Origin of the sequence: Pseudomonas sp. LAMO17WK12:I5, assembly GCF_900215165.1 — a bacterium.
Lineage (GTDB): Bacteria > Pseudomonadota > Gammaproteobacteria > Pseudomonadales > Pseudomonadaceae > Aquipseudomonas > Aquipseudomonas putida_A.
This window is the reverse complement of sequence record NZ_OBDS01000009.1, coordinates 171,915-227,788: the sequence shown is the minus strand read 5'-3', so window position 1 is coordinate 227,788 and position 55,874 is coordinate 171,915. Positions and strand designations below refer to the sequence as shown.

Genomic DNA, 55,874 nt, shown 5'->3' with positions numbered 1-55,874 from the left:
AGAACGCCAAGCGATGATCGCAGCGGTGGCCGGCGTCACCGCCATCGGCCTGCGCCACAACCCGAAAGATACCGAACGCATGCGCCGCGAAGGCCTGATCGCCTTGCCCGAAGACCTCGGCATCCGCCGCACCGACGCCACCCGCGAACTGCTGGCAGCGAAAAGCGTGGCTGATCTGGTCGAGTGGTCCGGCGGCCTGTACAACCCGCCCGCCAAATTCAGGAGCTGGTAATGCACGCACTCAACCTGCAAGCGAAACCCCTGAGCCTGAGCGAACGTCTGGCCGATCTGGCGGTGGATGCGCTGATCGACGAAGCCGATCTGTCGCCGAAACCGGCGCTGGTCGACCGGCGCGGCAATGGCGCGCACACCGATCTGCACTTGGGCCTGATGCACGCCTCGGCGTTGTCGTTGTGGCCGGCGTTCAAGGAAATGGCCGAAGCGGCGGCTGAAATCGGCGCAGTCGATTCAACGTTGCGCGAAGCGATTGGCCGCATCGGTCGCGAAGGCGAGCAAGCGATGCTCGCGACCACCAACGGTGTGAATACCCATCGCGGCGCCATTTGGGCACTGGGGTTACTGGTGACCGCCGCTGCACTCGAACCGAAATCCTCCAGCGCCAACGCCGTCACCTTGCGAGCCGCACGTCTGGCATTACTCGATGACCGCTACGCACCAAAACCGCTGAGCCACGGCGCACAAGTCGCCCTGCGTTACGGCGCACGCGGTGCCCGTGAGGAAGCGCAACTCGGCTTCCCGTCCGTGCTGCAACGTGGCCTGCCGCAACTCAAACGCAGCCGCGCCAGAGGCCACGGCGAACAGAACGCCCGGCTCGATGCACTGCTGGCGATCATGACCGATCTGGCCGACACCTGCGTGCTCTACCGCGCCGGTGAACAAGGTCTTCAGGCCATGCAACAAGGCGCGCAAGCGGTGCTCGACGCTGGCGGCAGCGCCAGCCTCAGCGGGCGTCGGCGCCTGCACGAACTGGATCAACAACTCATTGCATTGAATGCCTCGCCCGGTGGCGCCGCCGACTTGCTCGCCGCCACGCTGTTGCTCGACCGTATCGAGCGCGACGGCATCCTTCAGGGAGCGTTTTGATGGAAACCTTATCCTTTGAATTCCCCGCCGGGCAGCCGCCGCGCGGGCGCGCGCTGGTCGGTTGTGTCGGCTCGGGCGATCTGGAAGTGCTGATCGAACCGGGGCTGGCCGGCAAGCTGACGATCAATGTGCAGACCTCGGTCAACGGTGCGCAGCAGCGCTGGCAGCATCTGTTTGCGCGGATGTTCGACGGCACCACGCCATCGGCGATGGCCATCGATATTCACGATTTCGGCGCCACGCCGGGGGTGGTGCGGCTGCGTCTGGAACAAGGTTTCGAGGAGATCGGCCATGACTGACAGCGCAGCGCTGTTGCACAAGCACAGCTTCGTCGAACTCGGGGCGCGGCAACGGGCGAAAGCCTTGCTCGACGCCGGGACCTTCCGCGAATTGCTCGACCCGTTTCAACGGGTGATGTCGCCATGGCTGGAGCGTCAGGGCGTGGTGCCGCAAGCCGATGACGGCGTGGTGATTGCCAAAGGCAGCCTCGACGGCCTGCCGGTGGTGATCGCCGCCATCGAAGGCGCGTTCCAGGGCGGCAGCCTTGGCGAAGTCGGCGGAGCGAAGATTGCCGGCGCGCTGGAACTGGCCGCCGAAGACAACCGCAAAGGCATTCCGACCCGCGCCATTCTGCTGCTGGAAACCGGTGGCGTGCGATTGCAGGAAGCCAACCTCGGGCTGGCGGCGATTGCCGATATTCATGCGGCGATTGTCGATTTGCAGCAGTACCAACCGGTGGTCGGTGTGGTCGCGGGCAGCGTCGGTTGTTTCGGCGGCATGTCGATTGCCGCTGCGCTGTGCAGTTATTTGCTGGTGACCCAGGAAGCGCGTCTCGGCCTCAACGGCCCCCAAGTGATCGAGCAGGAAGCCGGGATCGAAGAGTACGACTCCCGCGACCGGCCGTTCATCTGGAGCCTGACCGGTGGCGAGCAGCGTTTCGCCAGTGGTCTGGTGGATCGTTATGTCGCCGATGATGTGGCACAGATCCGCCAGCAGGTGGGCGAGTTGTTGCAACAAGGCTTGCCTGCTCAGCCGCGCAGTCAGCGCGCCGAATGGTTCCTGCAACGTCTGGCGAGCTTGGACACCGCCAAGCAAATCGAGCCGTCGGTGGTTCGCGATCTGTATCAAGGAGAGCGCTCATGAGTGGTTATTCCGTGCGCGGTTTGAACTGGTTCAACGCCCTGACCGGTGGGGCGAAAGCCATAGAAGGTTTGCCGCCATCGTTGAAGGTCGCCGACAGCGAACTTGGGCGGTTTATTGCGGTGGTCGCTGACCCCGACAACCGTTTCCCACGGGCTCGCAATGGCGAAGTCGGATTGCTCGAAGGCTGGGGCTTGGCCAAGGCGGTGGATGACGCGATCACCGCGGATCGCGACAAAGCGCAGAAGCGCCCGATCATCGCCATCGTCGACGTCCCGAGCCAGGCTTACGGTCGTCGCGAAGAAGCCCTCGGCATTCATCAGGCCCTGGCCGGTGCGGCGGACAGTTATGCCCGCGCCCGTTTGGCCGGGCATCCGGTGATTGCGCTGCTGGTGGGCAAGGCGATGTCCGGGGCGTTTCTTGCCCACGGTTATCAGGCCAACCGCTTGATTGCCCTGCGCGATCCCGGGGTGATGGTGCATGCGATGGGCAAGGCCTCGGCGGCGCGGGTGACCTTGCGCAGTGTCGAGGAACTGGAAGCACTGGCCGCCAGCGTGCCGCCAATGGCCTACGACATCGACAGCTATGCCAGCCTCGGATTGCTCTGGGAAACCCTCTCGGTGCAGCAGATCGAGCAGCCGACGGCGGAGGATCTGGCGCGGGTGATCGAGTGCCTGAAACAGGCCATCGGCGATATCGCCAGCACTGACTTGAGCAATCGTCTCGGCGCAAGAAATCGCCAAGCCTCCAGCCGCGTGCGCGAACTGTTGAGGGCGCAGTGGTGAACCTGCCACTGGCCCACGACCTGCTGTGGGGCATGACCCCGGCGCAGCTACCGGCGGATGCGCCGCAGTGGGCAATCGAGTCGTTGGCTACCGGGCAACCGGTGGTGGTGCGGCGGGCGGTGAGCGCTGAAGGATTGATCGCGGTGGGCGTGCGCGGTGTGTTGCGTGAGCAGCGGCTGGCGGCGTTCATGGCGCTTGAGGCGGTTGTGCGTCGGGTCAGTCCGGAGGCGCTGTGTCATGTCGATTGCGAGCGTGATTTACCGGTGATGCAGGCACTCAAACAACTGCGGCCGATGCTCGATGATTGCGGTTGGGTCTGGGGTATCAGCGGTAGTGTCGGGTTTGAATTGGCCAGTGGTTTTAGGGCGATGCACGCGGCCAGCGATCTCGATCTGATTCTGCGTACACCGCAGCTGATTACCCGCAATCAGGCACGCAAACTGGTCGAGCTCTTTGATCAAGCCGTGTGCCGGGTCGACATGCAATTGCAGACGCCGTTCGGTGCAGTGGCTTTGCGCGAATGGGCCGGCGGGTCTGCACGGGTGCTGCTGAAAAACGCCCATCAAGCGTGTCTGGTCGCTGACCCGTGGAACCCGCAGGAGCAGGCAGCGTGAGCAGCCTGTTGGTGTTCCCCGGCCAGGGTGCGCAACAACCGGGCCTGCTCCAGCGTTTGCCTCGGGCGACCTTGACCGAGGCCAGCGAGGTGCTCGGTGAAGATGTCGCGCGGCTCGATTCTGCCGATGCGTTGCGCAGCACCCGGGCGGTTCAGCTGTGCTTGTTGATCGCCGGGGTCGCTGCCTCGCGGCAGTTGCTGCAGGACGGACTCACGGCGGATTACGTCGCCGGCCTGTCCATCGGTGCGTACCCGGCAGCAGTAGTTGCCGGGGCCTTGAACTTCAGCGATGCGTTAAATCTGGTCAGCCTGCGTGGCGAGTTGATGCAGCAGGCTTATCCACAGGGCAATGGCATGACCGCGATCATCGGTCTGCAATTATCCACCGTCGAAACGCTGCTGGCGCAGGTGCACAGCGCGGAGTCGCCGGTGTATCTGGCCAACATCAATGCCGATAACCAAGTGGTGATTGCCGGCAGCGACAAGGCCATGCAAGCGGTGGCGGAACTGGCGCGCAGTCGTGGCGCCGGTCTGGCGAAACGCCTGGCGGTGAGCGTGCCGTCGCACTGTCCGTTGCTGGATCAGCCTGCGCGAATCCTCGCCGAGGCCTTCGCCAAAGTGGAACTGCAAATCCCGAAAATCGCTTATCTGAGTGGCAGTCGCGCGCGTCCGCTGATCAAGCCTGATGCGTTGCGTGATGACCTCGCTTTCAACATGTGCCGCGTGGTGGACTGGCGCGGCACCGTGCAAAGCGCTTACGAGCGCGGTGTACGTTTACAAATCGAACTGCCGCCCGGTGCGGTGCTGACCGGGCTGGCGCGCCGGGTGTTTGAATCGGGCACGGTCACTGCCTTCGACAGTGCGCGGCTCGACACCTTGCAGGCGCTGTTGCGAGAGGAGGGTGGCCGCCGACCATAAACCGCCGCGACTCAGGCTTCGAACAACAAAAACAACATTCGACGATGCACTTTGAGGACTACAACAATGATTATTTACGGTGTGGCGCTGTTGGCGATCTGTACGCTGGCAGGGGTGATCATGGGCGACATGCTCGGCGTGTTGCTGGGCGTCAAATCCAACGTCGGCGGGGTCGGCATCGCCATGATCCTGTTGATCTGCGCGCGGTTGTGGATGCAGAAACGCGGCGGCATGACCAAGGATTGTGAGATGGGCGTCGGCTTCTGGGGCGCGATGTACATTCCGGTGGTGGTGGCGATGGCCGCGCAACAGAACGTCGTCACCGCCCTGCACGGCGGCCCGGTGGCGGTGCTGGCGGCCATCGGTTCGGTGCTGGTCTGTGGCTGCACGATTGCCCTGATCAGCCGCACCCATAAAGGCGAACCGTTGCCCGACGAACCGGTGGAAGTCACCCCGGTCGGCACCCCGGTAGGAGGTCGCTGACATGTGGGCACTCATTGAAAACGGTCTGGAACACAACGGCCTGATCACCGCGTTCGCTTTCGTCGGCGTGATCATGTGGGTCTCGGTGATTCTCTCGAAACGCCTGACCTTCGGGCGCATTCACGGCTCGGCGATTGCCATCGTCATCGGTCTGGTACTGGCCTGGGTCGGCGGCACCCTGACTGGTGGCCAGAAAGGCCTGGCGGATCTGACGCTGTTCTCCGGCATCGGCCTGATGGGCGGTGCGATGCTGCGTGATTTCGCGATTGTCGCCACGGCGTTCGAAGTGCAGGCGACCGAGGCGAAGAAGGCCGGGTTGATTGGCGTGATCGCGCTGCTGCTCGGTACGATCCTGCCGTTCATTGTTGGCGCGAGCATGGCCTGGGCCTTCGGCTATCGCGATGCGGTGAGCATGACCACCATCGGCGCGGGCGCGGTGACCTACATCGTCGGCCCAGTGACTGGCGCAGCGATTGGCGCGACCTCGGATGTGATGGCGCTGTCGATTGCCACTGGGTTGATCAAGGCGATTCTGGTGATGGTCGGCACGCCGGTCGCGGCGCGCTGGATGGGCCTGGATAACCCGCGTTCGGCGATGGTGTTCGGTGGTTTGGCCGGGACGGTGAGCGGGGTGACCGCAGGGCTGGCGGCGACGGATCGGCGCTTGGTGCCTTATGGGGCGTTGACGGCGACGTTTCACACCGGGCTTGGGTGCTTGCTGGGGCCTTCGCTGTTGTTCTTCATTGTTCGCGGTATTGTGGGCTGAAAATCAAAAGCCCCTCACCCTAACCCTCTCCCGGGGGGAGAGGGGACTGACCGAGTTGGATGCTGGAGGTATGCCGACTTGAAAGTCCTGAGTCGAACTCAGGTCTTGAAACCCATGAAGATCTGCTCCCTTTCCCCCTCTACCCCTTGGGGGAGAGGGCTGGGGTGAGGGGGTAGCTCTTGATCTTGATTTTGCTCTAAATCCCAACCTGTCGATTGGCATACATCCGACACTCCGCCAGCAACGCCAGCAGATTCGGATCACGTTCCTTGGCCTTCAGGAACACCACGCCAATGTGCTGCTGCAAGCGGTACTTCTCCTGCAACGGAATCAGCTTCACCCGGTTCTCGTACACCGCCGCAATCCTTCCCGGCAGCAACGCATAACCCACCCCCGAGCTGACCATGCTCAGCAGGGTGAAGATGTCGTTGACCTGCATCGCCACCTTCGGCTCGAACCCCGCCTGCTTGAACACCCGAATACCGTCCTGATGGGTGGCAAAGCCTTGGGTCAGGGTGATGAAGGTTTCGTCGCGCACCTCCGCCAGATCGACTTCCTGACGCTGGGCGAATCTTGAATCTGCCGGCGTGGCGAGGAAAATGTCGTCGGAGAACAACGGGATCTGCTCGCAGTCCGGATCGCTGACCGTGTCGTCCAGCGACACCAGAATCGCGTCGACTTCCATGTTCTTCAGCTTGTAGAACAGGTCGATATTCGAGCCGAGGATCAGGTCGATGTTGAGTTCGCTGCGACGGATCTTCAGGCCCATGATCAGTTGCGGTACGGTTTTCACTGTCAGCGAATACAGCGAGCCGAGCTTGAAGCGTTCAGCGGAGAACCCGGCGGCTTCGCGAGTCAGGCGCACGCTTTCGACGACGTCGTTGATCAACTTCTGTGCGCGTTCTTCGAGCACGTAGGCGCTTTCCAGTGGCGTCAGGTTGCGCCCTTCGTGCTTGAACAGCGGGCAGCGCAGGGCGCTTTCCAGCGAATGGATTGCCCGGTGCACGCTGACATTGCTGGTCTGCAACTCGACAGCGGCGCGCGCCAGGTTGCCGGTGCGCATGAAGGCGAGGAACACCTCGAGTTTTTTCAGGGTCAATTCTTCGTCGATCAGCATGGCGCGGACTCTTTTTGGTATCGACCGATTGTGCCCAATTACCGTGGCGTGCGCAGGTCCGCGTTGAACAGAAACATTGCGCTTTTACGCTCAAGGCCCGAGCCTTGCGCGTTGCGGTAACGAATCTTGAGGTGAGCGACACATGTATCACGGGGAAAAACTCAACGCCTGGACGCATCTGGTCGGGGCAGTGGCCGCATTTATCGGCGGCGTGTGGATGCTGGTGATTGCCAGCCTCGACGGCAGTCCGTGGAAAATTGTCAGCGTGGCGATCTACGCCTTTACCTTGCTGGTGCTCTACAGCGCCTCGACCGTGTACCACAGCGTGCGCGGGCGCAAGAAAGCGATCATGAAGAAGGTCGATCACTTTTCGATCTACCTGCTGATCGCCGGCAGCTACACGCCGTTCTGTCTGGTGACGCTGCGCGGGCCGTGGGGCTGGACGCTGTTCGGAATTGTCTGGGGGCTGGCGCTGATCGGCATCCTGCAGGAGATCAAACCACGCTCCGAAGCGCGAATCCTGTCGATCGTGATCTATGCGGTGATGGGCTGGATCGTGCTGGTGGCGGTCAAGCCGTTGATTGCGGCGTTGGGCACGGCAGGCTTTGCCTGGCTGGCGTCGGGCGGGGTGTTGTATACCGTGGGCATCATCTTTTTTGCCCTGGATCACCGGTTACGGCATGCGCACGGGATCTGGCATCTGTTCGTGATCGCCGGGAGTCTGCTGCACTTTGTGGCGATTCTGTTTTATGTCCTCTAACTGAAATTGTCCCCAATCTCCCACATTAGATTGTGTTCCCACATCAGACTTGTGCCGAGTGCAGGTTATTGAGTTGTTGTTCAGCTCGCTGACTGAAAATCTGCAGCAGATCGTTGAGCGTATGCGGTGGTGGCTCGCTGGCGCGGGTCACGGCGTACAAAGTGATCGGCAGTGGCGGGGCGAGGGGGCGGAGGGTGGTGGTTGCCACAGAGGCGCCCAGTGCGGTGAACGGATCGATCACCGCGACGCCGGCGCCGGACTCGACCATCGCCCGTGCCAGCGAATAGGTCTGCACGGCAATCCGCACCCGTGGCGGTGGCTCCACCGCTTCCAGATAGCTGTCGAGCCTTGCCGCCAATGGATCGGCGCTGGATAAACCAATCAGCGGCACATCCGCAAGCGCCATCAGTGGCAGCGGTTTGCCGACGTCTGCCGGCGGCCAGAAGTCCTTTGGCGCCAACGCCACCAGCACCCCCGCCGCCAGCGGCTGCGCTTTCAGCCCCGGGTGATCCGGCAACTGCAACGTCAGGGCCACGTCCACTTCGCGCATCAGCAGGTTCTGCATCAACTCGCGGCTGTGGGCACTGGACAGTTCGCAGGCGATGTCCGGGAATTGCGCCGTCCATTGCCGGATCGCCGGCGGCAGCAGCGACAGCGCCAGCGCCGGAGTCGCGCCGATCCGCAGGCTGTGGCCGGGTTCGCGGCGCAGGCTCTGTGCCAGGCGCCGCACGCCCTGCAGACTTTCCGTGACCTTGTCGACTTCGCGCTCCAGCTCCAGCGCTTCCGGGGTCGCCTGCAATTTACCGCGCACCCGCAGAAACAACGGAAAGCCCAACTGCTGCTCGGCGTGCTGCAGCACTTTGGTCACCGCCGGTTGCGAGACGTGCAGCAATTGCGCAGCGGCGCTGACCGAGCCGGTCTGGCGGATGGCCTGGAAAATCTCGATGTGGCGAAGGCGCATGGCGAGTCCATAACCTTTGTTTATAGGTCTGGCATCTTTATTCATTGTTCGGCGCCTGTCACCTCACCCTAACCTCAGCCTCGTCTTCACATAGAAATAGGGACGGACATGGCTCAGCGTGTGTGCATCATCGGCGGCGGCGTGATCGGGTTGGCAACGGCCTATGCGCTGGTGCGCGACGGTTTCGAAGTGACAGTGGTCGAGGCGCGGCGGTCGCTGGGCAGCGAAACCAGCTTCGCCAACGGCGGCCAGTTGTCCTACCGCTATGTGGCGCCGCTGGCCGATGCCGGCGTGCCGATGCAGGCGATCGGCTGGATGCTGCGCGGCGACTCACCCCTCAAGCTGCGCCCGCGTCTGGACCCGGCGCAGTGGCGCTGGATGGCGTCGTTTCTCGCCGCCTGCCGCACCTCGGTCAACCGCGAAAACGCGGCGCATCTGTTGCGTCTGGCGCTGTTCAGCCAGAGCACGCTGAAACGCTGGCGCGAGGATGACGGACTCACCGGTTTCAACTGGCGGCGCAACGGCAAACTGGTGACCTTCCGCAATGCCGTCAGCTTCGACCATGCGCGCAAGGGCCTGGCCGATCCGCAGCAACAACAGGTGTTGTCCGCCACCGAATGTGCGCAACTGGAACCGGCCTTGGCCAAGGCGCCGTTTGTGGGCGCGATCTACACGCCGGATGAAGAAGTCGGCGACTGTCACGCCTTTTGCCAGCAGTTGGCGGTGCGATTGAAGGCGTCGGGCCGCTGCGAGTTTCGTTTCGGTCAGGCAGTCAGCGGCATTCGTCACAGCCACGGCGCCGTCACCGCCATTGAGCTTGGCGACGAAACCCTGCCGGTCGACCAACTGGTGATCGCCGCCGGGCACCGAAGCCCTTTGCTGGCGCTGCCCGGCCTGCACGTGCCGCTGTATCCGCTGAAGGGTTACAGCCTGACCGTGCCGATCGGCAACGGGCATCGGGCGCCGGACGTGAGCATCACCGACTACGACCGCAAGATCGTCTACGCGCGCATCGGCGAACAGTTACGCGTGGCGGCGATGGTCGACATCGTCGGTTTCGACCCGGCGGTAGATCCCGAGCGGTTGGCACTGATCAAGCGCCAGGCCCGCGACACCTTTCCCGATGCCGGCAATTACGACGCGGCTGTGGAGTGGGCGGGCATGCGCCCGGCCACCCCAACCGGCGTACCGTTGTTGGGCGCCACGGCGTATCGCAATCTGTGGCTCAACCTCGGCCACGGCGCGCTCGGTTTCACCCTGGCCTGCGGCAGCGGGCAGTTGCTCAGCGAACTGATCGGCCAGCAGCGTACATCCATTGATCTGCACGGCTTCAATCCCCGTGCGGCGTGACGGCTTCTGCTCAAACACCCCAACCACAACGGAGAATAACAATGCAAAAAATCACGTTGCTCGGCTGCACACTGGCGCTGTTCATCGGCGCCCAGGCACAGGCCAATGAAGTGCCGCTGACCGGCGCGCTTGGCAAGATCGCCAGCGCCAACAGCATCACCCTGGGCTATCGCGATGCGTCGGTGCCGTTCTCGTATGTGGGCGATCACACCGGGCAGCCGATGGGGTATTCGGTGGAGCTGGCGGGCAAGATTGTCGAGCGGATCAAGCAGCAACTGGCGTTGCCGGAGCTGAAGGTGAAGTACAACCTGGTGACGTCGCAGACGCGGATTCCGCTGGTGCAGAACGGCACGGTTGATCTTGAGTGCGGCTCCACCGGGGTGACGGCCGAGCGGCAGAAACAGGTCGCGTTCTCCTACGGTTTCATCTACGTAAAAGGGCAGTTGCTGACCGCAAAGGACAGCGGCATTCACAGCTTCGATGACCTGCGCGGCAAGAACGTGGTGACCACCGCCGGCACCACCAACGAGCGCTATCTGAAGAGCTACAACCTCGACCACAAACTGAACATGTTCGTGATCAGCGCCAAGGATCACGGCGAGGCGTTCCAGATGCTGCAGTCGGGACGGGCAGCGGCCTTCTACATGGACGACGCATTGCTCTACGGCGAGCGGGCCAAGGCGCGGGACCCGCACAACTGGGTCGTGGTGGGGGAGGAACAATCGCGGGAAATCTACAGCTGCATGGTGCGCAAGGATGATCCGCCATTCCTCGCGCTGGTGAACGACGCGCTGGCCGATCTGTACAGCTCGGGGGAGATCAACGGGATCTACCGTAAGTGGTTCGAACAGCCGATCCCGCCAAAGGGGTTGAACCTGGAGTTTCCGATGACCAGCGAGTTGAAGGCGATCATTGCCAGGCCAGTCAGTGATCCGGTGGAGTGACAGTCAGACCGAGGGGAAGCTTTTCGCGAGCAAGCCCGCTCCCACAGTAGTTCTCGGGTGTACACAAAATTTGTGCTCACTGGAAATCCAATGTGGGAGCGGGTTTGCTCGCGAAGAGGCCCTAGAAGTCACCCCAAAGCTGCTGAGCCACCGCCAGTGCAACCACTGGCGCGGTCTCGGTGCGCAATACTCGCGGCCCAAGCCGAGCTGCATGGAAGCCGTTGCCCTTGGCCTGCTCGACCTCGGCATCCGACAAACCACCCTCCGGCCCGATCAGAAACGCCAGCGTCGCCGGCTTGGCATGGCTGACCAACGGCTCGGCCACCGGGTGCAGCACCAATTTCAACTCGGCCTGGGTTTGTTTCAGCCAGTCGGCCAGCAGCACCGGCGGATGAATCACCGGCACCCGCGAGCGGCCGCATTGCTCGCAGGCGCTGATCGCCACCTGACGCCAGTGCAGCAGGCGTTTGTCGGCGCGTTCGTCCTTCAGGCGCACTTCGCAGCGGTCGCTGAAGATCGGGGTGATTTCCGTCACGCCCAGCTCGGTGGCTTTCTGGATCGCCCAGTCCATGCGTTCGCCCCGGGACAGGCCCTGGCCGAGGTGGATCTGCAGCGGCGATTCAATCTGCCCGGCTAACTGCTCGTCGATCTGCACGACGACGCGTTTCTTGCCGACTTCCACCAGCGAGCCGCGAAACTCATGGCCGGAACCGTCGAACAACTGCACCGCATCGCCCTCGGCCATGCGCAGCACGCGGCTGATGTAATGCGCCTGGGCTTCCGGCAGTTCGTGTTCGCCGGTGCTCAGGGGGGCGTCGATAAAGAAGCGGGACAGTCTCATTTCGGGTCTCTGGAAAGATGTGGATCAGTTGGATCGGTGTCGACTTCATTCGCGAGCAGGCTCGCTCCCACAGGGAAATGCATTCCAGGGTGGGAGCGAGCCTGCTCGCGAAAGCGGCAGTTCAGGCGCCACAAATTCTCAATCAGCCCGGATCACGGAAACCCGGGTGGAAATCCTTCGGCACCGCCACGCTGACGCTGTCCCGGGTGGCGATGTCGATGCCTTCGCTGGCGACTTCGGCGAGGAAGTCGATCTGCTCCGGGGTAATCACGTACGGCGGCAGGAAATACACCACGCTGCCCAGCGGACGCAGCAGCGCGCCACGCTCCAGCGCATGCTGGAACACCTTCAGGCCTCGTCGCTCCTGCCAAGGGTAGGCCTCTTTGGTGGCTTTATCCTTGACCATTTCGATCGCCAGCACCATGCCGGTCTGCCGCACTTCCGAGACATTCGGGTGATCGACCAGATGCGCAGTGGCCGAGGCCATGCGCCGGGCCAGTGCCTGGTTGTTCTCGATGACGTTGTCCTGCTCGAAGATATCCAGGGTCGCCAGCGCCGCCGCACAGGCCAGCGGGTTGCCGGTGTAGCTGTGCGAGTGGAGGAAGGCTCGCAGGGTCGGGTAGTCGTCGTAGAACGCGCTGTAGACCTCGTCGGTGGTCAGGCACGCTGCCAGCGGCAGATAGCCGCCGGTCAGGGCCTTGGACAGGCAGAGGAAGTCCGGGCGGATGCCGGCCTGCTCACACGCAAACATTGTCCCGGTGCGGCCGAAACCGACGGCGATTTCGTCGTGGATCAGGTGCACGCCGTAGCGGTCGCAGGCCTCGCGCAGCAGCTTGAGGTACACCGGGTGATACATGCGCATGCCGCCGGCGCCCTGAATCAACGGCTCGACGATGACTGCCGCAACGCTGTCATGATGTTCTGCCAAGGTTTGTTCCATGGCGGCGAACAGGTTGCGCGAATGTTCCTCCCAGCTCATGCCTTCGGGGCGCAGGTAGCAATCCGGGCTTGGCACCTTGATGGTGTCCATCAGCAGCGCTTTGTAGGTTTCGGTGAACAGCGGCACGTCGCCGACCGCCATCGCTGCCATGGTTTCGCCGTGGTAGCTGTTGGTCAGGGTGACGAAGCGCTTTTTGTTTGGCTGGCCGCGGTTGAGCCAGTAGTGAAAGCTCATTTTCAGCGCGACTTCGATGCAGGACGAACCGTTATCGGCGTAGAACACCCGATTCAGGCCTTCCGGGGTCATCTTCACCAGACGCTCGGACAGTTCGATCACCGGTTGATGGCTGAAACCGGCCAGAATCACGTGCTCCAACTGATCGACCTGATCCTTGATGCGCTGGTTGATGCGCGGGTTGGCGTGGCCGAACACGTTGACCCACCAGGAGCTGACGGCGTCGAGGTAGCGCTTGCCTTCGAAGTCTTCGAGCCAGACGCCTTCACCGCGCTTGATCGGGATCAGCGGCAGCTGTTCGTGGTCTTTCATCTGGGTGCAGGGATGCCACAGCACCGCGAGGTCGCGTTGCATCCACTGGTTATTCAGGCCCATTTACAGTCTCCTCGAGGCGGCTCGCGTCAGGCGCGGGCAAACAATCGCGCAAGCCTATGCAATGCATCGCGCCGGGACAACCCATTGCGTCGATTGAGCTACTTTGTATGGGCCGATAGACGTCGCTGGCGGCGTTTTGATGGCTGACGTATTCTTCGCGGTTCTTTGGGTCGTCTGACCCGCAAAACTGCTTTTTTCCTACGTGTATTTCCGGAGTTCGCTGAATGTCTGTCGGTTGGCTGCGCGCCTGTGCGCTGGTGATGTTGGGGCTGTTCAGCGTTACGGCGCTGGCCAAGGATAAAACCGCAATCGTGATCGGCGGCGGCCTGTCGGGCCTGACCGCAGCTTACGAGCTGCAAAACAAGGGCTGGCAGGTCACGCTGCTCGAAGCCAAGCCGAGCCTCGGCGGTCGCTCGGGCATGGCCACCAGCGAGTGGATCGGCAACGACAAGACCCAGCCGGTGCTGAACAAGTACGTCTCGACCTTCAAGCTGGGCACCACGCCAGCCCCTGAATTTGTGCGTACACCGGGTTATCTGATCGACGGTGAGTACTTCTCCGCGGCCGATCTGGCGACCAAGCAGCCGGCCACCGCCGACGCCTTGAAGCGCTACCAGAAAACCCTCGACGATCTGGCGCGCTCGATCGACGACCCGCAGAACCCGGCCGCGACCAACACCCTGCATGCGCTGGACCAGATCAACGTGTCGAGCTGGCTCGACAAGCAGAACCTGCCGGCCACCGCGCGTCAGTTGATCAACCAGGACATCCGCACCCACTACGACGAGCCTTCGCGTCTGTCGCTGCTGTATTTCGCCCAGCAGAACCGCGTGTATCGCGGCGTTTCTGATCGCGACCTGCGCGCCTCGCGTCTGGTCGGCGGCAGCCAGGTACTGGCCCAGGCCTTCGTCAAACAGATCAAGACCATCAAGACCAACTCGCCGGTTTCCGCGATCACTCAGGACAAGGACGGCGTGACCGTCAAGGTCGGCAGTGTTGGCTATCAGGCTGACTACGTGGTGCTGGCCGTGCCGCTGCGTGCGCTGAACAAAATTGCGCTGACCCCGGCGCTGGACGCTCAGCACCTGGCCGCGATCAAGGGTACCAACTACGGCTGGCGCGACCAGATCATGCTCAAGTTCAAGACGCCGGTGTGGGAAAGCAAGGCGCGCATGTCCGGCGAGATCTACAGCAACGCAGGTCTGGGCATGCTCTGGATCGAACCGGCGCTGAAGGGTGGCGCCAACGTGGTGATCAACCTGTCCGGCGACAATGCCCGCGTGATGCAAGCGTTCGGCGACAAGCAGATGGTCGATCAGGTGCTGATCCGTCTGCACGCGTTTTATCCACAGGCCCGTGGCTCGTTCACCGGTTATGAAATCCGTCGCTACAGCACTGACCCGTCGATGGGCGGCGCCTACCTGGCTTACGGCCCGGGCCAGATCAGCAAGTTCTGGCGCATGTGGGAGCGCCCACTGCAACGCGTAGCGTTTGCCGGCGAGCACACCGACACTCTGTATCCGGGCACTCTGGAAGGCGCGCTGCGCACCGGTCAGCGTGCGGCCAGTCAGGTTGAAGACCTGGCTGCCGGCAAGTCGTTTGAGCCGGTCAAAGTGGTTCCAGCCGCAGCAGCGGCAGGCGCGGCGGGTGCCGTGGCGGCGAAGAAGGGCAACTTCTTCAGCAACCTGTTTGGCGGTTCGGATGACGAGAAGAAGCCAGAACCTGTGAAGGCGCCTGAGCCAGCTCCAGCACCGGTCACTCCAGCGCCTGCACCGGCTCCGGCACCTGCGCCAGCTCCGGTAGAAGCGCCGAAACCAGCGACCCCGGTGAAGGCTGAACCGGCGAAGAAAGCGGCGGCCAAGCCTGCAGCGAAGAAGCCTGCAGCGAAAACCGACGCGAAGAAACCTGCAGCGAAGAAGGCTGAGCCGGCGAAGAAGCCAGCGGCGAAACCTGCGGCCAAGCCCGCAGCAGCTCCGGCGGCAACGACCGATACCAAGGCGCAGTAAGCCTTGCGGTGAATGAAAAAAGCGCGGCGTTTATGCCGCGCTTTTTTTTGCCTGTCAGATCGCTTTCGCGAGCAGGCTCGCTCCCACATTTGACCGAGCGCTTTCAGAGAGAATGCGATCACCTGTGGGAGCGAGCCTGCTCGCGAAGGGCTCGCTCAGACAACTCAATTCCATTGTCTGGCGACAACATCCCGCCACACTTTCCCGTTTAATCTTTCCTTAACAAGCCACTTACAGACTCTTGATCGTATTTCTCGATATTTCAAAGCAAAATTTTCCGCTTTAATTCGATAGATAACTCGCTAGTCTTGGTTCGCAGTTCTCACAGGATTTGGGCAATGCAGCTACGTAACTCTGCTTCACGCTATGGTTGGGTCAGCATCTTCATGCACTGGGGCGTGGCGCTGGCGGTCTTCGGGCTGTTCGCGCTGGGTCTGTGGATGGTGGGGCTGGATTACTACAGCAGCTGGCGCAAAGACGCGCCGGATCTGCACAAGAGCATCGGTCTGGTGCTGCTGGGTGTGATGGTGTTGCGGGTGTTGTGGCGCTTTATCAGCCCACCGCCACCGACGCTGCAAAGCTACAGCCGCATGACCCGCATCGGCGCCAAATTCGGCCACGGGTTTCTGTACGTCGGGCTGTTCGCTGTGATGCTTGCCGGTTACCTGATTTCCACCGCAGACGGTGTCGGGATCCCGGTGTTTGGCCTGTTTGAAGTTCCTGCACTGGTTTCCGGGCTACCGGATCAGGCAGACACCGCTGGGGTGATTCATCTCTGGCTGGCATGGGCGCTGGTAATTTTTTCCGGTCTCCATGCGTTGGCAGCATTGAAGCACCACTTTATCGATCGTGATGCGACCCTCACTCGAATGCTCGGTCGCAAAGCCTGAAATTCAACCTCGACTCAAAGGAAAAGAAAGCATGTTGAAAAAGACTCTGGCCGCTCTGGCAATTGGTTCGGCCGTACTGTCCGCGAACGTGATGGCTGCTGATTACACCGTCGACAAGGAAGGCCAGCACGCTTTCGTCGACTTCAAGATCAGCCACCTGGGCTACAGCTACATCACCGGTACCTTCAAGGACATCGACGGCAAGTTCAGCTTTGACGCCGCCAAGCCTGAAGACAGCAAAATCGAATTCAACGTGAAAACCGCCAGCGTGTTCACCAACCACGCCGAGCGCGACAAGCACATCTCCAGCAAAGACTTCCTGGACGTGGGCAAATACGCTGACGCCAAGTTCGTCTCCACCAGCGTCAAATCCACCGGCAAGAACGCCGATGGCAAAGACACTGCCGACGTGACCGGCGACCTGACCCTGCACGGCGTGACCAAGCCAATCGTGGTCAAGGCTGTGTTCCTGGGCGAAGGCAAGGATCCATGGGGCGGCTACCGTGCCGGCTTTGAAGGCACCACCAGCATCAAGCGCTCTGATTTCGGCAAGATGATGGATCTGGGTCCACAGTCCGACAAGGTCGACCTGTACATCTCGTTCGAAGGTGTGAAAGCGAAGTAATTTTCGCCGCCATACAAAAACGCCCCCGGTCGTAAGGCCGGGGGCGTTTTTTATTGCGGCACACTACAGATCCATTGTGGGAGCGGGCTTGCTCGCGAAAGCGGTCATTCAGTCAACATCATTGCTGACTGACCCGCCGCCTTCGCGAGCAGGCTCGCTCCCACAGGGGATATGCAGTGATTCAGGGATATTCGTGACGGCATAAAAAAATGCCCCGGCTCTTTCGAACCGGGGCATTTTTCATTGCCGCGATAACTCAGCGATTGCGGGTCAGCAAGGCTGGTTTTTCACCGCGCGGACGGGTCGGCAGTTGATCGAGCTGCTCAGGCGTCGGGAAGCGGTCTGCCTTGGACTCCTTGTGCATGATCTTCGGCCCGGTGCTGCGCGGGTTCTGCACGGCCGGTTCGGCGCGTTGCTGATCGTCGCGAGCCGGGCGGCGGTTGCGCGAGGACTCGTCACGACGGCCCTGGCCATCACGCGGAGCACCGTTGCGCGGGCCGCTGCGTTTGCCCGGTGGGGTGCCGGTGCTCGAACCGTTGCTGTTGCGCGGACCGTTCTGGCGACCTTGCGACTGACCACCGCGTGGAGCGCCTGCGCCTGCGCCTGCACTTTGTGCCGGAGCACCCGGACGGCGACCACGGCCACCGGCTGGAGCAGCTTTCGGCACGTAGTCAACGCGGTTGCCGAAGTTATCGATATCGTCGTCGAGGAACTCGTCCGGTGCACGATCAGCCGCAGCGCGTGGTGGCTGGCTCGGACGCTGTTCGCGGGCCGGGGTGCCTTCACGTGGTTTCTGCTGACGGGCAGGGCGCTCGCCGCGTTCGCCGGCGGGTTTTTCCTTGCCCTTGTCTTTGCCTTTGTCTTTACGACCGCCGCCACCGCCGCCGCCATTCGGGCCGTCGCCACGCGGGCCACGGGAGTTGCGCGGGTTGCGCATGTCCGGACGCTCGCGCACTTCAGGTTTCTCGGCCTCGATGGTGCTGGCATCGAAGCCCATCAGGTCGCCGTCGGCGATTTTCTGCTTGGTCATGCGTTCGATGCTTTTCAGCAGTTTTTCTTCGTCCGGGGCCACCAGCGAGATCGCCTCGCCCGAACGACCGGCGCGGCCAGTACGGCCGATACGGTGCACGTAGTCTTCATCGACGTTTGGCAGCTCGAAGTTGACCACGTGTGGCAACTGGTCGATGTCCAGACCGCGCGCGGCGATGTCGGTCGCGACCAGGATGCGCACTTCACCGGCCTTGAAATCGGCCAGGGCTTTGGTGCGGGCGTTCTGGCTCTTGTTGCCGTGGATCGCCACAGCCGGCAGGCCGTGTTTGTCCAGGTACTCGGCCAGACGGTTGGCGCCGTGCTTGGTGCGGGTGAACACCAGTACCTGTTCCCAGGCGCCGGCGGTGATCAGGTGCGCCAGCAGGGCACGCTTGTGGCTGGCCGGCAGACGGAACACGCGTTGCTCGATGCGCTCGACCGTGGTGTTCGGCGGCGTGACTTCGATGCGTTCCGGGTTGTGCAGCAGTTTGCCGGCAAGATCGGTGATGTCTTTGGAGAACGTCGCCGAGAACAACAGGTTCTGACGCTTGGCCGGCAGACGCGCGAGGACTTTTTTCACGTCGTGAACGAAGCCCATGTCGAGCATGCGGTCGGCTTCGTCGAGGACGAGGATTTCGACGTGGGACAGATCGACACTGCCCTGGCCTGCGAGGTCGAGCAGACGACCCGGGCACGCGACGAGGACGTCAACGCCACGGGACATGGCCTGGACTTGCGGGTTCATGCCGACGCCGCCGAAGATGCAGGCGCTGACGAATTTCAGGTCACGGGCGTAGATCTTGAAGCTCTCGTGAACCTGGGCCGCGAGTTCGCGGGTCGGGGTCAGGACCAGTACGCGCGGTTGGCGCGGGCCATGACGCTGGGATTTGTCCGGGTGACCGTTGGGGAACAACCGCTCCAGGATCGGAAGGGCGAAACCGCCGGTTTTACCGGTACCTGTCTGTGCCGCAACCATCAGGTCGCGACCTTGCAACACGGCGGGAATGGCCCGCTGTTGCACCGGAGTAGGCTCGGTATAGCCCGCATCTTCGATGGCACGGACTAAAGCCTCGGAGAGACCGAGGGAAGCAAAGGACATGAGTAATCCTGTTTTAGTTAGGGCTTGGCCCAATGGGAGTCTTGCCTGGCGCGAATCGCGTTTAAGAGGACGCGATCCCGTCCGGTCCTGCTGCGGTTCCGAAGGCACGTCAGGAGCGCTCGCGCGGGCTGAAAGCTGCGCTGTAGCGGGTCGAGAGGCCTGTTACGGTTCCGGGCGTCCGGGCGTGAGCCTGGCGGGAACGCCGGAGTATAACAGAGCAATCACTGCGCGCTGCTTTCCTGCTGCTCAACGGTTTTGCGGCTGGCCGAAGCATTGCCCAGCGGCACGGCATCGACCGGTGCTGCGCCATAGCGTGCGCTGAGCTCGGCGTAGGCCGGTTCGCGCTTGAAACGCTTGAGTTCGGCACCGAAACGCGCCACCAGCAAGTCCATCCCGGCATTGCGTCGAACCGCCAGATATTGGCTCTGACGGCTGATGACCGTGGGGTTTTCGGTGATTTGATCGCGAATATTCAGTTGATCGAGCAAATGCTGACCCACGCGGCGATCGGTGATCAGCAAGTCGATGCGTCCGCGCAGCAGTTTGCCGAAGTTGGCCTCGTGGGTCGGTGCCGGCTCGCGGGTGAACAGTGTCGATTCGCTGAAGTCCGGGCTGTACAGATAGCCCGGCGAAGTGCCGATGGTCAGGCCTTTGAGGTCTTCGAACTGACGGAACGGATGTGGTCGGTCGTTGGCGTAGAACATCACAAACTCGACGTCCGACAGCGGTTCAATGGGATAGAGCAGGGTGGCGTCACGCTCGTCGCTGTGAAAGATGTCCAGCGCGCCGTCAGCCTGGCCGGTTTCGAGCATCGACAAGCAGCGTTTCCACGGCAGGAACTGCCACTCGACTTCGATTCCCAGACGCTTGAATACGATGGCGGTGGTTTCGTAGTCCAGTCCGAGGTTCTTGCCATCCTCTTCGTAGACGTAAGGCGCCCACGGCTCGGTGACAATACGCAGCTTCTCGCCCCGAGCGGCAAAGCTCAGGCAAGCAAAAACCAGCACGGTGAGAAACTGCGCGAAAAAAGGCATGGCTTGAGATTACGACGAGAAACGCGAAAGAGCCAGAAAGTGCCTGCACAAGCTCTAATTCGGGGATTCAAAAGCAAAAAATCGCAGCAACGACACCCCTGTAGGAGCTGCCGAAGGCTGCGATCTTTTTGATCTTTCTTTTAGTGCTTAGCGCGGCAACTTCAAGTTATTCCAGATCGCCAGACTAGGTTCAGCTTGGTTCATGGAATAGAAGTGCAGCCCCGGTGCGCCACCCTGCAGCAGGCGTTCGCACATTTCGCTGACAACTTGCTCGCCGAAGCGCTGAATGCTCTGGCTGTCATCGCCGTAGGCTTCCAGTTGCTTGCGGATCCAGCGCGGGATTTCCGCACCGCAGGCATCGGAGAAACGCGCCAGCTTGCTGTAGTTGGTGATCGGCATGATCCCCGGCACCACTGGAATATCCACGCCCAGCGCCTGCAAACGGTCGACGAAGTAGAAGTAGCTGTCGGCGTTGAAGAAGTACTGGGTGATGGCGCTGTCGGCGCCGGCGCGGGCCTTGCGCACGAAGTTGGCGAGATCGTCTTCGTAATTGCGCGCTTGCGGATGCATCTCCGGGTAAGCGGCAACTTCGATGTGGAAATGATCACCGGTTTCTTCACGAATGAATTCAACCAGTTCGTTGGCGTGACGCAGCTCGCCGCTGGTCATGCCCATGCCGGACGGCAGGTCACCGCGCAGCGCAACGATGCGCTTGATGCCGGCCGCCTTGTACTCGTTCAGCAGGCCGCGCAGGTCGTCCTTGCTGTCGCCGACGCACGACAGGTGCGGGGCGGCCGGTACTTTGACTTCGCTTTCCAGTTGCAGAACGGTGTTGAGGGTGCGATCACGGGTCGAACCACCAGCGCCATAGGTGCAGGAGAAGAAGTCGGGGTTGTACGTTGCCAACTGACGGGCAACGTTGAGCAGTTTTTCATGCCCAGCATCGGTCTTGGTCGGGAAGAACTCGAAGCTGTAGCGACGGTCTTGGGACATGGGAAATACCCTTGGAAACACGAAGCCTGTGAGGCTTGCACCGCCCATGTGGGAGCGGGCTTGCTCGCGAAAGCGGCGGGTCAGGCAACATCAATGCTGAATGACAGACCGCTTTCGCGAGCAAGCCCGCTCCCACAGGGAGAGCAGGCCGCCGCGTCAATCAGTAGCGGTAAGCGTGCGGCTTGAACGGGCCTTCGACGGTGACGCCGATGTAGTCAGCCTGTTGCTTGGTCAGTTGAGTGACCACGCCGCCGAAGCCGCGCACCATTTCCAGGGCCACTTCTTCGTCGAGTTTCTTCGGCAGTACTTCAACGGTCAGACGCTCGGCTTTCTCGGCTGGCGACAGGTCGGCGTACTTCTGGCCGAACAGGAAGATCTGCGCCAGTACCTGGTTGGCGAACGAACCGTCCATGATGCGGCTCGGGTGACCGGTGGCGTTGCCCAGGTTCACCAGACGGCCTTCGGCCAGCAGGATCAGGTAGTCGTCGTTCTGCGCGTCGAAAGCGCCCGGGCCGGTACGGTGGATCTTGTGGACCTGTGGCTTCACTTCTTCCCATGCCCAGTTCTTGCGCATGAAAGCGGTGTCGATTTCGTTGTCGAAGTGACCGATGTTGCAGACAACAGCGCGCTTCTTCAGGGCTTTGAGCATGTTCGCGTCGCAAACATTGACGTTACCGGTGGTGGTCACGATCAGGTCGATCTTGCCCAGCAGCGCTTTGTCGATGCTTGCTTCGGTGCCGTCGTTGATCCCGTCGATGAACGGCGAAACCAGTTCGAAACCGTCCATGCAGGCCTGCATGGCGCAGATCGGGTCAACTTCGGAGACCTTGACGATCATGCCTTCCTGACGCAGGGACTGCGCGGAGCCCTTGCCCACGTCACCGTAACCGATGACCAGCGCTTGCTTGCCGGACAGCAGGTGGTCGGTGCCGCGCTTGATCGCATCGTTCAGGCTGTGACGGCAGCCGTACTTGTTGTCGTTCTTGGACTTGGTCACCGAGTCGTTGACGTTGATCGCCGGGATCTTCAGCTCGCCCTTTGCCAGCATGTCCAGCAGGCGGTGAACGCCAGTGGTGGTTTCTTCGGTCACGCCGTGAACGCGGTCCAGCACCTGTGGGTACTTGTCGTGCAGCAGCTGAGTCAGGTCGCCGCCGTCGTCGAGGATCATGTTGGCGTCCCATGGCTGGCCATCTTTCAGGATGGTCTGCTCCAGGCACCACTCGTACTCTTCTTCAGTCTCGCCTTTCCAGGCGAAAACCGGGATGCCGGCGGCAGCGATGGACGCAGCGGCCTGATCCTGAGTCGAGAATATGTTGCAGGACGACCAGCGTACTTCGGCACCCAGGGCAACCAGGGTTTCGATCAGCACGGCAGTCTGAATGGTCATGTGGATGCAGCCGAGGATTTTCGCGCCCTTGAGCGGCTGCTCGGAGGCGTACTTGCGGCGCAGACCCATCAGGGCCGGCATTTCCGACTCGGCGATGATGGTTTCGCGACGGCCCCAGGCAGCCAGGGACATGTCGGCAACTTTGTAATCGTTAAAATCTGCAGGCGTGATAACAGCGCTCATGAAGAGCCTCCATTCGTAATGTATGCGAATGGGCGCCGTTGTGCGTTTAGTGTCCGGCCGTGGCCAGTCAACGCCCCATCCGAGCCTGACAGGTTGATCCTGCTGCAGCGCCCCTCGGACAGGTGGCGGGAAAACGGTAGCAAGTGAAGGTTACCGTTTTGAAACGGGGGCGATTATAGCCGTCTAGACTGATCTTCCAAAGGGTTTCTGTCGGCCAGATGAAGATCGCTAATAGCGACCATAGTAGAAGGCTCATGGAGCCTGACCGCCCGGTCTGCCAAGATGGCGCCATCTTTCGGCAAACGCTCAGGAGTGAACATGAATTTCCACACCCGCAAATGGGTAAAACCCGAAGACCTGAACCCCAACGGCACCCTGTTCGGCGGCAGCCTGCTGCGCTGGATCGACGAAGAAGCGGCGATTTACGCGATCGTCCAGTTGGGCAATCAGCGCGTGGTGACCAAGTACATTTCCGAGATCAATTTCGTCAGCGCCTCGCGCCAGGGCGACATCATCGAGCTGGGCATCACCGCCACCGAGTTCGGTCGTACCTCGATCACCCTGACCTGCGAAGTGCGCAACAAGATCACCCGCAAGAGCATCCTCACGGTCGAGAAGATGGTCTTCGTCAACCTCGGCGAAGACGGCCTGCCGGCGCCGCACGGTCGCACCGAGATCAAGTACGTCAAAGACCAGTTCAAGGAAGATGAACTGGTCAGCAACTAACACCGGCGGCGCGCCCTTCGCGAGCAGGATCACGCTGTACCTGTGGGAGCGGGCTTGCTCGCGAAGGCGGTTGTTCAGTCAGCGAAGAATCATCTGGCCACTGAACAGCCATGAACCGCCGGGGTCGTAGGTAAACACCACCCCCCACGGTTCCCACGCCATGACCACCCCGACAGACGGCAAGACCCCCAACCTCTCGACCGATGAACAGCACGAAGTCGAGAAAAACCAGCCGCCCCGCGCGGCGGTTCTGCATGAAATCATCCGCACTCAGGGCGATCAGGAACTGGAGCGCAGCATCGCTGCATTGTGGTGGTCGGCGCTTGCTGCCGGGTTGACCATGGGCCTGTCGTTGATGGGCATGGGCCTGCTCAATTCGCGCCTGCCCGAGGGCGACGAATTCAAGGTCATCGCCAGTTTCGGCTACTGCGCCGGTTTCCTCGCGGTGATTCTCGCCCGCCAGCAATTGTTCACCGAAAACACCCTGACCGCCGTTCTACCGGTGATGACCAAACCGACCCTGAAAAACTTCGGCCGGCTGATACGCTTGTGGGGCGTTGTCCTGTTCGGCAATTTGTGCGGGACGATTCTGGTGGCGTACGTGATGCTCGAGCTGCCGATCTTCGACACCAAGACTGATCACGCCTTCCTTGAAATCGGCCGCAAGGTCATGGAAAACCACGCCAGTCAGATGTTCGCCAAGGGCATCGTCTCAGGCTGGATGATCGCCACCATGGTCTGGATGATCCCGTCCATGGAGAGCGCGAAGATGTGGATCATCATCCTCATCACCTACCTGATGGCGCTGGGTGACTTCACCCACATCGTGGTCGGTTCGGCGGAAGTGTCGTATCTGGTGTTTGCCGGCGAGCTGCCGTGGAGTGATTTCTGGATGGTGTTTGCCGGGCCCACGCTGGCGGGGAATATCATCGGCGGCAGTTTCATCTTCGCCCTGATCAGCCATGCGCAGATCCGCAGCGAAAGCGGGGCGCCCAAGACGGATAAACCGAACTCCGGCAAACCCCGCGAAGATGAATCCGACAGCAAGCCCCGATAGTTTCAGGCCTTGAGCGGCGGGCTGACCGGGTCTGTCGTCGGTTCGCTTTCAGGTGCCTTGAGCTGTCCCTCCCAGCGCGCGATGACCAGCGGTGCCAGTGCATTGCCCAACACATTGAGCGCGGTGACCGGCATGTCCATCAAGCGGTAGACGCCGGCGATGATTGCCACGCCTTCCACTGGCAAACCGGCGGTGGTCAGGGTCGCTGTGAGTATGATGAACATGAAACCCGGCACTCCCGCCGCGCCCTTTGACGTCAACACCATGATCAGCACCAGCATGGCCTGATCCGCCAGACCCAGATCAATCCCGTACGCCTGGGCGATAAACAGCGTGCCCAGTCCCGCGAACAGCGAGGCGCCATCAAGGTTGAACGAGTACCCCAGTGGAATGACCATGCTGGTGATCGGGCGCGGAGCGCCATACTTCTCCATTTTCTCGATCAGTTGTGGCATCACCGTGGCCGACGCAGCACTGCTGTAAGCCAGTATCAATTCACTGCGTATTTCCCGAATCAGGTGGAAAAAGCGAATGCCGGCCATCCGCGCCACCAGCCCCAGCACGCCCAACGCGAAAAGCAACACCGCGACGTAAGTGATGCCGATCAGCTTCGCCAGCGGCAGCAACGCGCTGAGGCCGAAGCTGGCCACGGTGACCCCGATCAGGCCGAAGATGCCGATGGGTGAATAGTGCATGACCAGATGCGTGACCTTGAACATGGTGTCCGATACCGCCTGAATCACGGCGATCAATGGCGCCTTCTGCGGCTCGGGCAGCATCGACAGGGCACAGCCGAACAGGATCGCGAAAAACAGCACGGAGAGCAGCTTGCCCTGGGACATGGCCAGGACGATGTTGTCCGGCACGATGTTCACCAGAGTTCGGCCCAGGTTCTGTGTGTCCCCCGTATTCGCCAGACCAATGGCCGGTGATTGCAGGGTGCTGCTGAAGTCCGCGCCGGCGCCGGGCTGAAAAACATTGCCGACGATCAGTCCGAAGACGATGGCAATGCTGGTGATGGTAAAGAAATAAACCAGCGTCTTTATCCCGACCCGGCCCAATGCCCTGGTGCTGCCTGCCCCGGCGATGCCGACGACCATGCACGCAAAGACCAACGGTACGACGATCATTTTCATCAGCCTGATGAACAGGTCACCGGCCGGTTGCAGCAGATTGTCGATGAACCAGATCTTGTGTTCGGGAAACTGGTTGAGAAGGATGCCGACGATTATTCCGGCTGCCAGCCCGAGCATGATGCGGGTGACCAGACTGGTGGGTTTCCTGGTAGTCATGATGTGCCCCTTTTGTTGTTGTGTTTGTTGGGGTGAAGCTCAGTGTGCGAAGAGACCGTCGAAGTCCTTGAAACCCTTGACCTCGATCGGATTGCCGCTGGGATCGAGAAAGAACATCGTGCGCTGCTCGCCGGGTTCGCCGGCGAAGCGGATCACCGGAGGGATTTCAAACGTTGTGCCGAGGCGGCTCAAACGATCGGCCAGCTCCAGCCACTCCTCCAGCGGCAGGACGACGCCAATGTGCGGCATCAATACTTTGTGATCGCCAACCTGGCCGGTACGGGTCGTGGTGAAGGGCGTGCCCACATGAAGCGAGAGCTGATTGCCGAAAAAGTCGAAGTCGACCCATGTCTCGGTACTGCGGCCTTCGGTGCAGCCCAACACATCTCGATAAAAAGTCCGCGCCTGTTCCAGGTCGCAAACATGGTATGCAGCGTGAAAAGGTCTGTTCATGCGATGTCCCCAAGTGAAGGAGCGCTCAGGGTAAACAGACCGTGCGGCGGGGCATAACGACTTCGCCTTGTTCTGAGCGAAAGGAAAACTTATGGATGTACGGTTTCTGAAAAGTCTGGTGGCGGTGGTCGAGACCGGTTCGATTGCGGCAGCGGCACGGCGCGAGAGTCGCACTGCGGCGGCTATCAGTCAGCGCGTCCAGGCGCTCGAGAGATTGCTGGGTTGCACGTTACTGCTGCGTACCGCGCACGCAGCCAGGCCCTCGGACCAGTGCCTGCTGATTCTGCCGAAGATCAGGGCGATCATCGAATTGGCCCAGGATCTACAGAGCGATCTGCATCCCGATGGGTTGGCCGGTGAGCTGACAATCGGTGCAATTTCCACAGCGCTGACCGGCGTGTTACCCACCTTGATCGAGCGATTGGCGCTTGCAGCACCTGATTTGAAGCTGAAGATCACCCCGGGTGACTCGAAAAGTCTTTACGAGAAGGTGCTTGCAGGGGAGTTGGACGCAGCGATTCTGGTCAGGCCTCCATTCCAGCCGCCCAAGGCATTGGCACTGGTCGTACTCAAGGTAGAGCCGCTGATTCTGGTGGCTCCAGCCGCGTACGCCGGGCAGTCGCTGGAAACGCTGTTGCGCGTTCATCCGTTCATTCGTTATGACGCACGCTCGTGGGGTGGGCAGATTGCTCAGCGCTACCTCGATGAACACGCCATCGAGCCCAACGTGCTGTGCGAACTGGATGCGCTGGAAACGATCGTCATGCTGGTCGCGCAGGGGATGGGCGTATCGCTGGTGCCGCAGTGGGCAGGGATGAGGCTGGAAGGGATGTACGTATTACCGGTCGAGGACGGGCAGCGTCATGCGCGCGAATTGGTGGTGATGCATGGCTCGACGCCGCACCGCCCATTGGCGATGCGGCATCTGCTTGATTTGCTGTGCGGTCCGTCGTGAGGGGGGGGCACGACGGCGCTGCGGTGATACATCAGTGTGCGGGTTCAGCCACGGTCGTCGGCTCGTCACGGGTGGCGTGCTTGACCAGTTTACCGATGGTCAGACCCTGCAGCAGGATCGACGACAGCACCACGATGTAGGTGATGCTCAGCAGCAGATCGCGCTCCGGGCCCAGCGGCAGGGCCAGCGCCAGTGCCACCGAGACCCCGCCGCGCAAACCGCCCCAGGTCAGGATGCGGATGGTGCCGCGCGGCACCGTGCGCCAGCGCCGCAGCAGGACAATGGCCGGGGCCACGGTGAGCAGGCGCGACAGCAGGATCGCCAGCGCCAGCAAACTGGCCGCCGCCACGTGCGCCCAGTTGAACGGCAGCAGCAACAGCTCCATGCCGATCAGTGCGAACAGCAGCGCGTTGAGCATGTCATCGAGCAGCTCCCAGAAGCCGTCGAGGTACTTGCGGGTCATGTCGTTCATCGCCAGGTTGCGCCCCAGGTTGCCGATGATCAGACCGGCCACCACCATCGCAATCGGCGCCGAGACGTGCAGCTCGGTGGCCATCGCCGAACCGCCGATCACCAGCGCCAGGGTCAGCATCACCGTGATCTGATGCTGCTGGACGCTTTTGATCATCCGGTACACCCCATAACCGATCAGCCCGCCGAACAGCACGCCGCCAATGGCTTCGTGCACGAACAGCATGGCCGTGGCGCTGAGGGTCGGCGTCTCACCCAGTTGGGCGATGCCCAGCAGCACGGTGAACACCACCACCGCAGTGCCGTCATTGAACAGCGACTCGCCGACGATGGTGGTTTTCAGCGGCTTCGAAGCATTGGCGGTACGCAGTACGCCGAGCACTGCGATCGGGTCGGTTGGCGAAATCAGCGCGCCGAACAGCAGGCAGTAGAGGAAGCTCACGTGCCAGCCGAACAGGGCAAAGATGTAAAAAGCGAGGCTGCCGATCACGACGGTGGCAATCAGCACGCCGAAAGTGGCCAACAGGCCGATCGGCCAGCGGTAGCTGCGCAGGTCGTTGAGGTTGACGTGCAGGGCGCCGGCGAACAGCAGGAACGACAGCATCCAGTTCATCAGCAGATCGCCGAAGTCGATCTGGCCGATCAGTTGCTGCACGCGCTCTTCGAGGCCGGGATAGCCGAGCACGCTCAGGCCTTGCAGCAACAGGGAGAACATCAGCGCGGTGACCATCACGCCGATAGTCGGCGGCAGGCCGATGAAGCGGTAATTGACGAAGGTGAGAAGGGTGGTGAGGCAGATAAAAGCGGCGACAAGTTCTAGCATCCGGGCTCCATTGGATGGGGGTGGAAAGACAGCGCCCCGATTCTTCGGTGCAAAGGTTGGATGGGCTGTTTCGGGGTGGGGACACAATCATGCCCCCTCGGTTGGTCAGCCGCAGACATTGGTGTAGGGTCAACAAAAAAATCAAGGAGTGGGACGTGGCGGCGACAGTTCTGGTGTTAATGGCGGCGCTGTTGCATGCGACGTGGAATACCCTGATCAAGTTCAGTGCCGAACGGCTGCTGGTGGTGGCGTGCATGGACACGGTGGCGCTGCTGTTCGTGGCGCTGGCATTTCCATTCATCAGCCTGCCGCCGACGGGAATCTGGCCGTGGATTCTGGCTTCCGCGGCATTCGAACTGCTGTATCGCTATCTGCTGATTCAAGCTTATCGGGTCGGCGACCTCGGGCTGGTCTACCCGCTGATGCGCGGGTTGTCGCCGCTGGTGGTGCTGGCGCTGACCCTGATCTTCGCCGGCGAAGTGCTCACTGCGCAGCAGATCTTCGGGATCATGCTGATTCCGCTGGGTATGGCCTGCCTGCTCTGGCAGGGCGGTGGTGGCAAACATCTCCCTTGGTCGATGCTACCGGTGGTGGCGCTGATCGGCTTGTGCATCGGTTGCTACACCTACATCGATGGTCAGGCCTTGCGGCGCTGGTCGCATCCACTGGATTACCTGGTCTGGGTCACGCTGTTCAGCGCCTGGCCGTTTCCGTTGCTGGCGTGGGTGGCGAAACGCCCGGCATTTCTGGTGTTCTGGCGCGAGCAATGGAAGCTGGGCCTGGCGGTCGGGTTCTGCGTGTTGTTCAGCTACGCTCTGGTGCTGTGGGCGATGCAGTTGGGCTCGATTGCCGAGGCGGCGGCCTTGCGTGAGATCAGCGTGATCCTGGTGGTGCTGTTCGGCATGCGCTACCTGAAAGAACCTTTCGGCAGGCCGCGGCTCTTAGCCTGTGGGCTGGTATTGATCGGCATGCTGGTGATGAAGTTCTGACCGCCCGCCATTTCCAACACTCGAAAAAAGGACGGCGTTATGACGGTGGCTCTGTGGTGTGTATTGATCGCGATTTTCCTGCCGTATGTGTGCACGATCGTGGCCAAGGTCTCAGGCGGTTTCAGGCTCAGTGACAATCATGATCCTCGGGATTTTCTCGATAGCGTGGGCGGCGTCGCCCGACGGGCGCATGCGGCGCAGTTGAACAGCTTCGAGGTGATGCCGGCATTTGCTGCCGCAGTGATTGTTGCGCATCTGGTGGGCACGGCGCAGCTAGTGACAGTGAATGTGCTGGCGGTGCTGTTTATCACCAGTCGCCTGCTGTACATCATCTGCTACCTGGCGGATTGGGCGATCTTGCGGTCGCTGGTGTGGTTTGTCGGGATGGGGCTGATTGCTGCGTTCTTCTTTGTGTCGGTCTGAATCTCGGGTGTTGCTGCCGGCCTCTTCGCGAGCAAGCCCGCTCCCACAGGTATCAATGGCGAGCACAAATCCTGTGTACACCAAAGAACCCTGTGGGAGCGGGCTTGCCCGCGAAGGCGGTAGCTCTGGCGCCGAGGCGCTTAAGGTTTGTCTTTAACCGTATCGGCCACCTGCGGTACTTGCGGCAACGCCGCACCTTTAGGCCAGAGCATCCAGATCTGCCCCTGCTGCTTCATGTCCCCGGCCAGTTGCCCGGCAGCATCGCCGGTGCCCCAGAACAGATCCGCACGCACCTCGCCGGCAATCGCGCCACCGGTGTCCTGCGCCGCGACCGGGCGAACCAAAGCGCTGCCGTCCGGACGGGTGGTCGACAGCCACAGCAGGCTGCCCAACGGAATCACCTTGCGATCCACCGCTGCGCTGTAGCCGGCGGTCAGCGGCACATTGAGCGAGCCGCGTGGGCCTTCGTTGCTGTCCGGGTTGCGGGTGAAGAACACGTAGCTCGGGTTGCTGCCCAGCAGTTCCGGGATGCGCGACGGATTGGCCTTGGCCCAGTTGCTGATCGCGCTCATGGTCACGTCTTCTTTCTTCAGCTCGCCTTGCTCGACCAGCCAGCGACCAATCGGTCGATACGGGTGGCCGTTCTGGTCGGCGTAGGCGATGCGCAGTTGTTTGCCATCCGGCGTCTGAATCCGCCCGGAACCCTGGATCTGCAAAAACTGCAGGTTCATTGGATCGGTCAGGTACGCCACTACCGGCGCTTTGACGCCTTTGGACTCGATGGTCGCCGCGTCGTCATACGGCTTGAGCACTCGGCCTTCGAGACGGCCACGCAGGCGCTTGCCCTTCAGTTCCGGGTAAATGCTGTCCAGCGAGACGATGATCATGTCTTCCGGCACGCCGTACACCGGCACGTTCGCCACCTCGGTGGGCGTCAGGCTGCCGGGGTAGACCGGTTCGTAGTAACCGGTGATCAGACCGTTGGGGTTGTCATGCTCGGCGCGCAGTCCGAACACGTCGAGGTTCTGCTTGAGGAACGCGCGAATCTCGTTGGCGCTTTGCGGCACGTTGGCGGCTGCCGCGCAGGTGCCGCCCCAGACCGGATCAGCCTTGAGTCGGGTGCAGGCGCTGCGCCATGAACCGAAACCGGCCACCAGATCGCTGTCGGACACCGCCGGCAAGGCTTCCCAAGTGGCGCTGGAATAAGTGGCCAAGGCATGGGTTTTCGGTTTGGCAGTGTCGCCACCGGTGCAGCCGGCAAGGATTGCCAGCAGTGGCAGGGTTGCGATCAGTGGGTGACGCCAGGCCTTGAAACGGCTGTTCATGGAGTGATTCCTGTGCCGGTTGCCCAAGTGCTCCATGCGCTCCGGCAACCCGTATTTTTAATAGGGCTATTGGTGTTTGTCGGCGACGCGAGGATACTGGCCGCCGAATTCCGTGACCTGAAGCCACCATGACTCTTAAAAGAATTTCTGTTGTATTGCTGGCCTGTCTGACCTTGTCCGCCTGTGGCGGCGTCGATCCGAATTCTCCGCTGGGGCAACGCAAGGCGATCTTCAAGCAGATGCTCAAGACCGGCGAAGACCTGGGCGGCATGTTGCGCGGACGCATTCCGTTCGACGGGCCGAAATTCGCCGAAGGCGCGGTGAAGCTTGATGCGTTGTCGCATGAACCGTGGAAGCATTTCCCGCAGGTGCGTGAAGAAGATCACACCAGCGCCAAGGACGATGTCTGGCTGCGTCAGGCCCGCTTTCAGGAATTGGCCCGTAACCTTGAGGCGGCCACCGGTGAACTGGTGATCGCCAGCAAGGTTCAGCCGTACAAGGCCAGTAACCTCGGGCCTGCGGTGCAGAAGGTTGAGGATGCCTGCAGCGCTTGCCATAAAGAGTTTCGCGATCATTGATTTCTGTTGTTTGAGCTGACGCCTTCGCGAGCAAGCCCGCTCCCACACTGGATCTGTGTCGTTCACAAATCAAATGTGGGAGCGGGCTTGCTCGCGAAGAGGGCATCAAATTCCCCGCATTAACGGTTACTTGTCGATCTGGTCCAGCGCATCCTGCAGCTCTTTGCGCGACTCGGCGAGCTTGTCCTTGCGCTTGTTGATCTTCTCCGGATCGCCTTTCTTCATCGCCTTGTCGAGATCCGCCTGACGCTTGCTCACTTCGTGCTTGGCTTCCAGCACCTTGTTTTCGCGTTCTTTCTTCAGGCCGGCATCGGTGCAGTTCTTGGTCACTTCATCCAGAGCGGTTTGCAGACCGGCCTGCTGATCGGTGTTGCCCCGGGATTTCGCCTGCTCGAGCTGATTGATGATGCCCTGCTTCTTCGCGGCGCAACCGGTCAGGCCCGGTGCATCTTCGTCAGCCATCACAGGCGCGGCCAGAACGCCACAGAGAGTCAGCAAGGCAAGCGGTGCAAGAAATTTCATAAAAGCTCCATGTGCAAAGGCAGTCGGGTCGGGGGCACTGCGCTGTTTGAGCGTCTGACGGCCCTTGGGTTCCCGGCTGCCGGGGGATTGCGTGATCAGAAACCGTCGATTCCGGCGGCGCGTAATGTGTCACTCAAGGCCAGCACCTGCGGGTCGCGGAAGAATGCGCTCAATTGCGCCGCGCGGCCCGGGCCGATTCCGGCTTCTGCCTGCCATTGTTCGGTGTCGCGTTGTGCCAGCGCCTGCCACGAGTCGGCCAGTTGTGCCTGACCGGTTGGCGGTAAACCCAATGCTTTGAGCCACTGGGTGAACGGCCGTTGGCGGGCGCTGTGAAAACTGTTGATCAGACGTGCGCTGCTGCGCTCGCCGAAGCCGGCAATGTTAGCAAGCTCTGGCTCGTCGAGGGTCAACCAATCCAGCAGGTTGTTCAGGCGGCCTGTTTCCAGAAGTTTCTCCCAGGTACCGCGCCCGACATTCTGCAGCGCCAGCCCTTGCTTGCCACTGAGCCAGGTCAGGCGCGCGAGAAACTGGCTCTCACAACCGGGTGTCGGTTGCCAGCAGCTCAAGGCGTGAAAATCGCGCGTGTCGGGAATCTCGAGAGCGGCCCGTTCGGTGGTGCGCAACACCACACTGTCGAGTCGTGGAATGGTCAGCCCGGCCAGGCTGATTGCCACTTGATCACCGGGGCGGATATCCAGCGTCTGCCAGCGCTTGAGGGAGCCGGCGCTGACGCGTCTGATCTCGCGGTCATCGAGCATCACTGGCGACAACTCCAATACCGGCGTGATGCGTCCGCTGCGACCTACTTTGAAGTTCACTTTGCGCACCTCGGCCAGCGCCCGGGCAAACGGGTATTTCCAGGCGACGGCCCAGTAGGGCGCGCTCGCCTGCCAACGCTCAGCCGGTGGGCGCTGGCTCTGGCGCAGGACAATGCCGTCAGTGGCGAAGGGCAGGGGTGATCGATACCAGTGCTCACGCCACTGCTGCGCCTCTTCAAGGTTGGCGATGGCCTGACTGAATGGCGCCGTCGTGGCGAAACCCAATGTCGCCAGTGCCGCTGTTCTTTCGGGCAGATTCGCCGGCCCCTGCGGCCAGTCCCAGACGAACAGGCCGATCCCGGACGCCTGTTCTGTGCTCAAGGATTTACGGCTCATCAGCCCGGCAACGGTGGCGCGGGCGTTGACGCTGCCGGCGCTGGCTTGCACATGCTGATTCAGGCGCCGGTAGAGCTCGCCCTGCACCAGCAGGTCCAGCGGTTGGGTCAGTTGTTGCGGAATGGCAGCGATCTTTTGCGCCGACGCTGTCCAGTCCTGACCACTGACCCCGTCGCCGCGACTGATCGCTTGCTGCAACAGGCCCCGGCGGTAAATCAGTGTCACTGCGACGCCATCGACCTTGGGTTGTGCCCAGACATCCTGCCGATCCTTTAACCATGCTTGAACGGCGGCGGCTTGGTGAAGCTTGTCCAGACCGGTGTGGGCGATTGGATGCGCGACGGAGCCAGACGCGCTGCGCAACGGTTCGGGCGCTGCGGGTTGCTGGAAGCACTGGCGCCACTCGATGAGCCGCACGCGCGATTGATCGTAGAGTTCGTCGGCAATCAGCGAGCGGCCTTCGCGGTGGTAGGCGTCGTCCCATTGGTCGATCTGCTGTTGCAGAGCCGAGATTTCAACTTGCGCTTTGCCGAATGGCCAGTCGGGGCAGGCTGCATGGGCGATCAGAGGGGTGAAACTCAGCAAAAGAACTGAAAACAGGCGCAGCGTGACAAGCATTTTGAGCGTCCTTGCTCAGGGGGAATGCTTTAAGGCTAGGCGAGGATTCAGAGAGGCCCCGGGTGGGTGTTTTGCATTGTGTTTCCATGCCCAAACTCGGGTCGCCAGCACTGGCCTCTTCGCGAGCAGGCCCGCTCCCACAGGGGGGCTTTATTGATATTGGGAGGGTATTTCAGGCATGAAAAAGCCCCGCACGGCGCGAACCGTGCGGGGCTTTTTTGCCGCCGGGGAGGGCTTACAGACCAGCAGCGGAACGCAGAGCGTCGGCGCGGTCGGTTTTTTCCCAGGTGAAGGTGGAGAAGGTGTCTTCGCCAACCGTCTTGGTCTGCGGAGCACGACCGAAGTGGCCGTAGGCTGCAGTTTCCTGGTACATCGGGTGCAGCAGATCCAGCATGGTGGTGATTGCGTATGGACGCAGGTCGAACACTTCACGCACCAGTTTGATGATCTTGTCATCGCTGATCTTGCCGGTACCGAAGGTGTTCAGCGAGATCGAAGTCGGCTGAGCGACACCGATGGCGTAGGACACCTGAATCTCGCAACGCTCGGCCAGGCCGGCAGCGACGATGTTCTTGGCAACATAACGGCCAGCGTAGGCAGCCGAACGGTCAACCTTCGATGGATCTTTACCGGAGAACGCGCCACCGCCGTGACGGGCCATGCCGCCGTAGCTGTCGACGATGATCTTGCGACCGGTCAGACCGCAGTCACCTACCGGGCCGCCAATGATGAACTGGCCGGTCGGGTTGATGTGGAACTGGGTGTCTTTGCTCAGCAGTTCTGCAGGCAGCACGTGCTTGACGATCAGCTCCATCACGCCTTCGCGCAGGTCTTTGTAGGACACTTCAGGGTTGTGCTGGGTCGACAGAACAACGGCGTCGATACCGACCACCTTGCCGCCTTCGTAACGGCAAGTCACTTGCGATTTGGCGTCCGGACGCAGCCACGGCAGCAGACCCGATTTGCGAGCTTCGGCCTGGCGCTGTACCAACTGGTGCGAGAAGGTGATCGGTGCTGGCATCAGCACGTCGGTTTCGTTGCTGGCGTAGCCGAACATCAGGCCTTGGTCGCCAGCGCCCTGATCTTCAGGCTTGGCACGGTCAACACCCTGGTTGATGTCAGGGGACTGCTTGCCGATGATGTTCATCACGCCGCAGGTCGCGCCGTCGAAGCCGACTTCGGAGCTGGTGTAGCCGATGTCGCAGATCACGTCACGAACGATCTGCTCCAGATCGACCCAGGCGCTGGTGGTCACTTCACCGGCCACGATGGCAACGCCAGTCTTGACCAGGGTTTCCACGGCAACGCGTGCGTGTTTGTCCTGGGCGATAATGGCGTCCAGCACCGCATCGGAAATCTGGTCGGCGATTTTGTCCGGATGTCCTTCAGACACGGACTCGGAGGTGAAGAGGGAGTATTCGCTCATCTCGATGTTTTCCTGAATTTACCGATGGTGAGTGTCGCCAGCCGGTCGCTGAAAGTGGCGAACCTGGATCTGGAAACCATTACGTAAGCCTACATAGAGGCTGTCCCCGGGAACGAGTCCCGCAGCGGTGGCCCAACGGGCCAAATCGTCCTGTTCAAACCCCAACCACAGATCACCGCAGGCCTCCCTGGCCCAACTCTGGTTGTGGCTACATAACTCTGTCACGAGCAGGCTACCGCCCGGTTGCAGCAGGCCGGCCATGTGCTTGAGCGCTTCGGCCGGCGCGGCGAAATGGTGCAACACCATGTTCAGTACCACGCAATCGGCCTGAAGGCTGGTGCCATTCAATGCATCGGCCAATTGCAGGCTGACGTTAGCCAGCCGTTCACGTTCACATACCTGACGCGCCAGTTCGAGCATCGCCGGGCTGTTGTCCAGCGCGGTTACGGTGCCGAAGCGACGGGCCAGTTCCGGCAGGAAAGCACCATCGCCGGGGCCGACTTCAATGGCCGTGGCAGCACCATTGAAGTTCAGTTTGTCGAGCAGGGCCAGCACACTGTCACGGTACTGCGGCAGGCCTGCGATCAAGTCTTGCTGGGCGCGGAATTTCTCCGCAACCCGGGTGAAAAAGTCCTGACTGGCGGCTTCGCGTTGTCCGTGGACCTGGGCGATGCGCGTCTGCACGTCGTCCGGCAGCGCCAGATTGTCGACTTCTTCTAACAATGCGGCGTGCAACTTGCCGCCCAGCAATTCGGTGTGGGGCAGGGCGCGGCGATAGAAAATCGCGTTACCTTCACGGCGTGTCGCCACCAGATCGGCCTGGGCCAGCACTTTTAGGTGGTGGCTCATGCCGGACTGACCGATGCCGAAAATCTGCGCCAGCTCCAGTACGCCGAACGAGTCGTTGGCCAGCGCGCGCAATACATTCAGGCGCAGTGGGTCGCCACCGGCCTTGCACAGGGCCGCCAGCTCGTCGCAGTCGTCATGGCGAATGGAAGGCACGCGTAAGTTCATGGGGCAGCAGTCTAGTGACGGTGGGAAATCGCCGCAAGGGCAATATCAAAAAGTTTTGATATTGCTCCATAGATGGCACTTCTCACTGGCTGGTTAACTCTACAAACGAACAGCGGAAAGGTTTCACCAGACGAAACCGCCGTCCAGCACGGGAAAAACGCCCTCGGATGACTATCTGTCATTGCCCCGAGGCGCTCCGGTGAGGGAAAATGCCCTCCTTTTTTCCGTTTCAATCTATTCACACCCAGGAGATCAGCGATGCCTAGCCGTCGTGAGCGTGCCAACGCCATTCGTGCCCTCAGCATGGATGCCGTGCAAAAAGCCAACAGCGGCCATCCCGGTGCCCCTATGGGTATGGCAGATATCGCCGAAGTACTTTGGCGCGACTACCTCAAGCACAACCCGAGCAACCCGTCGTTCGCCGACCGTGACCGCTTCGTGCTGTCCAACGGCCACGGCTCGATGTTGATCTACTCGCTGCTGCACCTGACCGGTTACGACCTGTCGATCGACGACCTTAAGCAGTTCCGTCAACTGCACAGCCGCACCCCGGGTCACCCGGAATTCGGTTACACCCCGGGCGTCGAGACCACCACCGGCCCGCTGGGTCAGGGTCTGGCCAACGCCGTCGGCTTCGCCCTGGCGGAAAAAGTCCTGGGTGCGCAGTTCAACCGTCCTGGCCACAACATCGTTGATCACCACACCTACGTGTTCCTCGGTGATGGCTGCATGATGGAAGGCATTTCCCACGAAGTCGCTTCCCTGGCCGGTACGCTGGGCCTGGGCAAGCTGATCGCCTTCTACGATGACAACGGCATCTCCATCGACGGTGAAGTCGAAGGCTGGTTCACCGATGACACCCCGAAGCGTTTCGAATCCTACAACTGGCAGGTGATCCGCAACGTCGACGGGCACGATCCGGAAGAGATCAAGACCGCCATTGAAACCGCGCGCAAGAGCCCGCTGCCGACCCTGATCTGCTGCAAGACCACCATCGGTTTCGGTTCGCCGAACAAGCAGGGCAAGGAAGATTGCCACGGCGCCCCACTGGGTGACGCGGAAATCGCCCTGACCCGTCAGGCGCTGAACTGGAACTACGGCCCGTTCGAAATCCCGGCCGACATTTATGCCGAGTGGGATGCCAAGGAAAAAGGTCGCGCTGCCGAAGCCGAGTGGGATCAGCGTTTCGCTGCCTACTCCGCGGCGTTCCCGACCGAAGCCAACGAGCTGATCCGTCGTCTGAGCGGCGAACTGCCGGCTGACTTCGCGGAAAAAGCCTCGGCCTACATTGCTGAAGTGGCGGCCAAAGGCGAAACCATCGCCAGCCGTAAAGCCAGCCAGAACACCCTGAACGCGTTCGGCCCGCTGCTGCCGGAACTGCTCGGCGGTTCGGCTGACCTGGCCGGTTCCAACCTGACCCTGTGGAAAGGTTGCAAAGGCGTCAGCGCTGAAGACGCCAGCGGCAACTACATGTACTACGGCGTGCGCGAATTCGGCATGACCGCGATCATGAACGGCGTGTCCCTGCACGGCGGCCTGGTGCCTTACGGCGCGACCTTCCTGATGTTCATGGAATATGCGCGCAACGCGGTACGCATGTCGGCGCTGATGAAGAAGCGTGTGATCCACGTCTACACCCACGACTCCATCGGTCTGGGCGAAGATGGCCCGACGCACCAGCCGATCGAGCAACTGACCAGCCTGCGGACCACGCCGAACCTCGACACCTGGCGTCCAGCCGATGCCGTTGAATCGGCAGTGGCCTGGAAAAATGCGCTGGAGCGTAAGGACGGCCCTTCGGCGCTGATCTTCTCGCGTCAGAACCTGCAGCACCAGGAACGCGATGCCGGCCAGATCGCCGACATCAGCCGCGGTGGTTACGTGTTGAAGGACTGCGCAGGCGAGCCTGAGCTGATCCTGATCGCCACCGGTTCGGAAGTCGGTCTGGCCGTTCAGGCCTACGACAAGCTGACCGGGCAAGGCCGCAAGGTGCGCGTGGTTTCCATGCCGTGCACCAGCGTGTTCGATGCGCAGGACGCCGGCTACAAGCAATCGGTTCTGCCGTTGCATGTCAGCGCACGTATTGCGATCGAAGCGGCTCACGCCGACTTCTGGTTCAAGTATGTGGGTTTGGAAGGTCGCGTGATCGGCATGACCACCTACGGCGAATCGGCTCCGGCTTCGGCACTGTTCGAAGAGTTCGGCTTCACCCTGGAAAACATCCTGGGTCAGGCTGAAGAGCTGCTGGAAGACTGATCTGGAAAAGATGTCGTCTGAGCTGACGCCTTCGCGAGCAGGCTCGCTCCCACATTGGAATGTATTTCCCTGTGGGAGCGAGCCTGCTCGCGAAGGCGTTGGTTCAGGCAACATCGCACTACCCGATTCACCACGGTAATCGAGAACCCCATGCCTCAACCGCGTCCCTACAAAGTTGCACTCAACGGCTACGGCCGGATTGGTCGTTGCGTCTTGCGTGCGTTGTTCGAGCGTGGCGAGAAGGCCGGGTTTGAAATTGTCGCGATCAACGATCTGGCGGACATGGCCAGCATCGAATACCTGACACGCTTCGACTCCACCCACGGCCGCTTTCCCGGCGAAGTGCGAGTAGACGGCGATTGTCTGCATATTAATGGCGACTGCGTGAAGGTCCTGCGCAGTGCCACCCCCGAAGGCATTGACTGGGCGGCGCTGGGCGTCGACCTGGTGCTGGAGTGCTCCGGCGCTTACCACACCCGTGAAGACGGCCAGCGTTTCCTCGACGCCGGCGCGCCACGCGTGCTGTTCTCGCAACCGATGGCCAGCGAGGCGGATGTCGACGCCACCATCGTCTTCGGCGTCAATCAGGATTGCCTGACTGGCGATGAACTGCTGGTGTCCAACGCCTCCTGCACCACCAACTGCGGCGTGCCGCTGTTGCGGCTGCTGGACAAGGCGATCGGCCTGGATTACGTGTCGATCACCACGATTCACTCGGCGATGAACGATCAGCCGGTGATCGACGCCTATCACCACGAAGACCTGCGCCGCACCCGTTCGGCGTTTCAGTCGGTGATCCCGGTGTCCACTGGTCTGGCACGTGGCATCGAGCGTCTGCTGCCGGAACTTGCCGGGCGAATTCAGGCCAAAGCCGTACGCGTGCCGACGGTCAACGTGTCCTGCCTCGACATCACGATGCAGACCGCCACCGCGACCGATGCCAACGAGGTCAACCGGATCCTGCGCGAGGCCGCCACCAACGGCCCGCTCAAAGGCCTGTTGGCCTATACCGAGTTGCCGCACGCCAGTTGTGATTTCAACCATGACCCACATTCGGCCATCGTCGATGCCAGTCAGACCCGTGTTTCCGGCCCCAAACTGGTGAACATCCTGGCCTGGTTCGACAACGAATGGGGTTTTGCCAACCGAATGCTGGACGTTGCAGACCACTATCTGCAAACAGCGATTTCAAAAAAACCTGCTCTCTAAGAACAGCTACTCAGGAAGTGCGACCCATGACCGTGTTGAAGATGTCCGACCTCGATCTGCAAGGTAAGCGCGTATTGATTCGCGAAGACCTCAACGTCCCAGTCAAGGACGGTGTTGTCACCAGCGATGCGCGTATCCTGGCTTCGCTGCCGACCATCAAGCTGGCCCTGGAAAAAGGTGCGGCGGTGATGGTGTGCTCACACCTGGGCCGTCCGACCGAAGGCGAGTTCTCCGCCGAGAACAGCCTCAAGCCAGTCGCTGACTACCTGAGCAAGGCCCTGGGCCGCGACGTGCCGCTGGTGGCCGATTACCTGGGCGGCGTTGACGTCAAGGCCGGCGACATCGTGCTGTTCGAAAACGTGCGCTTCAACAAGGGCGAGAAAAAGAACGCTGACGAGCTGGCCCAGCAATACGCCGCCCTGTGCGACGTGTTCGTGATGGACGCCTTCGGCACCGCGCACCGCGCAGAGGGTTCGACCCACGGCGTGGCCAAGTTCGCCAAAGTCGCCGCTGCCGGCCCGTTGCTGGCCGCTGAGCTGGACGCACTGGGCAAGGCACTGGGCGCACCGGCCAAGCCAATGGCTGCGATCGTTGCCGGCTCCAAGGTGTCGACCAAACTCGACGTACTCAACAGCCTGAGCCAGATCTGCGATCAGCTGATCGTCGGTGGCGGCATCGCCAACACTTTCCTGGCTGCCGCCGGTCACCCGGTCGGCAAGTCGCTGTACGAGCCGGACCTGCTGGACACCGCGCGCGCCATCGCCGCCAAGGTCAGCGTACCGCTGCCGGTGGACGTGGTGGTTGCCAAGGAGTTCGCGGAAAGCGCCGAAGCCACCGTCAAGCTGATCGCTGACGTTGCCGCTGACGACATGATTCTGGACATCGGCCCGCAAACCGCGGCCAACTTCGCCGAACTGCTGAAATCGTCGAAAACCATTCTGTGGAACGGCCCGGTCGGCGTGTTTGAATTCGACCAGTTCGGCAACGGCACCAAGGTGCTGGCCCAGGCCATCGCTGACAGCGCCGCGTTCTCCATCGCCGGCGGTGGCGACACCCTGGCGGCCATCGATAAATATGGCGTGGCCGAGCAAATCTCCTACATTTCCACCGGTGGCGGCGCGTTCCTCGAATTCGTCGAAGGCAAGGTGCTGCCGGCCGTTGAAGTCCTGGAAAGCCGGGCCAAGGCCTGAGGCCGCCCGTTTGGCCAGGCAAAGGAGTGTTCAGATGGTCAAGTCGTTAGCGCTGTTGTTGCTCACCGGTACGCTGGCGGCCTGCGGGAGTAACCCGAAGGCCGAGGCGACACCTGCGCCGGATGCGGCACAGAAAGGCTGCTATCAGGCCGACTGGCAGGCCGAAACCAACCCGGTGCTGAACAAGCGCTCGGGGCCGGACGGTCTGGACAAATACGAGACGCAAACCCCGGCCAAGGAACATGGTTGTCCTTGACCGGTCTGACTCTTTAACTCAGGGCTGACGGCGTTGGCTGTCAGTCGAGGAACACGGATGAAAGGCTTGATCGCCATTGTGGCGTTGGCATTGTTGGGCGGTTGCGCGCAGTTGAACCTGTTTCAGTCGTCCGCACCTGCGGACAGCTGGACCACCTGGACCTGCGACAGCCAGGCCAAAGTGCTGTGGCGTTACGCCGATGCCGGCCAGAAGGAAGTCGATGTTCGGCTGGGTGGCGGTGATCAGGTCTATCGCCTTAAAGAAGAGCCGGGCGCCTCGGGCGTGCTGTACAGCGACGGCATGCTGGCGTTTCACGTCAAGGGTGACGAAGGCCTGGTGTACTGGGTCGCCACCAATGACCTGATCGGTCGCGGCTGCAAGGCGCAGTAATTGACACACCATAGATCTAATTTGGCAGCGGATCCCAATGTGGGAGCGAGCTTGCTCGCGAAAGCGCTGGTTCAGCTTGCAGTTGTGTTGAATGTTGAAATGCATTCGCGAGCAAGCTCGCTCCCACAGAGTTCTGCGTAGTTCTTGAGAATTTGCTTTATCGAATCACCAGACCGGGCTTCGACCCCCGATCTGCAATCACTTGAATAGCCGCCGCCGCTCCGGCAGGCTGGCACGATTAACGACCCTCAACCGGGAGAGACACACACAATGGCACTTATCAGCATGCGCCAGATGCTGGACCACGCAGCCGAGTTCGGCTACGGCGTTCCAGCCTTCAACGTTAACAACCTTGAGCAGATGCGCGCCATCATGGAAGCCGCTGACAAGACTGACTCCCCGGTGATCGTCCAGGCTTCGGCCGGCGCTCGCAAATACGCCGGCGCGCCGTTCCTGCGTCACCTGATCCTGGCCGCGATCGAAGAATTCCCGCACATCCCGGTGTGCATGCACCAGGACCACGGCACCAGCCCTGACGTCTGCCAGCGCTCGATCCAACTGGGCTTCAGCTCGGTAATGATGGACGGCTCCTTGGGCGAAGACGGCAAGACCCCGACCGACTACGAATACAACGTCCGCGTTACCCAACAAACTGTTGCCATGGCTCACGCCTGCGGCGTTTCGGTTGAAGGCGAGCTGGGCTGCCTGGGTTCGCTGGAAACCGGCATGGCCGGCGAAGAAGACGGTATCGGCGCTGAGGGCGTTCTGGATCACAGCCAGATGCTGACCGACCCGGAAGAAGCCGCTGACTTCGTCAAGAAGACCCAGGTCGATGCCTTGGCCATCGCCATCGGTACCAGCCACGGCGCCTACAAGTTCACCAAGCCACCTACCGGCGACGTGTTGGCGATCGACCGCATCAAGGAAATCCACAAGCGCATCCCGAACACCCACTTGGTGATGCACGGTTCCTCGTCCGTGCCACAAGAGTGGCTGGCGATCATTAACCAGTACGGCGGCGACATCAAAGAAACCTACGGCGTACCGGTTGAAGAAATCGTCGAAGGCATCAAGTACGGCGTGCGCAAGGTCAACATCGACACCGACCTGCGCCTGGCATCCACCGGCGCAATGCGTCGCCTGATGGCCACCAATCCGAGCGAATTCGACCCACGTAAATTCTTCGGCGCGACCGTGACGGCGATGCGCGATGTGTGTATCGCTCGTTATGAAGCGTTCGGTACTGCCGGTAATGCTTCGAAGATCAAGCCGATCTCGTTGGAAGCGATGTTCCAGCGTTATCTGAAGGGTGAGTTGAACGCCAAGGTTAACTAAGCCTGAACGTTAAGCTGCGCTGATAAAAACCCGCCGAGAGGCGGGTTTTTTTTGGGTGTGATTTTTTCGCGTAGCGACACTGTTCATGAGGAGTGCATGATAAGTTGATCTAACTGAGTTCTGCTTATTTCCAATAGATCTCAATGACTGTCAGATCTGACAGTAGGCAATCTCAAGCGATACTCACAAGATAAGACTCCACCTCGTAATGGAGTACACAGCAATGACTACAAAGGACGTTAACCCCAAAGGCCCGGCCCCGGCTACCCAGCCAGTTGAGCCAAAAACGGAAGACCTCAAAAACTCCAAGGGGCCAGCTCCTTTCACACGCCCTAAGCAACCAGAGTAAGCCCCCTGGCTTTAAAATCCACAGACATGTGACTTCTTTTTTACTTCGTGATGGATTGAGGCAATAGCTGTCCATATAAGAAACCCGCCGAGAGGCGGGTTTCTTATGGGTGAGTGATTGGTAAATCGCACGTCCGGGTTGTCCAGTGGTTTCTTTGTTAAAGGCGGATTTGTTATTTCAAAGGGATATAAATACCTGTCAGATATTACAGGTGTGCCGAAATATGAGGCCGCCTACTATTGGGTTTCACCTGGTCTCTCGGAAAGATAGAAATGAAAAACGAAAAGGAAATAAAAGGCGACGCTGGCGTTGATGACTCGTTATTTGGTTCTATGAAAATCACATACAAGCATCAAGAGTATGGTGATCATCCAATGGAATTTAAAGATTATGGGTTTTTATATAAGGGGGAAAAGTCTTTTCAACTTCTTCCAAAGTACAGAGAGTTTGAAGGTCACAAGTATTATTTGTCATTATCCTTTAAGGCAGGCCTTGAAGTTGACGAGAATTATGAGCTGGGTGGAAAAGATACACCCGTTAGCGCGCATTTGGAGATTGATGATATAAATGGTGATCGGCAGGCTAGCGGCAAGTTTAATTTGTCAAGAAGTGGAGATTACCCAAAAGGCACCTTTGATATCTATGAAGAAGGCGTCTTCTCAGCAGCAGGTGAATTTGAGTACATGAAGTGGTCTTAGTCGATACTGGTTAAAGCTGTGCCGGCGGTCTGCTGGTTTATTAAGCTTTGCATTGTCCGATAGTTGAGGGCTGTAAGTTCTATTTATCGTGATAAATATCCAGCTTGGTAAACGCAGGAAGCGGGGGCGGATCTGTTTGAGTCGCCAGCACTCGTATAGTTGATGTCGGTAGTATGGAAAGTTAGGGCTTTGCTTGTTTTTTGTAGTTCAAGGCCAGCTACCAAATGCGAACGGATATAAGCGCCTGTCAGATATTACAGGTGTACTGTCGCTGGTAGGTGGTTATTCTTCTGTTTTACTTCCTTTTCGGATGAAAAATATGAGCACTAATAAAAGCATCAAAATAGAAATTCCTGAATTCATGGAAGTTACATTCAAGCATGAAAGTTATGATGAGCAAAAATTTGAGGGCGGAGGCCACCTAACCCATAGGGATGGGTTTTTTTATATTAATACGAAGCAAAGGGAGCTAGGTGGACATAGTTATTATATGAACCTTAAATTCAGAGATAATCTTGCGGTTGACGTGTACACGCTGGACGGAAAAGATGAGCCCGTGAGAGCGCATTTAGAATTTGATGGCATTGAAAATGATAAGTATGCAAGCGGTATGTTGAGATTGACACAGGTAAGCCCGTATCCTGTAGGCGAGTTCGACCTCGTTGAAGGAAAGTTGTCAGCTAAGGGGACGTTTACGTTCAGGCGTTAGTTTTTGATACTGGCCTTAAGTAATACGGCAGACTCTTGGAGTCTGCCAGTTTATTGATCTTTGCATTGTCCGATGGTTGAGCGATGTTAGTGTTATTTATCGTGATCAATATCCAGCTTGGTAAACGTCACCTGCCCACCTTCACTGGTATACCCGGTGTTGTCCTGCACATACACCCCGGCCTTGAAGTACAGCGGCTTGTTGCGCCACGTCGCGCTGACTTGTGAATCCCACTGATAACCCGCTGCGCTCACACCCAGTGCACCGCCGGGGCTGAGGTGGATCAGGTAGTTGAATTCGCGGTCGAGTTTGATGCCGGTGGCGAGGGTGATGACGCGGCTTTCGTCGTCATCGGGGTGCATGCGCACCTTGATCACCAGGTTGCCGGTTTCGGTCTTGGTCTTGTACTGGTATTCGAGCTTGACCATCGGCTTCTGGCTTTCATACGCGTGGATCTGGCCGATGACGATCTTGCCCGAGCTGGGCACCTTGTTCACCGCGAGGGTTGCGCGCAAGGTGTTGTCGGCGTCCGGGTAATACCAGTTGCGCAGGGTGCCGTTGCTGAAGGTTTCGCGCAGTTCGGTGCGCGGGTAGATGGCGTTTTCGGTTTTTGACCCGGTCACCGGTGACCAGAAAAACAGGGTGCCGGTGTCGGAATGGAAGTACTGATCCTTGAAGCCATTCACCAGTTTGGAGGTTTCGACGGTGTACGGCGGACTGCCGACGGGAACGCTGAGGTTCCAGGTTGCGAGATCGATCATGTCGGTTTTCCACTCAATTCATCCTGAACGCGAGTGCCAGAAGCTCTAGCCCGCGCCTTTTCGGGCGGCAGTTATAAGCGTAGAGGAGTTTTTTGTTAACGCCCGTTTGGCAGATGATTGGCGCCAACATCCTGTCGAAATGCCATCTGTGCCGGTTTTCGGGGGCTGCAGGGGTGACCGTTAGTCGGTAAGTCGCCGCTTTGGCTAAATGATGGCGGCGTGACAGCTTCTGCTTTCACAGATCCGCGACTAGAGTGATGGCTCAGTAACTGTACGGTTTTCCCAAGAACCGGCCGATAGTCCGACAAGAGATGTCCCGACAAGAGAAGCAGCATGGAATGCGCGCAACCCCAGCCAGGTGAAGGCAGCTCTGTCCTTTTGATCGTTGATGATTACCCTGAAAACCTGATCAGCATGCGCGCGTTGCTGCAGCGTCAGGATTGGCACGTCATGACCGCCGCCTCCGGCTTCGAGGCACTCAATCTGCTGCTCGAACACGACGTCGACCTGGTGCTGCTGGATGTGCAGATGCCGGGCATGGACGGCTTTGAAGTCGCGCGATTGATGCGCGGCAGCCAGCGCACACGCCTCACGCCGATCATTTTCCTTACCGCCAACGAACAGTCCCAGGACGCCGTGATCAAGGGCTACGCCAGTGGCGCGGTGGATTACCTGTTCAAACCGTTCGATCCGCAGATCCTCAAACCGAAAGTCCAGGCGTTGCTCGAACACCAGCGCAACCGCCGCGCCTTGCAGCGCCTGAGTCATGATCTGGAGGTCGCGCGGGCCTTCAATGCCTCGGTGCTGGATAACGCGGCGGAAGGAATATTGGTGCTCGGCGAGGACGGTTTGATCCGCTTCGCCAACCCGGCGATTTCGCGGCTGCTGAATGCGCCGGTGAAAGAGCTGGAGGGCAAGGAATTTCTCGATTATCTGCAGAAACCGCACATCCCGCTGTGGGCTGATTCCGAGCTGTTGGCCGGCTATAAACGCGGTGAGACCTTGCGTCTGCACGATGCGTTGTTACGCACGGCGCCGGGGCAACAGGTGCCGGTGGCGTTGTCCTGCGCGCCGTTGCCGGCCGAGCAGCGGGCGATGGTGGTGACGGTGCTGGACATGTCAGTGGTGCGTCACCTGCATCAGCAGCTGGAATTTCAAGCGGTCACCGATCCGTTGACCGGTCTGCTCAATCGCCGGGGCTTTTATCAGACGGTGGAAAACCTGCTGCTGCGCGGTGAACGCAGCGACAGCAGTTGGGTGCTGCTGTATCTGGATCTCGATGGCTTTAAACGGGTCAACGATTCCCTTGGCCACGATGCCGGCGACCGGGTGCTGCGCTGGGTCTCCGAGCAGTTGAAGGCGTGCTTAAGGCCGTTCGATATTCTCGCGCGCATGGGCGGTGACGAGTTCACGGCGTTGCTCGATCTGGAGTTCCCCGAGCAGGCGGCGAAGATTGCCGAGAAGCTCATCGAGCGGGTGTCGATCTGTCAGCAGATCGAGGGATTGGATATTGCCCTCGGCGCGAGTATCGGCATCGCCACTTACCCGGACTGCGGCTCGAACCTCGACGGCCTGCTGCGCGCCTCCGACATTGCCATGTACGAAGCCAAGCGCGCCGGGCGTCAGCAGTATCGTTTTTACGATCACGAAATGAACGGCCGCGCCCGCTCTCGGCTGATGCTTGAAGAGAGCGTGCGCAACGCCATCGAGAACCGTGATTTCAATCTGGTGTATCAGCCGCAAGTGGCGATCGACAGCGGGCAGATCCGCGGTTTCGAGGCGCTGCTGCGCTGGCAGCATCCGAGCGTCGGCGATGTGCCGCCGGGGTTGTTCCTGCCATTACTGGAAGAGGCGCGGCTGATCAGCCGGCTGGGCAGCTGGATCTATCATCGCGGCGCCGGCCAGCGCAAAGCTTGGGAAACCCTGTTCGCCGAGGATCTGGTACTTGGCGTGAGTTTGAGCAATACCCAGTTCGGGCTGCCGAACCTGGTCACCGAGTTGCGCCAGGTGCTGGAGCGGCATTCGTTGCAGCCACGGCAACTGGAGGTGGAAATCACCGAAGACGCGCTGATGCACAACCCCGACGAGACCCGCAAACAGCTGCGCCTGCTGCGCAATCTCGGGGTGCGGGTGGCGCTGGATGATTTCGGTTCAGGGCCGTGCTCGCTGGCGCATCTGCGTGATTTGGAGCTGGACACGCTCAAGCTTGATCGACACCTGATTGCGCGGCTGCCGGATTCGACGCGCGACGCGGCGCTGGTCAGCAACGTGATCAATCTGTGTAAACAGTACGGCTTGCTGGTGATCGCCGAAGGCGTGGAAACCATCGAACAGTATCAATGGCTGCAAGCGCATGGCTGCGAATATGTGCAGGGTTTCCTGGTGGCGCGTCCGCTGACCTCCGAAGACGCCGCCAGCTTCGCCGAGCCCTTCGACTGGAGCGCGCTGCCGGTTTGAATTCGTTACACTGGCGCTCTTTTCGAACCGTATTGCCGTGCCCATGACTGCGTTGAAATACCTCCAGGCCTATCCCGCGCAATTGCAGGATCAGGTGCGCCAACTGATCGCCGAACAGCGTCTGGGTGAGTACCTGAGTCAACGCTATCCGGGGCGTCACGATGTGCAGAGCGACAAGGCGCTGTACAGCTACGCGCTGGACCTGAAGCAGGAATACCTGCGCAACGCACCGGCCATCGACAAGGTGCTGTTCGACAACCGCCTCGACCTGACGCACCGTGCGCTGGGCCTGCACACCACGGTCTCAAGGGTGCAGGGCGGCAAGCTCAAGGCCAAGAAAGAGATTCGCATCGCCTCGTTGTTCAAGGAGGCGGCCCCCGAGTTCCTGAAGATGATCGTCGTGCACGAACTGGCGCACTTCAAGGAATCGGACCACAACAAGGCCTTCTATAAATTGTGCGAACACATGCTGCCGGGGTATCACCAGATCGAGTTCGATCTGCGGGTATACCTGACGTGGCGGGACCTGCAATAGCCGCAACAAGGAGCGGGTAGATGGACGTCAGCAAGACCAAAAGCAGTTTTTACCGGCGCCTGTACGTGGCCTACCTGATCGACAGCGGCCTGGCCCCAAGCGTCCCGGCGCTGACCGAAGTGACCGGCATGCCCCGGCGCACGGCGCAGGACACGATCGCCGCGCTGGCGGATCTGGACATCGTCTGTGAATTCGAGCAGGAAGAGGGCGCGCGCAACCATGCCGGGCGCTATCGGATTCGCGAGTGGGGAGCGATTGATCGCGGGTGGATCGAGCGTAATCTGCGGCAGATCAAGACTGTGCTGGAGTATCCCTGAGTTTTGCAGTGCCTGAGCTGACGCCTTCGCGAGCAAGCCCGCTCCCACAGTCGATCGAGTTCCTTCAGATGGAATGCAATCAAATGTGGGAGCGGGCTTGCTCGCGAAGGGGCTCTTATGGGCGACGCATGCCTATGTGCGGAATGTCATCCTCCAGATACTCCTCACCCGCCACCACAAACCCGTACCTGCCGTAATACCCCTGCAAATGCGCCTGCGCCGACAGATAGATCGGCACCTGCGGCCAATGCTTCCCGGCCTGTTTCAGCGCGTGTTCCATCATCACATGCCCCAGCCCTTTGCCGCGGCCCTGCGGCGCGATGATCACGCGGCCAATCACCACGTCACCGCTCTGGGACTCGGGATCAAGCAGGCGCAGATAGGCCATCAACTGATCGTCTTCCCAGCCCATCAAATGGTGGGTATCGCCGTCCAGATCCTGGCCGTCGAGGTCCGGGTAGGCGCATTTCTGTTCGACCACGAACACTTCCGAGCGTAGCTTCAGCAGTGCGTACAACTCTTCTTTGCCCAGATCACTGTGATGCTTGCAGACCCACTCGATTGTCATCTTCCGACTCCTTGAACTCCGTCGCCCGATACTAAGCGCACAGGCCCTGGATGTCTGTATGGCGGAACAGTCTGTGACAAAGGTCAAAATGCCATCATTCCTTTCTCGCGATAGCGGCTGCTTTGTGTAATCTGCTGGAAAGCGCTGTGCACTGGCTTCAATGAGCTACTGTTAGGGCCTGGGTTTCGCCGGTAAGGGGCCTTGGGGTTTTGACTGAAAACACGCTGGGCAGCCCGCCCGCTAAGGATTTTCAAGCATGCCGCGACTGCATCGAGCCTTTGCTTTGATCGGATTGCTCTTGCTGGCCCAAACCGCCTCAGCGGAGAAGTTGCGACTGGTGTTTGATATCTGGCCGCCCTTTACCGATGACACGCTGGTCAACGGTGGCCTGGCCACCGACATCGTCAGCACCGCGCTGGCGCGGGCCGGTTATGCCAGCGACTATGAACAGGTACCTTGGGCGCGGGCACTGCTGGGGGTGGGCGAAGGACGATACGACGTGCTGGTCAACGCCTGGTACAACGACGAACGGACCAAAATCGGCCAGTTCTCTGGCGAATACCTGCTCAACCGCATCCGCTTTCTCAAGCGCAAGGACACGCCGCTGGAGTACGGCAGCCTGGAACAACTGCACACCTACCCGGTGGCGGTGGTGCGCGGTTATGCCTACTCGCAGGCCTTCGATGCCGATACCGCACTGGAGAAAGTCCCTGTGCATAACTTCGCCATGGCCGTGCGCATGCTGGCGGCGGACCGGGTCAAGCTGACCCTGGAAGATGAATACGTCGCGCGCTATTACCTGGCCCGCGAATCAGCCAAAGTGCGCAACGCCGTGGAGTTTCTGCCCAAGCCGTTGAGCGAGAACAGCCTGCATATTCTGGTAAGCCTGAAGAATCCGCAGCATGAGCAGATTGTGGCCGGGTTTGATAAGGCGATTGCGGCGATGAAGGCGGATGGGAGTTATGACAAGTTGCTGCGCCAGCATGGGATGTGAGCATCTGATACCAGAGTTGCGTTGTTGCTGATGCCCTCATCGCTGGCAAGCCAGCTCCCACAGGTATTGCGGTGTACACAAACCATGTGGGAGCTGGCTTGCCAGCGATGGGGCCAGTCCGGTCACCTTAAGCCTCGCGGGTGTCCTTGATCAGGTGCGCTGCCAACGTCCGCAGCGGCCCCAATTGCCGGCAGATCAGCGCCAGTTGCGTCTGCACCAGTCGCTGTCCTTCATCGATCTCGTCGGGCATCTGCTCCAGCTCGTTGGCCAGTGCTTCCTCTTCGTCACTCTGAATCGCCACCGGCTGTTTGTTTGCCAGGCCCTGGGCGATTTCGTCAATGCTCGTCGCCAGTTTCACCCCGGCGCCTTCAATCAACTGCTCACGCACATCGGCTGGCAATTGGGTTTCCCTGTGTGCGCCAAGCCCTGACAGGTAACTCAATAAGGTGTGCGACAGCACCAGAAAACGGAAACCGACATCCGCTTCCTTCCGGAAATGCCCCGGCTCCATGAGCATGTTCGCCAGCGTTGTCGACAGCGCCGCATCAGCGTTGTGCGCGTTGCGGCGGGCCAGGCGATAGGCGAGGTCGTCGCTCTTGCCGGCGGCGTATTGCTGCATGATCTGGCGCAGGTAGATGCTGTTGCAGGTCAGGGTGTTGGCCAGCACCTTGTTCAGGCGTCGGCCCTGCCAGTCCGGCAGGAACAGGAACACCGTCAGGCCGGCGATCAGACTGCCGAGCAGGGTATCGAACAGGCGCGGCAGGAACAGCCCGTAGCCATCACCGATCTGGTTGAAGCAGAACAGCACCATGATGGTGATGGCGGCGGTCGCCAGGGTGTAGCGCGTGGTGCGGTTGGTAAAGAACACCACCCCGGCGGCGATCGCGAAGCACGACTGCACCAGCGGGCTGGGGAACAGATCGAACAGCGCCCACGCCACGGTCAGGCCGATGGCGGTGCCGAGAATCCGCTGACCGAGCTTGCGCCGGGTCGCGCCGTAGTTCGGCTGGCAGACGAACAGGGTGGTGAGGATGATCCAGTAACCCTGCGACGGGTGAATCAGGTGCACCATGCCATAGCCGATACTCAGCGCCAGCGGCAGACGCAGGGCATGACGGAACAGCAAGGACGTCGGTGTCAGTTGCGTACGCAGGCGAACCCACACGTCCTTGAGGTTGCGCGGCGAGCGGTCGAGCAGGCTGCTGTCGGTGGCGTCCGCCAGTGCGTCGGGGTTGCTCGCATCGCTGAGCAAACGGTCGAGGGTGCCGAGGTTGGCTGCCAGGGCACGCAGCGAGCGCAGGAGACCGCGCCACGCCGGATTGCTCTGGATGCGCAGGTGTTCAAGGGAGGCATCGAGGTCTGTCAGCGCTTCGGCAAAACTGGCGTCGTAGACGAACGGCTGGCGCATCTGGATCGATTCGGCCAGCGCGCGGCAGGCCTTGCCCTGCTGGCGCAACAAACGCTGGCAGCGGAACAGCACGTCGCTGTGGAAGAACGCATCGGCCAGCGCGTTATACGGATAGTGCGAAGAGCTGGCGCGTTCGTGGATGTCCTGAGCGAGGAAATACAGCTTCAGATAGCGACTGACTTTCGACCCCGGGCGACCGTTGCCGACCCGGTGCAGAATGATTTCCTTGGCGCTGTTCAGCGCCGCTACCACTCGACCGTTCTGCTGCGCCAGTTCCAGCCGTCGCCCCTCGACGTCCAGTTGGCGGATCGGCTCGAACAGCGAGGCTTTCAGCTTCAGGTAGAAACCCAGTTCACGGAACAGCCGCGCCAGACTCTGCTGCACCGGCTGGTTGGAAAACATCGCTTGCCACAGCACCGAGAGCAGGCCGTACCACGCGGCACCCGCCACCAGCAGCATCGGTTCGTGCCAGAAATCGGTGACCGCGCCGCCGCGCTGATCCACGCCGATCATGGTGTAGACCGACAGAATCAAGGTCGCCGAGGCAATCGCGCCATAACGCTCGCCGAGTGCGCCGAGCATGGTCAGGCCGAAGCTGGCCAAGGCCAGGGCGATGGCGAACACGATGGGGTAGGGGAAGAGCAGTTCCACCGACAGCGCGGCGATACTGAAACATACCAGCGTCACGGCGAGGGCGTTGAGGCGCCCCTGCCAACTGTCGTCGGTCTCGGCCAGGGCGCTGGCGATGATCCCGAGGAACAATGGGATCAGCAGGCCCATTTCATCCTGATACCAACACAGCGCCATGCTGCCGGTCAGGGCGATGAACACCCGCACGCTGTAGCTGAATTTATCCAGCGCCCACAGGCGCCGCAAAGACTGACGAAACGAGGTCGAGGACATGAAGTGCGAAGGCCTTCCGAGGCGATGCCGCTAAATTGAGCCAGTAATGACGCCGACGCAATGGCGCCGATCACATCTGACAGCAAAAAGTGTTCCTTTTACTTACACCACAAACCACTGTGGGAGCGAGCCTGCTCGCGAAAGCGGAGCGTCATTCAACATTGATGTCGACTGATACACCGCATTCGCGAGCAGGCTCGCTCCCACAGGTCTTGCGTTTGATTTTGGATCAGACGTACTGCGCAGCAGCGTACCCCGAGGCCCAGGCCCACTGGAAGTTGAAACCGCCCAGATGCCCGGTGACGTCGAGCACTTCGCCGACAAAATACAGGCCAGGGCTTTTCAGCGACTCCATGGTCTTGGACGACACTTCGCGGGTATCGACGCCACCCAGCGTGACCTCGGCGGTGCGATAGCCTTCGGTGCCGGCCGGGACGACTTTCCAGCTGCCGAGCTTGTCGGCGATCTGCGCCAGTTCGGCGTGGGTGTACTGCTTCATCGGTTTGGACACGAACCAGTTGTCCGCCAGCAGATTGGCCATCTTCTTGGTGAAGATCTCACCAAGCAAAGTTTTCAGCTCGCTGTTCGGGCGTTCGGCTACTTGCTGCTGCAGCCATGCCGCGGTGTCGTGATCCGGCAACAGGTTGATCTCCACGGTGTCGCCCGGCTCCCAGAACGACGAGATCTGCAGAATCGCCGGGCCACTGAGACCACGGTGAGTGAACAGAATGTTCTCGCGAAAGCTCTGGTCGTTGCAGCTGACCAGGCAATCCACCGAAGTACCGGACAGCTCGGTGCAGAGTTCCTTGAGCTGATCAGTGATGGTGAACGGCACCAGTCCGGCGCGGGTCGGCAGCAGTTCATGGCCAAACTGCTTGGCGACCTGATAACCGAAACCGGTAGCGCCCAGCGTCGGGATCGACAGCCCGCCGGTGGCGATCACCAGCGACTGGCACTGAACCTGGCCGAGGGTGGTGTCGAGCAGGTAACCGCTTTCGACCTTCTCGATGGTCTGGATCGAGGTGTCCAGGTGCAGCTCGACGCCGACCTGATCGCACTCGTCGAGCAGCATGCCGAGGATGTCGCTGGATTTGTTATCGCAGAACAACTGGCCGAGTTTCTTCTCGTGGTAGGGCACGCCGTGCTTGGCGACCATGCCGATGAAGTCCCACTGGGTGTAGCGCGCCAGTGCCGATTTGCAGAAATGCGGATTGTGCGAGAGGAAATTGCTCGGCTCGGTGTACATGTTGGTGAAATTGCAGCGGCCACCACCGGACATCAGGATTTTCTTGCCGGCCTTGTTCGCGTGGTCGAGCAGCAGCACCTGACGCCCACGCCCGGCGGCGGTCAGTGCACACATCAACCCTGCGGCGCCAGCGCCAATGATCACGACTTCGGTAGAGCGCAAAACGGTGTCCTCTTGGTAGGTCGCTACAAAACAAACTGTGGGAGCGGGCTTGCTCGCGAAAGCGGTGTGTCAGTTGACACATAAGTCGCCTGATACACCGCTTTCGCGAGCAAGCCCGCTCCCACAGGGGATCTTCTTTGGGTGGAAGATCGCTTACAAAACCCGTACGCGCAGCGAACGGCCCTTGATCTTGCCGTTGTTCAAGCGCTGCAGTGCCTGCATGACCACGGTGCGTTCAACGGCCACATACGACTGGAAGTCGAAGATCGCGATCTTGCCGACCTGAGCGCCGGGGATGCCGGCGTCACCAGTCAGTGCGCCGAGGATGTCGCCCGGACGCACTTTGTCTTTACGCCCGCCGGCGATGCACAGCGTGCTCATCGGTGGCTGCAGCGGGGCGCCGCCCTGGGACTTGAGGTTATCGACCTGATCCCAGTTCAGCGGAGCTTTCTGCAACTGTTCGATGGCTTGCGCGCGATGCGCTTCGGACGGCGCAACGAGGCTGACCGCAATGCCTTTCTCGCCGGCACGACCGGTACGGCCGACGCGGTGAATGTGGATTTCCGAGTCGCGGGCCAGCTCGACGTTGATCACCATGTCCAGCGCATCGATGTCCAGACCACGGGCGGCGACGTCGGTGGCGACCAGTACCGACGTACTGCGGTTGGCGAACATCGCCAGTACCTGATCGCGGTCACGCTGTTCCAGATCGCCGTGCAGGCCGACGGCGGAAATGCCTTTGGAGGTCAGGTGGTCAACGGTTTCCTGCACTTGCTGTTTGGTGAAGCAGAACGCCACGCAGGAGGCCGGGCGGAAGTGGTGCAGGACTTTGGTCACTGCGCTCATGCGCTCTTCCGGAGAAATTTCGTAGAAGCGCTGCTCGATCTGCGTGTCGTCGTGGAACGCTTCGGCTTTCACCGTTTGCGGATCGCGCATGAATTTCGACGCCAGCTGCTTGATGCCCACCGGGTACGTGGCGGAGAACAGCAGGGTCTGACGGCGTGCCGGAGTCTTTTCGATGATGTCTTCGATCGCGTCGTAAAAGCCCATGTCGAGCATGCGGTCGGCTTCGTCGAGGATCAGCGTGTTCAGACCGTCGAGCACCAGCGAACCCTTGCGCAGGTGCTGCTGGATACGCCCCGGGGTGCCGACGATGATGTGCGCGCCGTGCTCCAGCGAAGCGATCTGCGGGCCGAACGACACGCCGCCGCACAGGGTCAGGACCTTGATGTTGTCTTCGGCACGGGCCAGACGGCGGACTTCCTTGGCGACCTGGTCGGCCAGCTCACGGGTCGGGCAGATCACCAGCGCCTGGCAACCGAAGTAGCGCGGGTTGATCGGGTTGAGCAGGCCGATGCCGAACGCGGCGGTCTTGCCGCTGCCGGTCTTGGCCTGGGCGATCAGGTCCATCCCCTTGAGGATCACCGGCAAGCTCTGCGCCTGGATCGGCGTCATCTGGGCATAACCGAGGGATTCGAGGTTAGCCAGCATGGCGGCGGACAGCGGCAGAGTATTAAAAGCGGTGGCGATGGTGGTCACGGGACTGGCCTGCAAAACAAAATGTCGCGCAGTGTAGCAGCCCCGTGCCACTTTCCTCGAAAGTTCTGGACGAACAGTGCCTGGTTTCATTCCCCCAAGCTTTCCTTGAATGAAGATAAACCTGTGGCGAGGGGATTTATCCCCGATGGGGTGCGCAGCACCCCCTGAAAAGGTTGAATGCGATCAGCC

General features: G+C 60.7%; 54 protein-coding genes and 1 riboswitch (1 of these 55 only partly in view). Of the genes, 33 read left to right on the top strand and 21 right to left on the bottom strand.

What is annotated here, in order from left to right; translation table 11 throughout:
- The 9 genes from mdcA to madM form a co-directional block, all read left to right on the top strand.
- On the top strand, window positions 1-232 hold the 3' end of the coding sequence (mdcA, locus tag CRO59_RS17790; RefSeq protein ID WP_097088983.1) for a malonate decarboxylase subunit alpha. The gene continues 1,439 nt to the left of window position 1, outside the view; the window shows 232 of its 1,671 coding nt (coding positions 1,440-1,671); its start codon lies off the left edge, out of view; the stop codon is at window positions 230-232.
- A complete protein-coding gene (locus CRO59_RS17785; protein ID WP_097088984.1) occupies window positions 232-1,104 on the top strand; it encodes a triphosphoribosyl-dephospho-CoA synthase in 873 nt (290 codons plus the stop codon). Before mdcA ends, CRO59_RS17785 begins: the two co-directional genes overlap by 1 nt.
- Window positions 1,104-1,403, top strand: coding sequence for a malonate decarboxylase subunit delta (locus tag CRO59_RS17780; protein ID WP_097088985.1), 300 nt, complete (start codon window positions 1,104-1,106; stop codon window positions 1,401-1,403). The genes CRO59_RS17785 and CRO59_RS17780 overlap by 1 nt, the downstream gene beginning before the upstream one ends.
- Entirely contained in the window at window positions 1,396-2,247 is an 852-nt protein-coding gene (locus CRO59_RS17775; protein WP_097088987.1) for a biotin-independent malonate decarboxylase subunit beta, read from the top strand. The genes CRO59_RS17780 and CRO59_RS17775 overlap by 8 nt, the downstream gene beginning before the upstream one ends.
- Window positions 2,244-3,029 (top strand): biotin-independent malonate decarboxylase subunit gamma, encoded by a 786-nt coding sequence (gene mdcE / locus CRO59_RS17770; RefSeq protein WP_097088989.1) that lies wholly within the window; start codon window positions 2,244-2,246, stop codon window positions 3,027-3,029. The genes CRO59_RS17775 and mdcE overlap by 4 nt, the downstream gene beginning before the upstream one ends.
- The gene (locus tag CRO59_RS17765) at window positions 3,023-3,643 is read left to right on the top strand and encodes a malonate decarboxylase holo-ACP synthase (RefSeq protein WP_097088992.1); all 621 of its coding nucleotides are present in this window, start codon (window positions 3,023-3,025) and stop codon (window positions 3,641-3,643) included. Before mdcE ends, CRO59_RS17765 begins: the two co-directional genes overlap by 7 nt.
- Window positions 3,640-4,560, top strand: coding sequence for a malonate decarboxylase subunit epsilon (mdcH, locus tag CRO59_RS17760; protein ID WP_097088994.1), 921 nt, complete (start codon window positions 3,640-3,642; stop codon window positions 4,558-4,560). Before CRO59_RS17765 ends, mdcH begins: the two co-directional genes overlap by 4 nt.
- Before the next feature lie 66 nt (window positions 4,561-4,626).
- Window positions 4,627-5,043 (top strand): malonate transporter subunit MadL, encoded by a 417-nt coding sequence (gene madL / locus CRO59_RS17755; RefSeq protein ID WP_027610595.1) that lies wholly within the window; start codon window positions 4,627-4,629, stop codon window positions 5,041-5,043.
- 1 nt (window position 5,044) lies between these two features.
- The gene (gene madM, locus CRO59_RS17750; protein ID WP_027610596.1) at window positions 5,045-5,809 is read left to right on the top strand and encodes a malonate transporter subunit MadM; all 765 of its coding nucleotides are present in this window, start codon (window positions 5,045-5,047) and stop codon (window positions 5,807-5,809) included.
- Between the two features lie 196 nt (window positions 5,810-6,005).
- Here the strand turns inward: madM and CRO59_RS17745 are convergent, their stop codons facing one another.
- Window positions 6,006-6,926, bottom strand: a complete 921-nt coding sequence (locus tag CRO59_RS17745) for a LysR substrate-binding domain-containing protein (protein ID WP_097088997.1) — start codon at window positions 6,924-6,926, stop codon at window positions 6,006-6,008.
- A gap of 142 nt (window positions 6,927-7,068) precedes the next feature.
- Between CRO59_RS17745 and CRO59_RS17740 the strand changes: the two genes are divergently transcribed.
- Complete coding sequence (locus CRO59_RS17740) at window positions 7,069-7,686, top strand: hemolysin III family protein (RefSeq protein WP_007964065.1); 618 nt, start codon at window positions 7,069-7,071, stop codon at window positions 7,684-7,686.
- 43 nt (window positions 7,687-7,729) lie between these two features.
- On the opposite strand, the gene CRO59_RS17735 is transcribed toward CRO59_RS17740, so the two are convergent.
- Window positions 7,730-8,647 (bottom strand): LysR family transcriptional regulator, encoded by a 918-nt coding sequence (locus CRO59_RS17735; RefSeq protein WP_027610598.1) that lies wholly within the window; start codon window positions 8,645-8,647, stop codon window positions 7,730-7,732.
- Between the two features lie 108 nt (window positions 8,648-8,755).
- Here CRO59_RS17735 and CRO59_RS17730 point away from each other — a divergent pair, with 108 nt between their 5' ends.
- A complete protein-coding gene (locus CRO59_RS17730; RefSeq protein ID WP_097089000.1) occupies window positions 8,756-9,997 on the top strand; it encodes a D-amino acid dehydrogenase in 1,242 nt (413 codons plus the stop codon).
- A 41-nt stretch (window positions 9,998-10,038) separates the two neighbouring features.
- On the top strand, window positions 10,039-10,941 hold the full coding sequence (locus tag CRO59_RS17725; RefSeq protein ID WP_027610600.1) for a transporter substrate-binding domain-containing protein: 903 nt from the start codon (window positions 10,039-10,041) through the stop codon (window positions 10,939-10,941).
- Between the two features lie 121 nt (window positions 10,942-11,062).
- Here the strand turns inward: CRO59_RS17725 and CRO59_RS17720 are convergent, their stop codons facing one another.
- Both CRO59_RS17720 and CRO59_RS17715 read right to left on the bottom strand, forming a co-directional pair.
- On the bottom strand, window positions 11,063-11,782 hold the full coding sequence (locus CRO59_RS17720; protein WP_096795744.1) for a 16S rRNA (uracil(1498)-N(3))-methyltransferase: 720 nt from the start codon (window positions 11,780-11,782) through the stop codon (window positions 11,063-11,065).
- A 142-nt stretch (window positions 11,783-11,924) separates the two neighbouring features.
- Complete coding sequence (locus CRO59_RS17715) at window positions 11,925-13,331, bottom strand: adenosylmethionine--8-amino-7-oxononanoate transaminase (protein WP_024164438.1); 1,407 nt, start codon at window positions 13,329-13,331, stop codon at window positions 11,925-11,927.
- A gap of 224 nt (window positions 13,332-13,555) precedes the next feature.
- On the opposite strand from CRO59_RS17715, the gene CRO59_RS17710 reads away from it, so the two are divergent.
- From CRO59_RS17710 to CRO59_RS17700, 3 genes are all read left to right on the top strand, one after another.
- On the top strand, window positions 13,556-15,337 hold the full coding sequence (locus CRO59_RS17710; RefSeq protein WP_027610603.1) for a flavin monoamine oxidase family protein: 1,782 nt from the start codon (window positions 13,556-13,558) through the stop codon (window positions 15,335-15,337).
- A gap of 338 nt (window positions 15,338-15,675) precedes the next feature.
- Window positions 15,676-16,227 carry a cytochrome b gene (locus CRO59_RS17705; RefSeq protein WP_047596555.1) on the top strand — a complete coding sequence of 184 codons (552 nt, stop codon included), beginning with the start codon at window positions 15,676-15,678 and terminating at the stop codon, window positions 16,225-16,227.
- A 31-nt stretch (window positions 16,228-16,258) separates the two neighbouring features.
- Window positions 16,259-16,852 (top strand): YceI family protein, encoded by a 594-nt coding sequence (locus tag CRO59_RS17700; protein WP_096795740.1) that lies wholly within the window; start codon window positions 16,259-16,261, stop codon window positions 16,850-16,852.
- A gap of 256 nt (window positions 16,853-17,108) precedes the next feature.
- On the opposite strand, the gene CRO59_RS17695 is transcribed toward CRO59_RS17700, so the two are convergent.
- The 4 genes from CRO59_RS17695 to ahcY all read right to left on the bottom strand — a co-directional run bounded on the left by CRO59_RS17695 (window position 17,109) and on the right by ahcY (window position 22,577).
- Window positions 17,109-18,980 carry a DEAD/DEAH box helicase gene (locus CRO59_RS17695; RefSeq protein ID WP_097089002.1) on the bottom strand — a complete coding sequence of 624 codons (1,872 nt, stop codon included), beginning with the start codon at window positions 18,978-18,980 and terminating at the stop codon, window positions 17,109-17,111.
- A 221-nt stretch (window positions 18,981-19,201) separates the two neighbouring features.
- A complete protein-coding gene (locus CRO59_RS17690; protein ID WP_097089004.1) occupies window positions 19,202-20,014 on the bottom strand; it encodes an ABC transporter substrate-binding protein in 813 nt (270 codons plus the stop codon).
- Between the two features lie 147 nt (window positions 20,015-20,161).
- Window positions 20,162-21,007 (bottom strand): methylenetetrahydrofolate reductase [NAD(P)H], encoded by an 846-nt coding sequence (metF, locus tag CRO59_RS17685; RefSeq protein WP_003229047.1) that lies wholly within the window; start codon window positions 21,005-21,007, stop codon window positions 20,162-20,164.
- A gap of 160 nt (window positions 21,008-21,167) precedes the next feature.
- The gene (gene ahcY / locus CRO59_RS17675; protein WP_096795737.1) at window positions 21,168-22,577 is read right to left on the bottom strand and encodes an adenosylhomocysteinase; all 1,410 of its coding nucleotides are present in this window, start codon (window positions 22,575-22,577) and stop codon (window positions 21,168-21,170) included.
- Between the two features lie 23 nt (window positions 22,578-22,600).
- Window positions 22,601-22,699, bottom strand: a riboswitch (S-adenosyl-L-homocysteine riboswitch).
- A 196-nt stretch (window positions 22,700-22,895) separates the two neighbouring features.
- Here ahcY and CRO59_RS17670 point away from each other — a divergent pair.
- Together CRO59_RS17670 and CRO59_RS17665 are read left to right on the top strand one after the other, a co-directional pair.
- Entirely contained in the window at window positions 22,896-23,303 is a 408-nt protein-coding gene (locus CRO59_RS17670; protein ID WP_095137509.1) for an acyl-CoA thioesterase, read from the top strand.
- 160 nt (window positions 23,304-23,463) lie between these two features.
- Window positions 23,464-24,360, top strand: coding sequence for a formate/nitrite transporter family protein (locus CRO59_RS17665; protein WP_097089006.1), 897 nt, complete (start codon window positions 23,464-23,466; stop codon window positions 24,358-24,360).
- Between the two features lie 2 nt (window positions 24,361-24,362).
- Here the strand turns inward: CRO59_RS17665 and CRO59_RS17660 are convergent, their stop codons facing one another.
- Together CRO59_RS17660 and CRO59_RS17655 are read right to left on the bottom strand one after the other, a co-directional pair.
- On the bottom strand, window positions 24,363-25,652 hold the full coding sequence (locus CRO59_RS17660; RefSeq protein WP_256578457.1) for a cation:dicarboxylate symporter family transporter: 1,290 nt from the start codon (window positions 25,650-25,652) through the stop codon (window positions 24,363-24,365).
- A gap of 39 nt (window positions 25,653-25,691) precedes the next feature.
- Complete coding sequence (locus CRO59_RS17655) at window positions 25,692-26,105, bottom strand: VOC family protein (RefSeq protein ID WP_027610613.1); 414 nt, start codon at window positions 26,103-26,105, stop codon at window positions 25,692-25,694.
- A 91-nt stretch (window positions 26,106-26,196) separates the two neighbouring features.
- Here CRO59_RS17655 and CRO59_RS17650 point away from each other — a divergent pair, with 91 nt between their 5' ends.
- The gene (locus CRO59_RS17650; protein WP_097089010.1) at window positions 26,197-27,060 is read left to right on the top strand and encodes a LysR family transcriptional regulator; all 864 of its coding nucleotides are present in this window, start codon (window positions 26,197-26,199) and stop codon (window positions 27,058-27,060) included.
- Window positions 27,061-27,091: 31 nt separating this feature from the next.
- Here the strand turns inward: CRO59_RS17650 and CRO59_RS17645 are convergent, their stop codons facing one another.
- Window positions 27,092-28,354 carry a sodium:proton antiporter gene (locus CRO59_RS17645; RefSeq protein ID WP_027610615.1) on the bottom strand — a complete coding sequence of 421 codons (1,263 nt, stop codon included), beginning with the start codon at window positions 28,352-28,354 and terminating at the stop codon, window positions 27,092-27,094.
- Window positions 28,355-28,509: 155 nt separating this feature from the next.
- On the opposite strand from CRO59_RS17645, the gene CRO59_RS17640 reads away from it, so the two are divergent.
- Both CRO59_RS17640 and CRO59_RS17635 read left to right on the top strand, forming a co-directional pair.
- The gene (locus CRO59_RS17640) at window positions 28,510-29,343 is read left to right on the top strand and encodes an EamA family transporter (protein WP_097089012.1); all 834 of its coding nucleotides are present in this window, start codon (window positions 28,510-28,512) and stop codon (window positions 29,341-29,343) included.
- Window positions 29,344-29,382: 39 nt separating this feature from the next.
- Complete coding sequence (locus tag CRO59_RS17635) at window positions 29,383-29,766, top strand: MAPEG family protein (protein WP_027610617.1); 384 nt, start codon at window positions 29,383-29,385, stop codon at window positions 29,764-29,766.
- A 140-nt stretch (window positions 29,767-29,906) separates the two neighbouring features.
- Here CRO59_RS17635 and CRO59_RS17630 read toward each other — a convergent pair whose 3' ends face one another.
- Window positions 29,907-31,091, bottom strand: a complete 1,185-nt coding sequence (locus CRO59_RS17630; protein ID WP_027610618.1) for a murein transglycosylase A — start codon at window positions 31,089-31,091, stop codon at window positions 29,907-29,909.
- A 128-nt stretch (window positions 31,092-31,219) separates the two neighbouring features.
- Between CRO59_RS17630 and CRO59_RS17625 the strand changes: the two genes are divergently transcribed.
- Entirely contained in the window at window positions 31,220-31,669 is a 450-nt protein-coding gene (locus CRO59_RS17625) for a cytochrome c (protein WP_027610619.1), read from the top strand.
- Between the two features lie 126 nt (window positions 31,670-31,795).
- Here CRO59_RS17625 and CRO59_RS17620 read toward each other — a convergent pair whose 3' ends face one another.
- The 4 genes from CRO59_RS17620 to CRO59_RS17605 form a co-directional block, all read right to left on the bottom strand.
- Window positions 31,796-32,191: a DUF1090 domain-containing protein gene (locus CRO59_RS17620; RefSeq protein WP_007961884.1), complete on the bottom strand. Its 396-nt coding sequence runs from the start codon at window positions 32,189-32,191 to the stop codon at window positions 31,796-31,798.
- 95 nt (window positions 32,192-32,286) lie between these two features.
- Window positions 32,287-33,963 (bottom strand): NAD-dependent DNA ligase LigB, encoded by a 1,677-nt coding sequence (gene ligB / locus CRO59_RS17615; RefSeq protein WP_097089014.1) that lies wholly within the window; start codon window positions 33,961-33,963, stop codon window positions 32,287-32,289.
- A 235-nt stretch (window positions 33,964-34,198) separates the two neighbouring features.
- Window positions 34,199-35,389 (bottom strand): methionine adenosyltransferase, encoded by a 1,191-nt coding sequence (metK, locus tag CRO59_RS17610; RefSeq protein ID WP_027610621.1) that lies wholly within the window; start codon window positions 35,387-35,389, stop codon window positions 34,199-34,201.
- A gap of 18 nt (window positions 35,390-35,407) precedes the next feature.
- Window positions 35,408-36,403: a metalloregulator ArsR/SmtB family transcription factor gene (locus CRO59_RS17605; RefSeq protein WP_097089016.1), complete on the bottom strand. Its 996-nt coding sequence runs from the start codon at window positions 36,401-36,403 to the stop codon at window positions 35,408-35,410.
- Between the two features lie 258 nt (window positions 36,404-36,661).
- On the opposite strand from CRO59_RS17605, the gene tkt reads away from it, so the two are divergent.
- From tkt to CRO59_RS17565, 8 genes are all read left to right on the top strand, one after another.
- Window positions 36,662-38,659, top strand: coding sequence for a transketolase (gene tkt, locus CRO59_RS17600; protein ID WP_097089018.1), 1,998 nt, complete (start codon window positions 36,662-36,664; stop codon window positions 38,657-38,659).
- A 150-nt stretch (window positions 38,660-38,809) separates the two neighbouring features.
- Complete coding sequence (gene epd / locus CRO59_RS17595; protein WP_027610624.1) at window positions 38,810-39,868, top strand: erythrose-4-phosphate dehydrogenase; 1,059 nt, start codon at window positions 38,810-38,812, stop codon at window positions 39,866-39,868.
- Window positions 39,869-39,894: 26 nt separating this feature from the next.
- A complete protein-coding gene (locus CRO59_RS17590; RefSeq protein WP_027610625.1) occupies window positions 39,895-41,058 on the top strand; it encodes a phosphoglycerate kinase in 1,164 nt (387 codons plus the stop codon).
- 34 nt (window positions 41,059-41,092) lie between these two features.
- Window positions 41,093-41,314, top strand: a complete 222-nt coding sequence (locus CRO59_RS17585) for a hypothetical protein (RefSeq protein WP_007961876.1) — start codon at window positions 41,093-41,095, stop codon at window positions 41,312-41,314.
- Window positions 41,315-41,371: 57 nt separating this feature from the next.
- Window positions 41,372-41,704, top strand: coding sequence for an MliC family protein (locus CRO59_RS17580; RefSeq protein ID WP_097089020.1), 333 nt, complete (start codon window positions 41,372-41,374; stop codon window positions 41,702-41,704).
- A 270-nt stretch (window positions 41,705-41,974) separates the two neighbouring features.
- Window positions 41,975-43,039 (top strand): class II fructose-bisphosphate aldolase, encoded by a 1,065-nt coding sequence (gene fba, locus CRO59_RS17575; RefSeq protein WP_003229012.1) that lies wholly within the window; start codon window positions 41,975-41,977, stop codon window positions 43,037-43,039.
- Between the two features lie 621 nt (window positions 43,040-43,660).
- Window positions 43,661-44,086, top strand: a complete 426-nt coding sequence (locus CRO59_RS17570; RefSeq protein WP_097089022.1) for a hypothetical protein — start codon at window positions 43,661-43,663, stop codon at window positions 44,084-44,086.
- 319 nt (window positions 44,087-44,405) lie between these two features.
- Window positions 44,406-44,795, top strand: a complete 390-nt coding sequence (locus tag CRO59_RS17565; RefSeq protein WP_097089024.1) for a hypothetical protein — start codon at window positions 44,406-44,408, stop codon at window positions 44,793-44,795.
- A 92-nt stretch (window positions 44,796-44,887) separates the two neighbouring features.
- Here the strand turns inward: CRO59_RS17565 and CRO59_RS17560 are convergent, their stop codons facing one another.
- Window positions 44,888-45,556 (bottom strand): polysaccharide lyase family 7 protein, encoded by a 669-nt coding sequence (locus tag CRO59_RS17560; protein ID WP_097089026.1) that lies wholly within the window; start codon window positions 45,554-45,556, stop codon window positions 44,888-44,890.
- A 333-nt stretch (window positions 45,557-45,889) separates the two neighbouring features.
- Between CRO59_RS17560 and CRO59_RS17555 the strand changes: the two genes are divergently transcribed.
- From CRO59_RS17555 to CRO59_RS17545, 3 genes are read left to right on the top strand one after another with little or no spacing between them, the layout of a single operon-like run.
- Entirely contained in the window at window positions 45,890-48,013 is a 2,124-nt protein-coding gene (locus CRO59_RS17555) for a bifunctional diguanylate cyclase/phosphodiesterase (protein WP_097089028.1), read from the top strand.
- Between the two features lie 43 nt (window positions 48,014-48,056).
- Window positions 48,057-48,548, top strand: a complete 492-nt coding sequence (locus CRO59_RS17550; protein ID WP_027610629.1) for a M48 family metallopeptidase — start codon at window positions 48,057-48,059, stop codon at window positions 48,546-48,548.
- A 20-nt stretch (window positions 48,549-48,568) separates the two neighbouring features.
- On the top strand, window positions 48,569-48,865 hold the full coding sequence (locus CRO59_RS17545; RefSeq protein WP_096795726.1) for a helix-turn-helix domain-containing protein: 297 nt from the start codon (window positions 48,569-48,571) through the stop codon (window positions 48,863-48,865).
- A 115-nt stretch (window positions 48,866-48,980) separates the two neighbouring features.
- Here CRO59_RS17545 and CRO59_RS17540 read toward each other — a convergent pair whose 3' ends face one another.
- Window positions 48,981-49,433, bottom strand: a complete 453-nt coding sequence (locus tag CRO59_RS17540) for a GNAT family N-acetyltransferase (protein WP_097089030.1) — start codon at window positions 49,431-49,433, stop codon at window positions 48,981-48,983.
- 256 nt (window positions 49,434-49,689) lie between these two features.
- Here CRO59_RS17540 and CRO59_RS17535 point away from each other — a divergent pair, with 256 nt between their 5' ends.
- Window positions 49,690-50,427 carry an ABC transporter substrate-binding protein gene (locus CRO59_RS17535; RefSeq protein ID WP_027610632.1) on the top strand — a complete coding sequence of 246 codons (738 nt, stop codon included), beginning with the start codon at window positions 49,690-49,692 and terminating at the stop codon, window positions 50,425-50,427.
- 127 nt (window positions 50,428-50,554) lie between these two features.
- Here the strand turns inward: CRO59_RS17535 and yccS are convergent, their stop codons facing one another.
- The 3 genes from yccS to dbpA all read right to left on the bottom strand — a co-directional run bounded on the left by yccS (window position 50,555) and on the right by dbpA (window position 55,685).
- Window positions 50,555-52,738 (bottom strand): YccS family putative transporter, encoded by a 2,184-nt coding sequence (gene yccS, locus CRO59_RS17530; RefSeq protein ID WP_097089032.1) that lies wholly within the window; start codon window positions 52,736-52,738, stop codon window positions 50,555-50,557.
- Between the two features lie 229 nt (window positions 52,739-52,967).
- Window positions 52,968-54,146, bottom strand: a complete 1,179-nt coding sequence (locus CRO59_RS17525) for an NAD(P)/FAD-dependent oxidoreductase (protein ID WP_027610634.1) — start codon at window positions 54,144-54,146, stop codon at window positions 52,968-52,970.
- Window positions 54,147-54,299: 153 nt separating this feature from the next.
- Window positions 54,300-55,685: an ATP-dependent RNA helicase DbpA gene (gene dbpA, locus CRO59_RS17520; RefSeq protein ID WP_007962660.1), complete on the bottom strand. Its 1,386-nt coding sequence runs from the start codon at window positions 55,683-55,685 to the stop codon at window positions 54,300-54,302.
- Between the last annotated feature and the right edge of the window lie 189 nt (window positions 55,686-55,874).

Excerpts from the sequence above, each read along its gene's own strand:
- ahcY (WP_096795737.1), bottom strand. The coding sequence starts at position 22,577 with ATGAGCGCTGTTATCACGCCTGCAGATTTTAACGATTACAAAGTTGCC.
- CRO59_RS17690 (WP_097089004.1), bottom strand. The coding sequence starts at position 20,014 with ATGCCTTTTTTCGCGCAGTTTCTCACCGTGCTGGTTTTTGCTTGCCTG.
- CRO59_RS17560 (WP_097089026.1), bottom strand. The coding sequence starts at position 45,556 with ATGATCGATCTCGCAACCTGGAACCTCAGCGTTCCCGTCGGCAGTCCG.
- CRO59_RS17725 (WP_027610600.1), top strand. The coding sequence starts at position 10,039 with ATGCAAAAAATCACGTTGCTCGGCTGCACACTGGCGCTGTTCATCGGC.
- CRO59_RS17620 (WP_007961884.1), bottom strand. The coding sequence starts at position 32,191 with ATGAAATTTCTTGCACCGCTTGCCTTGCTGACTCTCTGTGGCGTTCTG.
- CRO59_RS17670 (WP_095137509.1), top strand. The coding sequence starts at position 22,896 with ATGAATTTCCACACCCGCAAATGGGTAAAACCCGAAGACCTGAACCCC.
- CRO59_RS17625 (WP_027610619.1), top strand. The coding sequence starts at position 31,220 with ATGACTCTTAAAAGAATTTCTGTTGTATTGCTGGCCTGTCTGACCTTG.
- CRO59_RS17695 (WP_097089002.1), bottom strand. The coding sequence starts at position 18,980 with ATGTCCTTTGCTTCCCTCGGTCTCTCCGAGGCTTTAGTCCGTGCCATC.
- CRO59_RS17745 (WP_097088997.1), bottom strand. The coding sequence starts at position 6,926 with ATGCTGATCGACGAAGAATTGACCCTGAAAAAACTCGAGGTGTTCCTC.
- ligB (WP_097089014.1), bottom strand. The coding sequence starts at position 33,963 with ATGCTTGTCACGCTGCGCCTGTTTTCAGTTCTTTTGCTGAGTTTCACC.
- CRO59_RS17655 (WP_027610613.1), bottom strand. The coding sequence starts at position 26,105 with ATGAACAGACCTTTTCACGCTGCATACCATGTTTGCGACCTGGAACAG.
- CRO59_RS17565 (WP_097089024.1), top strand. The coding sequence starts at position 44,406 with ATGAGCACTAATAAAAGCATCAAAATAGAAATTCCTGAATTCATGGAA.
- CRO59_RS17780 (WP_097088985.1), top strand. The coding sequence starts at position 1,104 with ATGGAAACCTTATCCTTTGAATTCCCCGCCGGGCAGCCGCCGCGCGGG.
- mdcE (WP_097088989.1), top strand. The coding sequence starts at position 2,244 with ATGAGTGGTTATTCCGTGCGCGGTTTGAACTGGTTCAACGCCCTGACC.
- CRO59_RS17540 (WP_097089030.1), bottom strand. The coding sequence starts at position 49,433 with ATGACAATCGAGTGGGTCTGCAAGCATCACAGTGATCTGGGCAAAGAA.
- CRO59_RS17535 (WP_027610632.1), top strand. The coding sequence starts at position 49,690 with ATGCCGCGACTGCATCGAGCCTTTGCTTTGATCGGATTGCTCTTGCTG.
- CRO59_RS17735 (WP_027610598.1), bottom strand. The coding sequence starts at position 8,647 with ATGCGCCTTCGCCACATCGAGATTTTCCAGGCCATCCGCCAGACCGGC.
- CRO59_RS17705 (WP_047596555.1), top strand. The coding sequence starts at position 15,676 with ATGCAGCTACGTAACTCTGCTTCACGCTATGGTTGGGTCAGCATCTTC.
- CRO59_RS17775 (WP_097088987.1), top strand. The coding sequence starts at position 1,396 with ATGACTGACAGCGCAGCGCTGTTGCACAAGCACAGCTTCGTCGAACTC.
- CRO59_RS17660 (WP_256578457.1), bottom strand. The coding sequence starts at position 25,652 with ATGACTACCAGGAAACCCACCAGTCTGGTCACCCGCATCATGCTCGGG.
- CRO59_RS17635 (WP_027610617.1), top strand. The coding sequence starts at position 29,383 with ATGACGGTGGCTCTGTGGTGTGTATTGATCGCGATTTTCCTGCCGTAT.
- CRO59_RS17570 (WP_097089022.1), top strand. The coding sequence starts at position 43,661 with ATGAAAAACGAAAAGGAAATAAAAGGCGACGCTGGCGTTGATGACTCG.
- CRO59_RS17710 (WP_027610603.1), top strand. The coding sequence starts at position 13,556 with ATGTCTGTCGGTTGGCTGCGCGCCTGTGCGCTGGTGATGTTGGGGCTG.
- CRO59_RS17550 (WP_027610629.1), top strand. The coding sequence starts at position 48,057 with ATGACTGCGTTGAAATACCTCCAGGCCTATCCCGCGCAATTGCAGGAT.
- yccS (WP_097089032.1), bottom strand. The coding sequence starts at position 52,738 with ATGTCCTCGACCTCGTTTCGTCAGTCTTTGCGGCGCCTGTGGGCGCTG.
- madL (WP_027610595.1), top strand. The coding sequence starts at position 4,627 with ATGATTATTTACGGTGTGGCGCTGTTGGCGATCTGTACGCTGGCAGGG.
- CRO59_RS17645 (WP_027610615.1), bottom strand. The coding sequence starts at position 28,354 with ATGCTAGAACTTGTCGCCGCTTTTATCTGCCTCACCACCCTTCTCACC.
- epd (WP_027610624.1), top strand. The coding sequence starts at position 38,810 with ATGCCTCAACCGCGTCCCTACAAAGTTGCACTCAACGGCTACGGCCGG.
- madM (WP_027610596.1), top strand. The coding sequence starts at position 5,045 with ATGTGGGCACTCATTGAAAACGGTCTGGAACACAACGGCCTGATCACC.
- metF (WP_003229047.1), bottom strand. The coding sequence starts at position 21,007 with ATGTCCCAAGACCGTCGCTACAGCTTCGAGTTCTTCCCGACCAAGACC.
- CRO59_RS17555 (WP_097089028.1), top strand. The coding sequence starts at position 45,890 with ATGGAATGCGCGCAACCCCAGCCAGGTGAAGGCAGCTCTGTCCTTTTG.
- CRO59_RS17545 (WP_096795726.1), top strand. The coding sequence starts at position 48,569 with ATGGACGTCAGCAAGACCAAAAGCAGTTTTTACCGGCGCCTGTACGTG.
- CRO59_RS17715 (WP_024164438.1), bottom strand. The coding sequence starts at position 13,331 with ATGGGCCTGAATAACCAGTGGATGCAACGCGACCTCGCGGTGCTGTGG.
- CRO59_RS17665 (WP_097089006.1), top strand. The coding sequence starts at position 23,464 with ATGACCACCCCGACAGACGGCAAGACCCCCAACCTCTCGACCGATGAA.
- CRO59_RS17605 (WP_097089016.1), bottom strand. The coding sequence starts at position 36,403 with ATGAACTTACGCGTGCCTTCCATTCGCCATGACGACTGCGACGAGCTG.
- CRO59_RS17580 (WP_097089020.1), top strand. The coding sequence starts at position 41,372 with ATGAAAGGCTTGATCGCCATTGTGGCGTTGGCATTGTTGGGCGGTTGC.
- CRO59_RS17590 (WP_027610625.1), top strand. The coding sequence starts at position 39,895 with ATGACCGTGTTGAAGATGTCCGACCTCGATCTGCAAGGTAAGCGCGTA.
- fba (WP_003229012.1), top strand. The coding sequence starts at position 41,975 with ATGGCACTTATCAGCATGCGCCAGATGCTGGACCACGCAGCCGAGTTC.
- CRO59_RS17630 (WP_027610618.1), bottom strand. The coding sequence starts at position 31,091 with ATGAACAGCCGTTTCAAGGCCTGGCGTCACCCACTGATCGCAACCCTG.
- CRO59_RS17650 (WP_097089010.1), top strand. The coding sequence starts at position 26,197 with ATGGATGTACGGTTTCTGAAAAGTCTGGTGGCGGTGGTCGAGACCGGT.
- CRO59_RS17720 (WP_096795744.1), bottom strand. The coding sequence starts at position 11,782 with ATGAGACTGTCCCGCTTCTTTATCGACGCCCCCCTGAGCACCGGCGAA.
- CRO59_RS17700 (WP_096795740.1), top strand. The coding sequence starts at position 16,259 with ATGTTGAAAAAGACTCTGGCCGCTCTGGCAATTGGTTCGGCCGTACTG.
- CRO59_RS17740 (WP_007964065.1), top strand. The coding sequence starts at position 7,069 with ATGTATCACGGGGAAAAACTCAACGCCTGGACGCATCTGGTCGGGGCA.
- CRO59_RS17730 (WP_097089000.1), top strand. The coding sequence starts at position 8,756 with ATGGCTCAGCGTGTGTGCATCATCGGCGGCGGCGTGATCGGGTTGGCA.
- CRO59_RS17785 (WP_097088984.1), top strand. The coding sequence starts at position 232 with ATGCACGCACTCAACCTGCAAGCGAAACCCCTGAGCCTGAGCGAACGT.
- metK (WP_027610621.1), bottom strand. The coding sequence starts at position 35,389 with ATGAGCGAATACTCCCTCTTCACCTCCGAGTCCGTGTCTGAAGGACAT.
- tkt (WP_097089018.1), top strand. The coding sequence starts at position 36,662 with ATGCCTAGCCGTCGTGAGCGTGCCAACGCCATTCGTGCCCTCAGCATG.
- CRO59_RS17585 (WP_007961876.1), top strand. The coding sequence starts at position 41,093 with ATGGTCAAGTCGTTAGCGCTGTTGTTGCTCACCGGTACGCTGGCGGCC.